Origin of the sequence: Niallia sp. FSL W8-1348, from assembly GCF_038006745.1 — a bacterium.
Lineage (GTDB): Bacteria > Bacillota > Bacilli > Bacillales > Cytobacillaceae > Niallia > Niallia alba.
Map to the genome: position 1 here is coordinate 1,875,172 of NZ_JBBOVV010000001.1, position 57,671 is coordinate 1,932,842.

The 57,671-nt window shown below is 37.8% G+C and carries 51 protein-coding genes, 12 tRNA genes, 3 rRNA genes, 1 pseudogene and 1 riboswitch (2 of these 68 only partly in view); of the genes and pseudogenes, 7 read left to right on the forward strand and 60 right to left on the reverse strand.

The features are described 5' to 3' along the window. The 5 genes from NST60_RS08855 to NST60_RS08875 form a co-directional block, all read right to left on the reverse strand. Positions 1 to 1,333, reverse strand: the 5' portion of a protein-coding gene (locus NST60_RS08855; protein WP_224428421.1) for a pyridoxal phosphate-dependent decarboxylase family protein. 308 nt of this gene lie to the left of the window's left edge; the window shows 1,333 of its 1,641 coding nt (coding positions 1-1,333); it begins with the start codon at positions 1,331 to 1,333; the stop codon falls past the left edge of the window. Between the two features lie 159 nt (positions 1,334 to 1,492). Then, positions 1,493 to 2,686, reverse strand: a complete 1,194-nt coding sequence (locus NST60_RS08860; RefSeq protein WP_169187751.1) for a methyl-accepting chemotaxis protein — start codon at positions 2,684 to 2,686, stop codon at positions 1,493 to 1,495. Positions 2,687 to 2,716: 30 nt separating this feature from the next. Next, positions 2,717 to 3,430 carry a hypothetical protein gene (locus NST60_RS08865; RefSeq protein ID WP_040343811.1) on the reverse strand — a complete coding sequence of 238 codons (714 nt, stop codon included), beginning with the start codon at positions 3,428 to 3,430 and terminating at the stop codon, positions 2,717 to 2,719. A gap of 63 nt (positions 3,431 to 3,493) precedes the next feature. Further along, on the reverse strand, positions 3,494 to 3,862 hold the full coding sequence (locus NST60_RS08870) for a hypothetical protein (protein WP_016204017.1): 369 nt from the start codon (positions 3,860 to 3,862) through the stop codon (positions 3,494 to 3,496). A 126-nt stretch (positions 3,863 to 3,988) separates the two neighbouring features. After that, positions 3,989 to 4,075: riboswitch (cyclic di-GMP riboswitch) on the reverse strand. A 250-nt stretch (positions 4,076 to 4,325) separates the two neighbouring features. Then, on the reverse strand, positions 4,326 to 6,035 hold the full coding sequence (locus NST60_RS08875) for an NAD-dependent malic enzyme (protein ID WP_016204018.1): 1,710 nt from the start codon (positions 6,033 to 6,035) through the stop codon (positions 4,326 to 4,328). Between the two features lie 663 nt (positions 6,036 to 6,698). Between NST60_RS08875 and NST60_RS08880 the strand changes: the two genes are divergently transcribed. Further along, positions 6,699 to 7,970, forward strand: a complete 1,272-nt coding sequence (locus tag NST60_RS08880) for an FAD-binding protein (RefSeq protein ID WP_169187749.1) — start codon at positions 6,699 to 6,701, stop codon at positions 7,968 to 7,970. Positions 7,971 to 8,097: 127 nt separating this feature from the next. Here the strand turns inward: NST60_RS08880 and NST60_RS08885 are convergent. The 7 genes and pseudogenes from NST60_RS08885 to NST60_RS08915 form a co-directional block, all read right to left on the reverse strand. Next, a pseudogene (locus tag NST60_RS08885) lies at positions 8,098 to 9,491 on the reverse strand (ribonuclease J). Between the two features lie 205 nt (positions 9,492 to 9,696). After that, complete coding sequence (locus tag NST60_RS08890; RefSeq protein ID WP_341098683.1) at positions 9,697 to 10,713, reverse strand: oxidoreductase; 1,017 nt, start codon at positions 10,711 to 10,713, stop codon at positions 9,697 to 9,699. Between the two features lie 141 nt (positions 10,714 to 10,854). After that, entirely contained in the window at positions 10,855 to 11,766 is a 912-nt protein-coding gene (locus NST60_RS08895; protein WP_016204022.1) for a PTS system mannose/fructose/sorbose family transporter subunit IID, read from the reverse strand. Positions 11,767 to 11,783: 17 nt separating this feature from the next. After that, entirely contained in the window at positions 11,784 to 12,584 is an 801-nt protein-coding gene (locus tag NST60_RS08900) for a PTS mannose/fructose/sorbose transporter subunit IIC (protein ID WP_016204023.1), read from the reverse strand. Positions 12,585 to 12,624: 40 nt separating this feature from the next. After that, complete coding sequence (locus tag NST60_RS08905; protein WP_016204024.1) at positions 12,625 to 13,596, reverse strand: mannose/fructose/sorbose PTS transporter subunit IIA; 972 nt, start codon at positions 13,594 to 13,596, stop codon at positions 12,625 to 12,627. Between the two features lie 482 nt (positions 13,597 to 14,078). Next, positions 14,079 to 14,450, reverse strand: a complete 372-nt coding sequence (locus NST60_RS08910) for a DUF956 family protein (RefSeq protein ID WP_016204025.1) — start codon at positions 14,448 to 14,450, stop codon at positions 14,079 to 14,081. A 381-nt stretch (positions 14,451 to 14,831) separates the two neighbouring features. Further along, positions 14,832 to 15,314 carry a hypothetical protein gene (locus NST60_RS08915; RefSeq protein WP_016204026.1) on the reverse strand — a complete coding sequence of 161 codons (483 nt, stop codon included), beginning with the start codon at positions 15,312 to 15,314 and terminating at the stop codon, positions 14,832 to 14,834. 309 nt (positions 15,315 to 15,623) lie between these two features. Here NST60_RS08915 and NST60_RS08920 point away from each other — a divergent pair, with 309 nt between their 5' ends. Beyond that, on the forward strand, positions 15,624 to 16,739 hold the full coding sequence (locus tag NST60_RS08920) for an IS4 family transposase (protein ID WP_101728823.1): 1,116 nt from the start codon (positions 15,624 to 15,626) through the stop codon (positions 16,737 to 16,739). A 472-nt stretch (positions 16,740 to 17,211) separates the two neighbouring features. Here the strand turns inward: NST60_RS08920 and NST60_RS08925 are convergent, their stop codons facing one another. The 9 genes from NST60_RS08925 to groES form a co-directional block, all read right to left on the reverse strand. Next, positions 17,212 to 17,595 (reverse strand): retropepsin-like aspartic protease, encoded by a 384-nt coding sequence (locus tag NST60_RS08925; RefSeq protein ID WP_101728822.1) that lies wholly within the window; start codon positions 17,593 to 17,595, stop codon positions 17,212 to 17,214. Then, complete coding sequence (locus NST60_RS08930) at positions 17,592 to 17,852, reverse strand: hypothetical protein (RefSeq protein WP_016204028.1); 261 nt, start codon at positions 17,850 to 17,852, stop codon at positions 17,592 to 17,594. The genes NST60_RS08925 and NST60_RS08930 overlap by 4 nt, the downstream gene beginning before the upstream one ends. Positions 17,853 to 18,036: 184 nt before the next feature. Continuing rightward, positions 18,037 to 18,522, reverse strand: a complete 486-nt coding sequence (locus NST60_RS08935) for an SEC-C metal-binding domain-containing protein (protein ID WP_016204029.1) — start codon at positions 18,520 to 18,522, stop codon at positions 18,037 to 18,039. A gap of 74 nt (positions 18,523 to 18,596) precedes the next feature. Then, a complete protein-coding gene (locus NST60_RS08940) occupies positions 18,597 to 19,439 on the reverse strand; it encodes a DUF6398 domain-containing protein (protein ID WP_169187747.1) in 843 nt (280 codons plus the stop codon). 50 nt (positions 19,440 to 19,489) lie between these two features. Further along, positions 19,490 to 20,248 carry an RQC-minor-1 family DNA-binding protein gene (locus NST60_RS08945; RefSeq protein WP_051993986.1) on the reverse strand — a complete coding sequence of 253 codons (759 nt, stop codon included), beginning with the start codon at positions 20,246 to 20,248 and terminating at the stop codon, positions 19,490 to 19,492. Continuing rightward, complete coding sequence (locus NST60_RS08950) at positions 20,248 to 20,553, reverse strand: hypothetical protein (protein WP_341098685.1); 306 nt, start codon at positions 20,551 to 20,553, stop codon at positions 20,248 to 20,250. The genes NST60_RS08945 and NST60_RS08950 overlap by 1 nt, the downstream gene beginning before the upstream one ends. A gap of 115 nt (positions 20,554 to 20,668) precedes the next feature. After that, positions 20,669 to 21,799, reverse strand: coding sequence for an SEC-C metal-binding domain-containing protein (locus tag NST60_RS08955; protein ID WP_224428047.1), 1,131 nt, complete (start codon positions 21,797 to 21,799; stop codon positions 20,669 to 20,671). A 322-nt stretch (positions 21,800 to 22,121) separates the two neighbouring features. Then, entirely contained in the window at positions 22,122 to 23,753 is a 1,632-nt protein-coding gene (gene groL / locus NST60_RS08960) for a chaperonin GroEL (protein ID WP_212120400.1), read from the reverse strand. A gap of 74 nt (positions 23,754 to 23,827) precedes the next feature. Continuing rightward, positions 23,828 to 24,112 carry a co-chaperone GroES gene (groES, locus tag NST60_RS08965; protein ID WP_016204035.1) on the reverse strand — a complete coding sequence of 95 codons (285 nt, stop codon included), beginning with the start codon at positions 24,110 to 24,112 and terminating at the stop codon, positions 23,828 to 23,830. Positions 24,113 to 24,468: 356 nt separating this feature from the next. Here groES and NST60_RS08970 point away from each other — a divergent pair, with 356 nt between their 5' ends. Beyond that, the gene (locus tag NST60_RS08970) at positions 24,469 to 25,203 is read left to right on the forward strand and encodes a CPBP family intramembrane glutamic endopeptidase (RefSeq protein ID WP_101728799.1); all 735 of its coding nucleotides are present in this window, start codon (positions 24,469 to 24,471) and stop codon (positions 25,201 to 25,203) included. A gap of 1 nt (position 25,204) precedes the next feature. Further along, complete coding sequence (locus NST60_RS08975; RefSeq protein WP_341098688.1) at positions 25,205 to 25,423, forward strand: YdiK family protein; 219 nt, start codon at positions 25,205 to 25,207, stop codon at positions 25,421 to 25,423. 138 nt (positions 25,424 to 25,561) lie between these two features. Here the strand turns inward: NST60_RS08975 and NST60_RS08980 are convergent, their stop codons facing one another. Further along, positions 25,562 to 26,236, reverse strand: a complete 675-nt coding sequence (locus NST60_RS08980) for a redox-sensing transcriptional repressor Rex (protein ID WP_016204038.1) — start codon at positions 26,234 to 26,236, stop codon at positions 25,562 to 25,564. Positions 26,237 to 26,269: 33 nt separating this feature from the next. Further along, a complete protein-coding gene (gene moaC / locus NST60_RS08985; protein ID WP_101728798.1) occupies positions 26,270 to 26,761 on the reverse strand; it encodes a cyclic pyranopterin monophosphate synthase MoaC in 492 nt (163 codons plus the stop codon). A 139-nt stretch (positions 26,762 to 26,900) separates the two neighbouring features. Between moaC and NST60_RS08990 the strand changes: the two genes are divergently transcribed. Then, positions 26,901 to 28,829 (forward strand): ABC-F family ATP-binding cassette domain-containing protein, encoded by a 1,929-nt coding sequence (locus tag NST60_RS08990; protein WP_101728797.1) that lies wholly within the window; start codon positions 26,901 to 26,903, stop codon positions 28,827 to 28,829. 200 nt (positions 28,830 to 29,029) lie between these two features. On the opposite strand, the gene tsaD is transcribed toward NST60_RS08990, so the two are convergent. The 20 genes from tsaD to NST60_RS09090 all read right to left on the reverse strand — a co-directional run bounded on the left by tsaD (position 29,030) and on the right by NST60_RS09090 (position 39,152). Continuing rightward, the gene (gene tsaD, locus NST60_RS08995) at positions 29,030 to 30,064 is read right to left on the reverse strand and encodes a tRNA (adenosine(37)-N6)-threonylcarbamoyltransferase complex transferase subunit TsaD (protein ID WP_016204041.1); all 1,035 of its coding nucleotides are present in this window, start codon (positions 30,062 to 30,064) and stop codon (positions 29,030 to 29,032) included. After that, complete coding sequence (rimI, locus tag NST60_RS09000) at positions 30,061 to 30,507, reverse strand: ribosomal protein S18-alanine N-acetyltransferase (protein ID WP_101728796.1); 447 nt, start codon at positions 30,505 to 30,507, stop codon at positions 30,061 to 30,063. Before rimI ends, tsaD begins: the two co-directional genes overlap by 4 nt. After that, on the reverse strand, positions 30,507 to 31,220 hold the full coding sequence (gene tsaB / locus NST60_RS09005; protein ID WP_101728795.1) for a tRNA (adenosine(37)-N6)-threonylcarbamoyltransferase complex dimerization subunit type 1 TsaB: 714 nt from the start codon (positions 31,218 to 31,220) through the stop codon (positions 30,507 to 30,509). The genes rimI and tsaB overlap by 1 nt, the downstream gene beginning before the upstream one ends. Beyond that, on the reverse strand, positions 31,220 to 31,672 hold the full coding sequence (gene tsaE, locus NST60_RS09010) for a tRNA (adenosine(37)-N6)-threonylcarbamoyltransferase complex ATPase subunit type 1 TsaE (RefSeq protein ID WP_254416083.1): 453 nt from the start codon (positions 31,670 to 31,672) through the stop codon (positions 31,220 to 31,222). Before tsaE ends, tsaB begins: the two co-directional genes overlap by 1 nt. A 216-nt stretch (positions 31,673 to 31,888) precedes the next feature. Beyond that, positions 31,889 to 31,962: transfer RNA gene (locus tag NST60_RS09015), tRNA-Met, on the reverse strand. 19 nt (positions 31,963 to 31,981) lie between these two features. Next, a 5S ribosomal RNA gene (gene rrf / locus NST60_RS09020) occupies positions 31,982 to 32,098 on the reverse strand. Between the two features lie 222 nt (positions 32,099 to 32,320). Then, positions 32,321 to 35,256, reverse strand: a 23S ribosomal RNA gene (locus tag NST60_RS09025). A 478-nt stretch (positions 35,257 to 35,734) separates the two neighbouring features. Continuing rightward, positions 35,735 to 37,283, reverse strand: a 16S ribosomal RNA gene (locus tag NST60_RS09030). The 16S, 23S and 5S rRNA genes sit together here with 12 tRNA genes alongside, the layout of an rRNA operon. A 123-nt stretch (positions 37,284 to 37,406) precedes the next feature. Further along, a tRNA-Gly gene (locus NST60_RS09035) sits at positions 37,407 to 37,480 on the reverse strand. Between the two features lie 38 nt (positions 37,481 to 37,518). Then, positions 37,519 to 37,595, reverse strand: a tRNA-Pro gene (locus tag NST60_RS09040). A gap of 4 nt (positions 37,596 to 37,599) precedes the next feature. Beyond that, positions 37,600 to 37,676: transfer RNA gene (locus NST60_RS09045), tRNA-Arg, on the reverse strand. Positions 37,677 to 37,740: 64 nt separating this feature from the next. Further along, positions 37,741 to 37,824, reverse strand: a tRNA-Leu gene (locus NST60_RS09050). Between the two features lie 51 nt (positions 37,825 to 37,875). After that, positions 37,876 to 37,960, reverse strand: a tRNA-Leu gene (locus tag NST60_RS09055). Positions 37,961 to 37,979: 19 nt separating this feature from the next. Next, a tRNA-Lys gene (locus tag NST60_RS09060) sits at positions 37,980 to 38,055 on the reverse strand. Position 38,056: 1 nt separating this feature from the next. Continuing rightward, positions 38,057 to 38,131, reverse strand: a tRNA-Gln gene (locus tag NST60_RS09065). Between the two features lie 19 nt (positions 38,132 to 38,150). Further along, positions 38,151 to 38,227 (reverse strand) — tRNA-Asp (locus NST60_RS09070). A 25-nt stretch (positions 38,228 to 38,252) separates the two neighbouring features. After that, a tRNA-Glu gene (locus NST60_RS09075) sits at positions 38,253 to 38,324 on the reverse strand. A 21-nt stretch (positions 38,325 to 38,345) separates the two neighbouring features. Then, positions 38,346 to 38,436: transfer RNA gene (locus NST60_RS09080), tRNA-Ser, on the reverse strand. Between the two features lie 5 nt (positions 38,437 to 38,441). Beyond that, positions 38,442 to 38,516: transfer RNA gene (locus NST60_RS09085), tRNA-Asn, on the reverse strand. Between the two features lie 153 nt (positions 38,517 to 38,669). After that, the gene (locus NST60_RS09090; protein WP_040342602.1) at positions 38,670 to 39,152 is read right to left on the reverse strand and encodes a SprT family protein; all 483 of its coding nucleotides are present in this window, start codon (positions 39,150 to 39,152) and stop codon (positions 38,670 to 38,672) included. 267 nt (positions 39,153 to 39,419) lie between these two features. Between NST60_RS09090 and cmpA the strand changes: the two genes are divergently transcribed. Continuing rightward, entirely contained in the window at positions 39,420 to 39,536 is a 117-nt protein-coding gene (cmpA, locus tag NST60_RS09095) for a cortex morphogenetic protein CmpA (protein ID WP_101729026.1), read from the forward strand. A 101-nt stretch (positions 39,537 to 39,637) separates the two neighbouring features. On the opposite strand, the gene NST60_RS09100 is transcribed toward cmpA, so the two are convergent. The 13 genes from NST60_RS09100 to acpS form a co-directional block, all read right to left on the reverse strand. Then, a complete protein-coding gene (locus tag NST60_RS09100) occupies positions 39,638 to 41,827 on the reverse strand; it encodes a Tex family protein (protein ID WP_101729027.1) in 2,190 nt (729 codons plus the stop codon). 222 nt (positions 41,828 to 42,049) lie between these two features. Further along, positions 42,050 to 42,646, reverse strand: coding sequence for a PP2C family serine/threonine-protein phosphatase (locus NST60_RS09105; protein ID WP_016201238.1), 597 nt, complete (start codon positions 42,644 to 42,646; stop codon positions 42,050 to 42,052). Continuing rightward, entirely contained in the window at positions 42,643 to 43,440 is a 798-nt protein-coding gene (gene sigB / locus NST60_RS09110) for an RNA polymerase sigma factor SigB (RefSeq protein ID WP_016201239.1), read from the reverse strand. The genes NST60_RS09105 and sigB overlap by 4 nt, the downstream gene beginning before the upstream one ends. Next, positions 43,418 to 43,888 carry an anti-sigma B factor RsbW gene (rsbW, locus tag NST60_RS09115; protein ID WP_016201240.1) on the reverse strand — a complete coding sequence of 157 codons (471 nt, stop codon included), beginning with the start codon at positions 43,886 to 43,888 and terminating at the stop codon, positions 43,418 to 43,420. The genes sigB and rsbW overlap by 23 nt, the downstream gene beginning before the upstream one ends. Beyond that, positions 43,885 to 44,217 carry an anti-sigma factor antagonist gene (locus NST60_RS09120; RefSeq protein ID WP_016201241.1) on the reverse strand — a complete coding sequence of 111 codons (333 nt, stop codon included), beginning with the start codon at positions 44,215 to 44,217 and terminating at the stop codon, positions 43,885 to 43,887. The genes rsbW and NST60_RS09120 overlap by 4 nt, the downstream gene beginning before the upstream one ends. Positions 44,218 to 44,272: 55 nt before the next feature. Then, complete coding sequence (locus tag NST60_RS09125) at positions 44,273 to 45,283, reverse strand: PP2C family protein-serine/threonine phosphatase (RefSeq protein WP_016201242.1); 1,011 nt, start codon at positions 45,281 to 45,283, stop codon at positions 44,273 to 44,275. Between the two features lie 11 nt (positions 45,284 to 45,294). Continuing rightward, positions 45,295 to 45,696, reverse strand: a complete 402-nt coding sequence (locus NST60_RS09130; RefSeq protein WP_016201243.1) for an anti-sigma regulatory factor — start codon at positions 45,694 to 45,696, stop codon at positions 45,295 to 45,297. Between the two features lie 3 nt (positions 45,697 to 45,699). Next, the gene (locus NST60_RS09135; protein WP_016201244.1) at positions 45,700 to 46,065 is read right to left on the reverse strand and encodes an STAS domain-containing protein; all 366 of its coding nucleotides are present in this window, start codon (positions 46,063 to 46,065) and stop codon (positions 45,700 to 45,702) included. Positions 46,066 to 46,905: 840 nt separating this feature from the next. Further along, positions 46,906 to 47,256: a type II toxin-antitoxin system endoribonuclease NdoA gene (gene ndoA / locus NST60_RS09140; RefSeq protein WP_169187740.1), complete on the reverse strand. Its 351-nt coding sequence runs from the start codon at positions 47,254 to 47,256 to the stop codon at positions 46,906 to 46,908. A 4-nt stretch (positions 47,257 to 47,260) separates the two neighbouring features. Then, positions 47,261 to 47,542, reverse strand: a complete 282-nt coding sequence (locus NST60_RS09145; protein WP_016201247.1) for a CopG family ribbon-helix-helix protein — start codon at positions 47,540 to 47,542, stop codon at positions 47,261 to 47,263. A 351-nt stretch (positions 47,543 to 47,893) separates the two neighbouring features. Next, on the reverse strand, positions 47,894 to 49,051 hold the full coding sequence (alr, locus tag NST60_RS09150; protein WP_169187739.1) for an alanine racemase: 1,158 nt from the start codon (positions 49,049 to 49,051) through the stop codon (positions 47,894 to 47,896). 213 nt (positions 49,052 to 49,264) lie between these two features. Then, the gene (locus tag NST60_RS09155; protein ID WP_016201249.1) at positions 49,265 to 50,275 is read right to left on the reverse strand and encodes a LolA family protein; all 1,011 of its coding nucleotides are present in this window, start codon (positions 50,273 to 50,275) and stop codon (positions 49,265 to 49,267) included. 611 nt (positions 50,276 to 50,886) lie between these two features. Next, positions 50,887 to 51,237: a holo-ACP synthase gene (gene acpS / locus NST60_RS09160; protein ID WP_016201251.1), complete on the reverse strand. Its 351-nt coding sequence runs from the start codon at positions 51,235 to 51,237 to the stop codon at positions 50,887 to 50,889. A gap of 107 nt (positions 51,238 to 51,344) precedes the next feature. Between acpS and NST60_RS09165 the strand changes: the two genes are divergently transcribed. Next, a complete protein-coding gene (locus tag NST60_RS09165) occupies positions 51,345 to 52,070 on the forward strand; it encodes a rhomboid family intramembrane serine protease (RefSeq protein ID WP_016201252.1) in 726 nt (241 codons plus the stop codon). A gap of 235 nt (positions 52,071 to 52,305) precedes the next feature. On the opposite strand, the gene NST60_RS09170 is transcribed toward NST60_RS09165, so the two are convergent. The 4 genes from NST60_RS09170 to NST60_RS09185 form a co-directional block, all read right to left on the reverse strand. Then, entirely contained in the window at positions 52,306 to 53,733 is a 1,428-nt protein-coding gene (locus NST60_RS09170; protein WP_169187738.1) for a PH domain-containing protein, read from the reverse strand. Then, on the reverse strand, positions 53,726 to 54,205 hold the full coding sequence (locus NST60_RS09175) for a PH domain-containing protein (protein ID WP_016201254.1): 480 nt from the start codon (positions 54,203 to 54,205) through the stop codon (positions 53,726 to 53,728). The genes NST60_RS09170 and NST60_RS09175 overlap by 8 nt, the downstream gene beginning before the upstream one ends. Before the next feature lie 255 nt (positions 54,206 to 54,460). After that, complete coding sequence (locus tag NST60_RS09180) at positions 54,461 to 55,930, reverse strand: DEAD/DEAH box helicase (protein WP_407939855.1); 1,470 nt, start codon at positions 55,928 to 55,930, stop codon at positions 54,461 to 54,463. Positions 55,931 to 57,002: 1,072 nt separating this feature from the next. Further along, positions 57,003 to 57,671, reverse strand: partial view of an alpha/beta hydrolase gene (locus NST60_RS09185; protein ID WP_341098699.1) — the 3' portion only. Its footprint extends 24 nt past the window's final position; only the last 669 of its 693 coding nucleotides appear in the window; its start codon lies beyond the right edge, outside the window; the stop codon is at positions 57,003 to 57,005.

Sequence of the window (57,671 nt, forward strand, 5' to 3'; positions counted from 1 at the left end):
CAGGATAAAAGCGGAATGTCGTAATCGGTGAAATTTCATTCGTAATTGCTACATTCGAAATTTCTTTTGTTAACGTCTCTCTAAATTTAATATTAACGCGAATATAGTTAGCTAAAAGCTTTTGATATCCTTCCATGCCGAATGCTAATAGGGAGGCATAAATCGCCATAGCGCTTCCCATTCGCGAGCATTCGAGTGTGTAGCCTGTATGATAGCTACCGTAACCACGATTCCCAACATATGGAGTTTCCTCTTCATCTAAATCAACATACTTAAGGTTCTCTCTGTTCTTAATCAAAAATAAACTCGTAATATACGGCGTTTGCCCCAACTTATGGAAATCAAAAACCATACTATCTGCAAGTTTGATATGTTTAAACTTCTGTTGATAAGATTTCAGTACCTCCTTAATATTGTCCTCCAATCCTAAAGGATTGCTTTCAAAGTCGTAATTATTAAAGAAGGTGTACATCCCTCCCATCGCTGTGTCTGCGTGAATATAGATTGGGCTTAGGCAATGCGTGCTCTCTAGCTCTTCGGCAACCTGCTTAATTTCCTCTAAGTTGTCAATTCCAAATGTATCGGTTGTTCCCATTGTAGCAAGAACATAAAGAGGAACACCGCCTTTTGCTATTACCTGCTCCATTTTTTCTTTCAAGTCTTCTATATTCATAGAATGGTCGTGATTCACTTTCACACGAATCATATTTTCTACGCCAATTCCCGCTGCCTCTACAGATTTATACAAACTATAGTGGGAAAGTTCGGAACAGAAGCAGTATAGATTTCTAGGTATACCTATTTGATTAGAGGTTGGCGCATAGCGGGCGATTGCAAGACGTAAAGAGTTAAAGACAGCCCCTTGTCCTCCCCACGTTGTATATCCTGCACTTAAATTTTCATCATATCCGATTAGTTTGGACAACATACTTGTGACTTCGACCTCTGCCGTAGCTGCTGCTGGGCCTTCCACATCCCAAAGATTGTTTCCATTAACAAGCACCATCACTAAATTCCCGATAATACTAGCAATATTCGGAAGAGGCGCAGCATTGGCAACATAGTTTCGATTGACATAACGATGGCCATCTACCAACTTTAGAAGCTCTGCCATCACTTCATCCATTGGCACACCCGTTGTCGGGACGTCGGCTTTTTGAATAATACGATTATAATAATCCTCTGTGTACTCTGGCATCTCTCCAAGTGTTAGTTTGTTAGGATCCTTTAATTCATCTATCTTCGTTAAAATCGTCTTAAAATGGGACAATAATTCCTCTCTTTGAAAGTCATTTCCGTCCATACTAGGAAACAATTTTTGTATTTCCTTCATCGTTTGACCTCCTTGATATTTTTACTAGAAGTAGTTTTTATTTAAACAATTTGATAATCCCGCTACAACAGACAAGTCCAAATAAAAAGGCCCACACCAAGGCGGACATAAAGTGAAACTTCTCATAGGAGTGATTAACCTATGAGAAGCTATTTATCTTTATATTGCTACGCTAACCTTATCTTGAGCAAGTTGATCCACTTCTGTTTCAGCACCTTGATTCCAAGTAGATAGTAGTTTGTCTACATCATTTTTCAATGCTAAAAGGTTCTCTGCTTCTTGCACTAGTTTTTGCATCGTTTGTAGTTCATCATCACTAATTTCAATTAATTCCTCAAACATTTCAACCGATTCTCGTGAGATAGATGCTATCTGTACAATGGTTGTCATAATTTGCTGGGAAGAAGAAGACAATTCCTCCGTACTTGCAGAAGAATTTGTATTATTTTCGGCAATGGTTTTTGTAGTAGCGAGAATTTTTTCGAACATCGTTCCAACCTCTAAAATGTTCGTGTTTGTATCTTTAAACTCTTCTGTTCCCTGTTGCATTGATTTTACAACTATACCCGTTTCTTCTTGGATATTTTTTACAATATTTGATACTTCAGAAGAAGATTGACGAGACTGTTCAGCCAGCTTTCGTACCTCATCTGCTACAACGGCAAAGCCTTTACCGTGTTCCCCTGCACGAGCTGCTTCAATTGCTGCGTTCAATGCCAATAAGTTAATTTGTTCGGAAATCCCCGTAATTACTTTTACAATTGTACCTATTTCTTGAGACTTTTCTCCAAGTTTGTTAATAGCATGGAAGGTTGTATTGATCGTTTGGTTAAATTGCTCCATTTTTTCTAAAGAGTCCTTTAACTTCTCATTTCCTTCTTCCGTCAATTCTAAAGTAGTATTGGATTGTTCAGAAATTTGATTGGATCTTATCGATAAATCTTCGATTGCCTGAGCCATTTCTTCCATCGATAGCGCGCTTTCCTCTGTAGCTATTAATTGTTTTTGTAACCCTCTGCCTACCTCGTCAATAGCAGCTCTAACAATATCAGCTTTTTCTGTAGCATATTCACCAATTTCAGCTAAGTTTTCTCCCTTTTTATGCACATTTACTGAAAAGGAAAAAAACTTCTCTCTAATACGATCTAAAAACTCAATTAGTTGATTAAATGTAGCATGATAAGAGCTTGTCCCCTCCACTTTGCTACTCATATTACCTGCTGCTATTTCTTTCATCCCATTTATTATTTCATTATTGATATGCGGATGATGTTTCAGTGAAAAATATCGGTAAGCAAAATACACTGTTGTAACTAATAAGATAACAATAATACCTAGCAATATAGCTTCCATGATTAATTAACTCTCCTATTTTTATATTATTTATTTCAGTTCTTTAATAATGATATATGTTCCGTCAGCTATTGTTGAAGGGATTCTATTAAGTCTGCTATTCTCTTGATACTTATGAACAATATAATTTCCATCTACATCTCTATATTTCACCATATTATGATATTTCTCCATCACACGCATGGACTTAGGGTTTGTCGCTTCTCCTAAAACAGCCTTCAATCCTTGTGCAGCTGCTTTCGTTATTAATATATTTCCTAATTCCTTAATAACTTCGTGACGTTCCTGTTCAGCCGTTACTCCTAACATGAATAAATGTAGCATTTCCCCATTCTTCATATCATTCCCAGTACGTTCTTTATAATCTGCCATGAAACGTTTATCCACATCTTCCAAAACGTGAAGGATAACATTCATATCAGAAAAAGAACCTTCAAATACATCTTCTCCAATAATCTCCGGCGCATTTGTATCTCCAGCAAGTACACCAACCACATTATGACTGCTATCTAGAGCGACTGCACAATATCCTTGCTCAATGGTAGAATCTAGATAATCCTTCGTAAATTGATAGAAATCTTCATAGCCTATATTTAATTGACCAACCATCGGCTCTTGAACCCATTTCCCCACTACATCTACTCCAATAAAAGAGCTGGCAAGACAATTTGCAGCCTTTTCGATTAAAGCTGTTTGTTCCTTTGTGATAATCTCATATGTGTATAAAGCTTGTGTTTTTTGCAATTTTCCCAACGTCCCTTCTACTCATTAGATAAAAAACCCCTTCGTATTACTTGATACCTAGCCTTACATAGAATGAGATACACGATCAATAAATGTACCAGTAAAATCAATTCTTTCAAGGGCATTTCTAATTTGCACTTGAGCAATTTTAGATGAGGGTTTCACTACAATAACATCCTTAAAACCTAAGCTACAATAAAATTGCATCGTTTGTTCCAGCTGTGGTACAACCTTTGACGGAACAGGCGTTTGGTGGGTACCATCAACAACAAAGGTATAATCTTTTCTTGATACTTTATTTATCGTATCCTGTAAATCAACCATATACCCTTCAGCGTCTTCCGCTCTCATCAATCCATGTACCTGAACATGTACTTCTTTTGCGTTTTCATCTATTGCCATCTTATACTTCTTTTTGTCTACTACAATCATCACTAATCTCCTTTTCTTTTAGTCTACCTACTTTATATTTTCAACATTTTCCACAGAAGTCCAAAACAAAATAGCTATCCCAGACATAGATAAATAGGGATAGCCAAATAATCGCTTGATGTTATGTTTGGCAACCCGACTATCATTATCCAGAAGGATTTTAGACTCGTAGCTTTGCGTCCTTACCTTTCGATAAGTTTGCCTTTATTCATTATAGAAAAACAATAGTTCTAATATCATATATGTATATTACTATATTATTATAAAGAACTTGTCATTTTTTGTCGATACTAGTATTTTTTCTTCATCGCCATTTTTACAAAAATAGTTCTAATTACTCTGATCTAACTAGTAGACATAAGATAAATCTCTACAAAAATTAAAAGCCTGTTACTCCTAGTGTCGAAAGGTCGACTATTACTAGAAGTAACAAACTTAGTTTACTAATCAATCCTCATCATTATTAAACATGTGCCCAAATACCGACGCTCTTAATCTCTTTATACTCAGGCTGCCAAACTGCATCTTCTACAGCTTTTGGAACATCCGTAACCGTAATATCTGCTCTTGTAATCCCTTCCTCTATAGCAGTCTTTGCCACTTCAATCGCAACATAGATAGATACTTCATATAATTTTTCAATCGAAGGAAGTAATGATGCACCTGGTTGGTTAGTCTCGCACATCTTCGCGACGGCATTGGCTGCTGCTGCGAACATTCCTTTTGAAAAAATTTGTGCTTTTGCAACAATAGCTCCTAGTCCCAAGCCTGGGAATATAAATGCATTATTTGACTGCCCAATTTCATAGGAAACACCATTATATTCTACATTGGCAAAAGGGCTGCCTGTTGCAATTAAAGCCTTGCCATCTGTCCATTTAATCAAGTTTTCCGGCACTGCTTCAGCCAGTTTAGTAGGATTGGACATAGGCATAATGATTGGACGTTCCACATACTTTGCCATTTCTTTCACAATCTCTTCCGTAAAAGCGCCTGCTTGGCCAGAAGTACCAATTAGGATAGTTGGTTTCACTCTCTTAACTACTTCCATTAATGCTATGATTCCGTTCTTATTCTTATCCCAATCCTTTACTTCCTCCGCTTTTCTTACATAAGGCAATTGGAATTTAAAGACATCAGGTGTTTCATCTGTCAATAACCCTCGATAGTCAATAGCCCAAAAACGATCATAAGCTTCTTCCATTGTTAATCCTTCACTCAGCATGGCATCTACCAATTGATCCGCGTTACCGAGACCACCAGCACCTGGTCCAAAGACAATAATACGTTGATCCTTCAGAGAAGCTCCTGTGACTTTCAACGCAGACATAACAGCAGCAAGAGTCACCGCACCTGTTCCTTGGATGTCATCATTAAAGGTAAGAATATTATCACCATATTTATTTAAAATATTTCGTGCATTCACATTGCCAAAATCCTCCCAATGAAGAAGTACTTCTGGGAAAAACTTTCTTGCAGTATGAATGAACAAATCAACGAACTCGTCATAACGTTCACCACGGACACGAGGGAATTTATTACCAATATAGATAGGGTCTTCAATTAAAGATTGATTGTTCGTACCAACATCCAACACAACTGGCAGAACACGGCTTGGATCGATACCTGCTGCAGCTGTATATACTGCTAGTTTACCTATCGCAATATCTATACCACCAACCCCTTGATCCCCAATACCAAGGATACTTTCAGAATCCGTGATGACGATTAAATCAATCTCATTTTTAGACTTTCCAAGATTATGAAATGCTTTTTCCACGCCTTCAGGATTATCAATAGAAAGATATAATCCACCCGGACGGCGATAGCTATGAGAATATGACTGGATAACCTCACCGACAGTAGGTGTATAAATGATTGGGAGCATTTCCGCTATGCGTTCCTTTATAAGTTGGTAAAACAGAACGACATTACGGTTATATAAATCATAAAGAAAACGATTTTTTTGAAGATTTGTGGTTAACAGTGAGAATTGCTCATAAACTCTATTCACTTGTTCATCAAGAGTGAGCACTTGTGGGGGCAACAGACCTACGAGACCTAGATCCTCCCTTTCCCCATTCGTAAAAGCTACTCCTTTATTTAAAAAAGGATTAGAGAGAATTTCTTTTCCTTTTAGTGTTGTGATAATTACATTCTCAGATACGCTCATTGTGTCGCTCCTTCTTTCTATATTAATTAAAAGCTATTAATCTTCTATTATCAAAAACTAGCTACTTCCTTTAATGTTAAAGTCTTTTGCTCTTTTCCACTAGACTATTTAACTTAAATTCATTATTTTGTAACTAAATAACGTAAAGGATAAAGGGAAACTTCCATCAATGGGGGTTTTCCTTCCTCCCCCACTGATGGTTAGTTGAACCAATCGACAGTTGTTCTCCCACCTATCTCGTATTCTCATAAGCTTGACGGGGAGAAGTCTTACTGTCCGTTTAGAGTGGAATAAAAGGTAGGCAAAAAAAGCAAAAGGCTACTAAGCTCAAAAAAAAGAGATACAAGCAGCCTTATTTATATTATGAAATTTAGCAAAACGACATATGCTATTAAGAAGATTTAACTAACATAAGAGATTAATCCAAATCTTTTTTAAAAAGTTTTTTTAAAATTATTATAATACTAAAATACAGCATGAAGTTTTTTTGTAATTAAAAAAAGCACTTATAGGAATAGAAGGTTATGCCCTTGAAACTAACAGATTGTCATGTTTTGATGCTTTTTTTATCTCAAACTACTATTACGGATTATAATAATTGAAAATTCTTTCTTCTTATGTGTATAGTTAAACTGATAAAACAGCCAAAAGGAGTGGGGACTCATGGGTTTACAAAGAAATTGGGCAGGTAATTTTCAATATAGCACAACTAACTGGCATGAACCTGCATCTGTTGAAGAGGTTCAACATTTAGTATCAAGCTTAGCAAAACTACGTGTAATCGGAACACGTCACTCGTTTAATAGCATTGCAGATTCGAATGAGAATATAGTATCTTTACAAAAGCTCAATAAGGTCTTAACCATTAATCACGAAAAGGGAACTGTAACCGTGGAGGCCGGAATTAAGTATGGAGATCTTTGTCATGCACTTCAACAACAAGGCTATGCCTTACATAACCTTGCCTCTCTTCCCCACATTTCGGTTGCTGGAGCATGTGCAACAGCAACACATGGTTCAGGCAATAACAATCAAAATCTAGCTGCAGCAGTATCCTCTATGGAAGTTGTGACAGCAGATGGAAGTATTGTAACCTTTTCCAGAGAAAAATCAGAGGCGGATTTACATGGCGCTGTCGTTGGACTAGGTGGTCTTGGAATCGTCACAACCCTAACATTAGACATCATGCCAACTTATCAAATGAGGCAAGATGTTTATGAAAATCTTCCGCTCGCTCAATTAGCTCACGATTTTGATACTATTTATTCCAGTGCCTATAGTGTCAGTCTGTTTACAAATTGGCAGGACGAAATATTTAATCAAGTGTGGCTGAAAAGTAAACTAACAAATGATCAAACTTTTTCGTTGGGAGAAGACTTTTTTGGAGCAAAAACGGCTAAAGAAAATCTCCATCCTGTACCTGGGGTCGGAGCAAAGAATTGCACAGCGCAGCTTGGTGTACCCGGGGATTGGCTCGATCGCATGCCACACTTCCGAATGGACTTCACTCCGAGTAAAGGGCAAGAGTTACAAAGTGAGTACATTCTGGCCCGAGAGCATGCCTATGACGCTCTTTGTGCACTTAGCAAAATCCGTAAACATATTGCACCACATTTATTTATATCAGAAGTACGAACAATTGCCCAAGATGAACTTTGGTTAAGTCCATCCTATAAGCAGGATTCCGTCGCCTTTCACTTTACGTGGCAGGAAAAATGGGAGCAAGTTCAACAGGTGCTGCCATTAATCGAAGCCCAGCTTGAACCTTTTCAAGCAAAACCGCATTGGGGGAAACTGTTTACTACTTCGCCTTCCAAAATACAGTCATTATACGAAAAGATGCCTGCTTTTCAGCAATTGCTTCTGAAACATGACCCTAAAGGGAAGTTTCGAAATAACTTTTTGAATAAATATATATTTAACGAGGAAAAATGAATTCGTTTACAAAAATAATCACTTTTGCTAGAAATAGGTAGAAATACAGCTTTCTATAATTAATACAAGAAATGCAATAGCGTCTTCTAAACAAGGGTGCAGTCAGTAGGCACCCTTGTCAGCGTTTCTAAATCTCAATTATAATAGGAAGAATCATTGGCTTGCGCTTTGTTTGATTAAATAAATACTGTCCAACTGATTTTTTTATATTTTGTTTCATTACATTCCATTTGTGAATATTCTCCGATTGCAAGTCGTTCACAGTCGTTTTGACCAAACGGTTTACTTCTTTTAGTAGTTCATCTGAGTCACGTGCATAAACAAATCCCCGAGTAATCGTATCTGGTCCAGAAATTATCTTCCTGTCTGCCTTGCTAATGGTGATAACGACAACAAGCATTCCGTCTTCAGATAGCTGTTTTCGATCTCGTAATACGATATCTCCAACATCGCCAACACCCATTCCATCCACATATGTATCTCCTGCTGGAACAGAGCGGGTCTGACGAGCAACTCCATTTTCGATATCGACTACTTCTCCGTTTTTTATAATAAAGGTATTTCCTTTTTCCACTCCAACTGCTTCAGCTAACATCCGGTGATGGTGGAGCATACGAGTTTCACCATGAATGGGAATGAAGTAAGTTGGTTTCATCAAGGTTAACATCAGCTTTAAGTCTTCCTGATAGCCATGACCAGAAACATGCATTCCCGTAGTACTGCCAGAGCCATAAATCACTTTAGCTCCCAACTGAAATAAGTTGTCGATAATTTTCGAAACATCTTTTTCGTTTCCTGGAATTGGGGACGCTGCAAGTATAACGGTATCTCCAGGATAGATTGTGACATCACGGAAGTTTCCACTTGCTAACCGTGATAAAGCTGCCATTGGTTCTCCTTGACTGCCTGAACAAAGTATGGCAACCTTTTCTGCTGGTAGTTTATCGACTTCGCTAGCATCGATTAACATCCCTTCAGGCATAGTAAGATACCCACGTTCCATAGCAACATCTACAATATTGACCATACTGCGCCCAAGCAATGCAATTTTTCGATTCGTTTTCATAGCCGACTCTACTACTTGCTGAACACGATTGACATTCGATGCAAATGTAGAAACAAAAATTTTCCCGCTTGCTTTTATAAAGGCTTCATCCATGTGAGAACCTACCATTTGTTCAGAGGGAGTCAGCCCTTTACGCTCCGCATTGGTACTTTCTGATATTAAAGCTAAGACTCCCTGCTGACCGATTTCTGCCATCTTATGTATATCGGCATATTGGTTATTGGCAGGGGTTAAGTCAAATTTGAAATCCCCAGTCTGGACAATATTTCCTTCCGGAGTATGAAAAACAACTCCAAGACAGTCAGGTATACTATGACTTACTTTAAAAAAGGAAACTTTCCGCCACAATCAATAACAAAAATCTCATCCTCATATTGAACGACATACATGTTTTTTCCGATTTCATTGATTCCACCAAGGGCAAAAAAAGACAAAGGATTTTCAGTGACCTTCATTATTCTCCTCCTATCAAACTAAATATGATTATTATTCCTTTTTTGTAAAACTTCCATGCAAAGGAAAGAAAACAAATCACATTTATTAAAGAAGGCTCCCCACTATTGCGGATTAATAGCAAAAGCACTATACGAAAACAGCCATTCAAAAAGAAAAACCCCTAATAAGGGGCTTCAATCGAAAATATAATACTTGTCATTCGAACTATTTCAAGTTTTTAATACCATTTTCTAGTATTTCCATTTGCAGCAAAATCTGTTCGTCTGTTATGGTCTTATCTTCCCCATTTATAATCGCTTTATATAAATCGTCATATACTCTTCCATAATCACCATTTACAGATTTCACTGTTTCTTCGTGGATTGTACCTTCTTCATCCATATATGTTAGGACTCCATAATGTTTTATTGTATCTATACCAAAATCTTTGTTATCAGGCATGTAAAATAACTTTAAATGCTCTTCTTGGCGATCTTTCGTTTCTTTCACAAAGCATCCCTTTTTACCATGTACAACGAAGCTAGGTCTTTCCTTCAGCCTAAAATAACTGGATTTTACCGATATTTTCACCTTATCATAATATAAGTCTAAATCAAAATAATCATTCATTCTTCCTTGTCCTAATAATTGCCTTACATCATAATGGATGTTATCCGGCTTGCCAAAATAGCTGATAACCTGATCTAGTGTATGGCAGCCATGTCCATATAAAAATGACTCCGCAGGATTAAAGGACTGTGCAGATTCTGGTACTTCGGGACGATAATAATCGTAATGCATTTCCACTTCCAGCAAGTCCCCGAGCTTTCCTTCTTCGATAACCTTTTGAACAGTTAAAAAATCACTATCAAAACGTCTGTTTTGATACGCCTGAACAATTAATCCCTTCTCTTTTGCCATTGCAAATATTTCTTTTGCCTGTTCAGAGGTTTCCATAAAAGGTTTTTCAACCAAACAGTGTTTATTATGTTCTAATGCTAGTTTTGTGTATTCAAAATGGCTGTCATGTCTTGTACAAATAACGACAAGTTGAATGTCCTTGTCATTTAATAGCTCATTTAAATCCGATGTATAATTTACTCCTGCAATTCGATCCCAGCTTTCCCGCTTAGGATTTCTTTGATAAATTGTTTTTACCTTTATATTCTCTCTTTGCAGCACAAACGGCAGATGATATCTGTTTGTGCTTTTTCCATTTCCAATATAACCAATAGTAAGCATAAGCAGCCTCCTAAAATATATTTGTTTAATTTCTTCTTTTATTATTTATCCCATTTTTCTTGCCATTTGTCATTTGAAAAGCACCTCCTTGAAATTTATATCAAGAGGTGCTTCTCTATTTTATATCGCCTTATTTACTTATTACATTAAGTGGATTAAGTGGAATACGATCCCCACTACGAACAATCCAAGAATCATAACAATTGGAGAAACTTTCTTTCTAAGCAACCACATGCAAAGTAGTGTTAACAATAATCCAGCTAAACCAGGAATTAGACTATCTAAGTTACTTTGTAATGTAGTGACTTTAATAGGATCTAACGAAAGCCCTGCGGCTTGTTGCTCTAAAGCGGTTTTAACCCCTTCTGCTCCAGCAGGTAACTGATCCCAATCAATATAAGCACCTTCGTCAAGCTCTACCGAGGATACAACAGGTGTAAATTGAACCGATACCCACCGGTTAACTAATGCACCGAGGATAAACATCCCGAGAATGGATGCCCCTTTAGTGATGTTTTGAAGTAATCCACCAGATAAATCGTCCGTAATTTTAGACCCAGCTTTGTAACCAACTTCTTGTGTATACCAAGTGAAGCCCATACGGATAAGGTTCCATGCAAAGAAGTAAATAATTGGTCCAAGAATGTTACCAGTCAATGCAAGAGAAGCTGCTAATGCACCAAGGATAGGTTTAACTGTAAACCAGAAAACTGGATCTCCAATACCAGCTAATGGTCCCATCATACCTACTTTAACCCCTTGAATTGCCTTATCATCAACAGGCGCACCATTTGCCCGTTCTTCTTCAAGCGCTAATGTTACACCAATAATAGGTGAAGCTACATAAGGATGTGTATTAAAGAACTCTAAGTGACGTTTTAGTGCTTCAGCACGATCTTCTTTTGATTTATATAATCTTTTAATGGCAGGAATCATCGAAAATGCCCAACCACCGTTTTGCATACGTTCATAGTTCCAAGAACCTTGAATAAAAGTAGAACGCCACCAAACCGAAATACGATCTCTTTTTGATAATTTTAATGCTTTTTCCATTGTATGTCCCCTCCTTCTTAGTAATTATCGATAATATCGCCTAGTGGATCACCAGTGTTTCCGTTTCCGCCATTACCTGAGCCGCCTTTGTTAGAAAGCGCAATATAGATAAGAGCAAGAGCAACACCGATAGCCCCAAGACCAATAAGTGTAATTTGTGAAACAGTCGCTAATACGAAACCAATTGCGAAGAATGGCCATACTTCTTTTGTAGCCATCATGTTAATTACCATTGCATAACCAACTGCTACGACCATTCCCCCACCGATTGCTAAACCATTTGTCAACCAATCTGGCATAGCTGTAAGTAAGTCACTCACCGGACCTGCACCAATTGCGATAATTAATGCAGCTGGAATAGCAATACGTAAGCCCTGTAAGCAGATAGCAACAATATGCCATAGTTCAACTTTTCTAATGTTTCCTTCTTTTGCTGCCGCATCCATCAAATGTACTAATCCTGTTGCAATTGTACGAACGATGATTGTTAATAATAAACCAGCTACTGCAAGTGGAACAGCAATCGCGATTGCTGAAGATACTCCCGCATCCCCTTGACCACTCAATACTAAAATAATTGCAGATGCAACTGATGCTAACGCAGCATCCGGTGCAACGGCAGCTCCAATGTTCGCCCAACCTAAAGCGATCATCTGAAGGGTTCCACCCAAGATAAGACATGGTACTAATTGCCCTGTAACTAAACCGACTAACGTACAGGCAATGATTGGTTGATGGAAATGGAATTCATCCAAAATTCCTTCCACACCAGCTAAAAACGCTACAATAATGACTAATATTATTTGAATCATATTCAAATCCATGTTTATTAATCCTCCTTTTTCTTCGATAATAGGATTATTTTCGTTTGTTTAACTCTTCTTGCGCCTTTTTGATTATTTCATTCATGTTACCTTTTGAATCGTTCGGAACTTTACGTACGTCGAAGCTTAAACCAGCTTCCTTTAACTTAGCAAATGCATTAATATCGTCTTGGTTAAAAGCCAATACCTTATTCGGTTGAACTTTACCTGGTGAGTGTGCCATCGAACCTACGTTGATTGTCTTCAATGGAACGCCACCCTCAACCGCTCTAAGCGCATCTTGTGGATTTTCAAATAGAAGCAATGCGCGTTGACCACCAAAGTGTTGATCATCTTTTGCAAGCTCGATCATTTTTTTCACAGGAACCACATGTGCCTTTACACCTGGAGGAGCAGCCTGTTGGATTAATTTCTTACGAAGGTCATCCTTCGCTACTTCATCAGATACAACAATAATACGTGTAGGTTGCGTAGTTTTTGTCCAAGCAGTCGCTACTTGTCCATGAAGTAAACGAGAGTCAATACGAGCTAATACGTATTCAAATTTACCAGGAGCACCAGCATTTACTGGTTGAGCAGTTGCAGTAGCAGCTGTTTCTGCTGGTTCTAATGTTTCAGGTCTTACTTTAACTCCTTCTTTTGCTGTCCCTAAAATATGTGCGGCAATTTCATGTGCCGTGTTCATTGTGAAGCGTGATGCATAAGCTTCAATCAACATTGGTAAGTTCATACCAGCAACGATTGCCCATTTTTCATTGTTTTCTTCAAACAAGCTATTGGCTTGGTTGAAAGGAGTTCCACCCCAAAGATCGACTAAGAATAGTACTTCGTCTTGGTTGTCGAAAGAGGCAATTGCTTCTTTCATTTTTGCCTTTACATCTGCAGGTCCTTCGCTCGGCATCAATGTAACAGCTTTTACATTTTCTTGCTCCCCGAAGATCATCGACCCAGATTGCAACATACCACTGGCAAATTCACCGTGACTAGCAATGATAATTCCTACCATCTTTTTACCTCCTATTATATTTTTTACAGCTAAATATGGAGAATCCACTAAAATATCTTTTCAGCTGCATTTTCATAGCTCATCTAAAGCGATTACATAAAGCGATTACAGATTTCATACAATAAAAAAGGCATGAGTAAAAAGTCAATTTAAATGAAGCTATGGGTATAGAATGCCCCTTAATGCTTCATTCAAACATACTTTTTTACTCATGCCTGATCGAATCAGTAACACGTAAAAATAATGCCGATGGTTATTTAATTTCTGCAAACGCTTTAAATGGAGTGTTTAATTATTCTCGCTTCACTTTAGTAAGCTTCCAAAAAAATTATAGCATACCGAATATTCACTTTCAATAGGGAAAATATTTTTTTGGTTCCGCTATCATCTTACCAGTGATGACTCTTTCAAGATCATTACGGAGATGCAGGTTAATCGTTTAAATCCATAATATTCAGTACTTCTTCTACTTTCAAAAACTCTTACTTTTTTGATTTAATTCTCAATCCACGCTTAATAACATCAAAGAAACTCAATGATTGGACCATGCGTTTCGGATCAACGTATTCACGGATTACTCGCAAAACTTTCTTCGGATCTTTAGAGGAAAATGTATACGTCCCATTTCGCTTAGTTTGGACGGAATAACGGGGTATCCATTTTCCTTTGAACATGATCGAAGCGATTACATAATCAACTTCTTCCCAAGGAATCTGTATAAACTTACGAGCATCACGGCTATTAAAGAATTCAAATCCTTTGTCCCCAATCATAATCTTCCCATATTCTGAAATTCCCGTATGCGAGGTTGCATTAATAACTAAATCGACTTTTGTGTTAATTGATTGGACCATTTTTTTACTCCATTTCTATCTTTTAATACTAATAATTATACGTGTTTTTTTGCTTTAAGCAAATACTCTGGGGAAGTTCACATTATCTTCGAAATTATGAGAGATTGATGAAGGGTCTGATATATCTTAGCAGAAATCATGGATAGTCTAGATAAGGGGAAATATGAATCTTCATTTTTTTCCCAATAGTAAAATAGGTCTCTAAAAGTTCGATCAAACTTTTAGAGACCTCGATCATTATCTTCTAGTTAGTAAAATGTTCGCATTTCACTTTCGTTTTTAACAAGTCCTTTTCTATTATATCAGCATCTCCAAAGTTGTTTTTCCAAAAAGGATGCCTGTAAAAAGAACTTAATATCCAAAAGTTCCTGAACCTGTCTTTTACGATTTTCTTATAAGCTTTAGTGTCCAAGGTAAAGCAACCCCAAATACTAGCAAATAACAAGGAATGGAATAAATAGGTTTCCATCCCTTTAATTTTAAAAAGCCTAGTTTTCCTAATATATACTCCATTAAAAATGATAATAATGAAAATAAAATTACTCTAATTAGCTTTGTAGGAGATTTATAACGATTTAAAAACAAGATTGCAATTGTAACAGGTCCTACAATAAACATAAAATAATCAGGTATCCCACCGATTGAGGAATCTCCTGAATCTAAAAGATCGAAAATATAGAATATTACAATATTAATTAACCAGCCATAAAATCCAACCATTCCACAAAGTAATATCCACTCATTTCTTGAAATATTTTTAGTTGTAGTGATTGAAAAATATAGTAGTATCGATCCTGTTAAATGAATAAACCATGAACCTTTTGCTGTAAGGTTAAGTCTTTCTACTACACCATTCCAGTACATAGCTAACCTCCGTAAATAAATTTAATTAGTTGTATAGACTTATTTTTTATTATTTTCATTAACGATTTATTTATGTAAATTATTATAAACCTCCGAATAACTAAATCATTTTCACCCTAATTTACTTTTTCAGATGCATAATATCGGACAAACAATAAACATATTTTATCACTAGTGTTGCACTAATTAAATTTCAATATTAAAAATACCCATAATCTTCACTATTTTGTTTTGTGCAAAGAAAAAGTCCTTTATAATGGAAAAGTCAGGTGGTAACCCGTCCAAATCCACTAATAAAGGACATCTCACATGGACAAGATTACACGAAAAAATTCATTTGGACAATGGTTTTCACCAATTAATTCTCATTTATTTGAGGAGCAAGTGAAAACATTAAAATTAGATTTCTATACGAAAAAATTAACGACCGAATCGTTCCTAAAATTATTCCTGTTTGCACAATTACAGGAAATTGAGAGTCTTCATGCACTAAGTGATAGTCTTTTCAATGACCAACTTCAAAAGGAGATCAACCTTGATTCTATTAGTATTTCTCAGTTATCACGTCGATTAAATGGGTTGAATCCTGACCTTTTCCAAAGGCTATTTCTCGATTTAGTATCACAAATTCATGCTAAAACACACTATACAAAACTGGTCATGCCGTTAAAAATCATCGATTCAAGCACATTGCCACTGAATTTGACCAATCATCGTTGGGCTAAATTCCGCAAAACAAAGGCCGGTGTGAAACTGCATCTACGCCTTGTGTTTATGGAAAAAGGGATTTCCTATCCTGAAAAAGCGATCATGACAACGGCAAAGGAACATGATCGCAATCAGCTTGAAATCATGGCGGATGACAAAGAATGCATGTATGTGTTTGACCGTGGATACTTAGACTACGAACGCTTTGATCGAATGACCGATGATGGTTTCTTTTTCCTCACCAGATTGCGAAAAAATGCCGTCATCAGGGAAGTTTGTGATTTTAAACTCCCAGAAGGAACGACTGTTTTGTCGGATCAAATGGTGATCATTGGTACGATTCAAAATCGAGCTGAAAACTACTTTCGCCTTTTAAAAGTCATGGATTCAAAAGGGAACCTACTTCACTTAATCACGAATCGCTTTGATTTGAGTGCCGAAGAAATTTCTGAAATGTATAAATCTCGTTGGGCGATTGAGTTATTTTTTAAATGGATTAAGCAACATCTCAACATAAAGAAATTCTACGGACAAAGTGACTGGGCCATTCAGAATAAAGTTTTTATTGTGCTGATTGTATTTTGCTTACATGTTCTAGCACAAATTGAAACAAAAAGTAAGCGAAAAACCTTACAAATAAGCCGTTATTTAAGGGCAGCCTTATGGAAACCAGCACACATCTGGCTTCGAAAAATTGAAGGCAAAGCTATCCCTTAATAAGCTAATTGTCGTTGTCACACAGGTCTAATTGTAAATAAATTTCCAAATGGATGGAGCCACCTTTAATTAGGGATTTACCTTTTTGGCTCCAAACCGGAAGAACAATTAAACTGAAAATTAAGACACTATTTATGCAACGCTAGTGGTAAAATATGTCTTTATAATAAAAAAATCTCTCAGAAATAAATTTCCGAGAGATCTTTTTTATTATGTGATCAAACCATGTTGTCTTCGAAGCGTGGCCTTATAAAGGGTTTATCCCCCTTATTACATCATGCCGCCCGTGAGTTTAGAGTGTGTAATATCGTTAACGAGAGGTGCTAAAAGCGCGGTATTGGATATTGTTGGCTGTAACATCTTTAACGGGGATTTACCGTTTTTATGGGATTGCGTTAGCAAAATGTTAGCATTTTGATTAAATACTCAGAAGGTGATCGCGTATTAATATGGAGGTGGTGTTTACCTTAACCTAGTTTTTGCGCACTTCCATATTTTCGAAGTTGATGATTAATTTATGTGCAAGAAAAAAATCACTCCCGATGATTCCGTCAAATCCATGCATTTCTCTAACATCACCGAGCTCTATAGTGAAATTATTCAGTCGAAACTCATCAATATTCATACCACTTACTTTTTGTTCAATGCAGATTTCCGTACCGCCAATTCCGTACATCTTTCGTGTAATTGCATTTTCTAAATCGAGCATCAGACCAATTTCTTCACATAAGTCTGTATCTAAAATGGTTGAAGAACAGCCGGTATCAAGGAGTACGTTGCTAAATGTCTTTTTCTGTCCAACATATTCAATTTCAACAGAGACTAGAGGTAAGCGGTCATCCAGTTGAAATTTCATACTCTTCTTCGTACTCCTATATATGGCTGCTCAATTACCTTTATTTCTTCGTTATTCGTGTGAAAGATATATAATTCACGATTTTGATTTTCCCCGTGTAGCTTTTTATACACTTTCCATGCTGCATTGCCATTCTCAAAGTCATCAATTACCGACATTTCTTCGATGATTCTTTCTTTTCCTTTTGCTTCAGACTTTAATGCTTCTACTAAGACACACCTTTCTGGAAAATGCTGACGTACTTCAGACCATTTCATTAACATCCCTCTTCCGATTCATTATTTTATAAATTTCTTTATTAGAACAATCATACAAGTTTGCACTACAATAGAATTTCTTTTGTGTCATCTAATTTTTTAATACTAATGGGTTCGGATATTTCAAAAGCCAACACTGCTGGACTAAGGAGGAATATTAATTTAAATTTAGTATAACAAATAACTATACACCACAGCACTTTTTGTATTTTTTCCCACTCCCACAAGGACAAGGATCATTTCTTTTAGGCTTTTCCACTGGCAATTCAATTTTATTGCTATTTATTTCCGGACTTCCTTGTAAAACTGCCTTTCCCGCTTCCTTCATCTCCTTATATCGCTTTTTTAATAGCTCCATTGCTTCTGCACTATCTTTTAATGAACCCTTAACAATCTCATCCACTTGTCTCTTAGAAATACCATAGATATCAAGAATCTCATACCTTTTCCTTTTCAAAGATAATCTTATAGCAAACTCAGAATCATTATTTTCGCTTTCTGTAAAGATAAGAATAACATCATCACATTTGCAACTTGGATTCATACAATACTGATCATAAATAATATATTTTATATCATTTACTTCAGTTCCTAAGACAAGCCCTTTTTTCTCTTCAAACACATCAAAATAACTAAAGGTATTACCACTTAAAATATCAGATTTTTCCATAGTTTCCACTTTTTTATCATTCCTATTTTCAGTCTATTAAAAAATGCATTCAAAGAACGATCCACTATTGAACATTATCTGTATGACCAGAACCATTCTTGATATAAATCTATCCATTTAAAATTCTTATGTCCTTCATCCAATTTGATGCTAGCTAATGGCAGTATTACTTTTTTCCTACCCAACCTGCATTCAACAAGAATTCCATAATTTTCGTCTACTTTCATCTCTTGGTCTAAATGAATACAGCTGACTTCAAATTCTGCGATTTCTAAAGGGCCAACTTCCTCTTCATATAACGCAGTAAAAGGAAATATCATATGTTGTAATAGATATTCATAAAAACTCATTAAACTTGTCTCTTTTACATTGAGTAATTTGTCCATATAACTTGCTTTATATTTATTACCACTCTCTAAACCGCTTATTCCTAATATTTGGGCAGCTTGAATTTCCCATTCTTCGATTTCAATCTGCTGATCATTCAACATATCTTGAGGAACGATTAATCCATTTACTATTGAAAGATTATTAAAAGGACTACCTTGAACAACTGACTCTATCGAGAAATTACTATCAAAATAGGTCATATTAAACATATCTCTAATTTTCTTCGACTTTTGCGAAGTCGTACTTTGCTTGGTGCCAAAATACTCAAAAATTTCTGTAGCAGACACATATGGTTGACTAGATTTATCAAATAAAAAATTAATCGTTCCCAAAGCATGGATTACTGCCGCAGCCCATATTTCAATACGGCCTGACAGGAATGGAATGTCTCTTTTTCTAGCCATTTTGTTTATTAATTTTTCAATTACTCCCTCATATTCTTCATTTAAAAATTGCTTACTAAACTCAATTGTTAATTTCAGTAATTCTGCCTTCTTTTCCTCTACCTTTTCTTTTGGTTTAGTCATACTCCACAACCTCTAATCTATTAGTCTGCTCTTAAAGTAGATTTTCTTAATTAATAGGAAAATTCGTTATCCTTTTTGTTATGACACTTTTTACATCTTTTCGGGTATGAAAGACCTTTTTTCTTATAAAATTGCTGCTCTCCCGTTGTAAAGGTAAATCGTTCTCCACATACCCAGCATTTTAAAAGTAGGTCATGCGGTTCAATACCCTCTAATGCTTCTTTGATAGATTCTGTTTTTTCCTTTACAACTGAATGATCAAACGGCTCTTTTCTATTTAATACATTTATAGTTGTTCGAATCTCATCTCTTACCTTTTTATAATCAACTTTCTCCCATAATTCTAGATAAGGGATAAGTCCTTGATCTCCGAATTCTTTAATCTTCTCAAGCAGCAATAGAATCATTTTCCTATTCCGATCCTTTAGATAGCTCATATCGGGATTTTGCTTTCCCTGCTTGACCCATTCCTTCCATTCATTTAAAAGTTCATCCGCACATTGATCGGACTCTATGTACCACCCCCGCTCTGTAAAAACAATCATTGGTAGTCTTCCATAATACTCAATATCTAGAAAATCATAATCGATCATCCAGTCAATTTTTTGCATAATTTCATCTAGATTTTCTGATTTATAATAACCATAGACAGGACACTTATCCAGCTCCAGCTGTAATACTTTCTTCTCCCGTGAGCCCTTTAAGATTTTGGCAAGAAGTGTTCTTCCACCTTTAGCAATAATTTCATCAGCTGCTCTCAATATGACTTTTATTTCTTCATCAGATAATCGATCAGTCTTAGATTTCATCAAAATGGTAAGTCCTCCTCATCACCCCAGTGATCAGAAACAATCAGTTTTTCTTGTTTTTTGGGCTTTCTTTTTAATTCTTCACTGAGAGCAGGCTTAAATGTAATGACCCTATTGAACTTCTCCTCATATAGATCACGAATCCATACTTTTACAGGTGCTTTCCATAGCTGATTAGGCGTGGGGATATTTTTAATTAAGCCCTTAGCTGTCATCCCCAACTCCTTAGCCATTTGTAGATCAGTCTCATTCAATTTGCATCGTTTTTTGGCCTCTGCCCAAGCTTGTGAATTCCTTTTTGCCACCAACACCAAATCCTTCTTTTTAGACAATAAATTGTGAAAGATATTCTGCAATATAACTCATTATCCTTTTGTCCACCCACTAAACTTTTAACATTTTTTATCACTGTTCAGATTTTCAACTCCCACAACATTTCTTAAATTTCTTCCCGCTCCCACATGGGCAAAGATCGTTTCTCCCCACCTTTTGACGGGTTTGGAGACTAATGACCTCTCCTTTTTTATTGGGCAAAGGCGGTAAGACCTTCTTTTCCTGCGCGAATAGCTCTTCCGATGTATATCCCTTTAAATACCATTCCCTCGTATTATTCATAAGAAGAACAACGGCATCCATCAGTCTTTGCACTGCTTCTAAGCTTTCAAATGTCAGTTGAGTCTGTAAATATTGAAGAAGCTGACTAGGTTGATTGCCTAATTTCGCATGCATAATACAGTCCTCAACAAACTCCTTCGCCTCTTGTTTTGACATCCGATACTCTTTCGTAAATAGAGATAAAAGTTGAGAATAACCTTTTGGACACTCCACATAGTCCGTTTCACCTGCTTCAAGGAGCTGTTTCTTCGAGAATGGATAGTAATCAATATTCTTTCTAGATGCCTGCTCCTCTAAAATAACTAAAGGGTCTAGCACTTCCCAGTAAGAATAGCCATACCTGTTAATGTATATTTCTTGATAGTATTCCATCGCATCAAATATAACCTGATTGAAGGCAAGGTAATCTGGGTGAATAGGCGTGTATTTCTCAACTAAATGCACTAACTCGTCATGCGGCACCGTTCCAAAATAATAGAGTAATCCGCGGGTAATCTTTATCCATTCCGTATTCCGCTTAACATCTGTAAGTATCGTTTCGTCTTGAATAATTTTCACTAGAGAAGGCAATAATTCCAAAGGGATCATGACGATTGGATTACCATTTTGAAAACTAGTAAACATAAAACCAGTTTTATGGAGATACTCCATCTCCTCGATTTCTAGATTGTTTGCGCTCATAACTCCATTATTGGCAATGATATTTTTTATTAAAAATAATCGTCGCTCATCGAACTGACTGATAATATTTCTGAAAAGAACAGGGATTGCCTCTGCCAAAGATTGAATTAACTCCGCCTTTTTCATCGAGCTTATATTTTTAATTTGCAGCTTTTTCCGGATGTCTTGAAGATCTGCGACTTTTAATGCGGATAGCGCTTCCTTTAATGAAACTATTCCTATTATCTTTTGATTCTTGTTTTTATTTACCACCATTTTTTACCCCTTTCACATTGCGTCCACCTCTGACAACATCAAAAGCCACGGCAACTCCTTACTAGCCATCTTTTTCATCTCATATTTATTTTTTCATTTTATCACACATGTGCTTAATATGAACACTTGAAACGGGGCCGACTACTCTAAAAGGAACTTTCTTATTCCTCCAACTAAACTTTCAGATATAAAAAAGAAGCTTCCCATAAGTTTGCTCAACTCATGAGAAGCGTCCTTTAAAAACTTCATGTTAACAAAAATGTTAGCATTCCACTCTCATCTTACATAAAGCCCTTATATATCAAGGGTTTGAGGGCGTTTATTACATCATGCCGCCCATTCCACCCATACCGCCCATATCAGGCATTGCTGGTGCACCTGCTGGTTCTGGCTTGTCAGCAACTACAGCTTCTGTTGTTAAGAACATAGCAGCAACTGAACCTGCGTTTTGTAAGGCAGAACGAGTAACTTTAGTTGGATCAACGATACCAGCTTCGATCATGTTTACCCATTCGCCGTTAGCAGCGTTGAATCCTGTTCCCACTGGTTCGTTTTTCAATTTCTCAACGATTACGGATCCTTCTAGACCTGCGTTGAATGCGATTTGACGAACTGGTTCTTCGATCGCGCGTAGAACGATGTTGATACCAGTTGCTTCGTCGCCTTCTGCTTGGATAGCAGCTACTTTATTGTATACGTTTAGAAGTGCTGTACCACCACCTGCTACGATACCTTCTTCCACAGCAGCGCGTGTAGAGTTTAGAGCATCTTCGATACGTAGTTTGCGTTCTTTTAATTCTGTTTCTGTTGCAGCTCCAACTTTCACTACTGCTACACCGCCAGAAAGTTTTGCAAGACGTTCTTGTAATTTTTCACGGTCAAATTCAGAAGTTGTTTCTTCTAATTGAACACGGATTTGGTTAACGCGTGCTTGGATATCATCAGATGAACCTGCACCTTCTACAATTGTAGTAGTTTCTTTTGTGATTACTACTTTTGCAGCGCGTCCTAAAGATTCAATAGATGTTGTTTTAAGCTCTAAGCCAAGATCTTCTGTGATTACTTGACCGCCAGTTAAAACAGCGATATCTTCTAACATTGCTTTACGACGATCACCGAATCCAGGAGCTTTAACAGCTACTGCAGTGAAAGTACCGCGAAGTTTGTTTAATACTAATGTAGCATTTGCTTCGCCTTCAACGTCTTCTGCAACGATTAATAATGGTTTACCTTGTTGAACAACTTGCTCTAACACTGGTAAAATTTCTTGAATGTTTGTAATCTTTTTATCTGTAATTAAGATATATGGATTTTCAAGAACAGCTTCCATTTTATCTGAGTCAGTTACCATGTAAGGTGATACATATCCACGGTCGAACTGCATACCTTCTACTACGTCTAGCTCAGTAGTGAAACCTTTTGATTCTTCGATTGTGATAACACCGTCGTTACCAACACGTTCCATTGCTTCTGCAATTAATTGTCCTACTTCTTCATCAGCTGAAGAAATTGCAGCAACTTGGGCAATAGAAGCTTTGCCTTCGATTGGTTTAGAGATAGCTTTTAGTTCTTCAATTGCAGTTGCAATTGCTTTGTCCATCCCTTTGCGGATACCCATTGGGTTAGCTCCAGCTGTAACGTTTTTAAGACCTTCGCGAATCATTGCTTGTGCTAGAACTGTTGCAGTAGTTGTCCCGTCTCCAGCAACATCATTTGTTTTGCTTGCTACTTCAGCAACTAGTTTTGCACCCATGTTTTCGAATGCATCTTCTAATTCGATTTCTTTAGCAATTGTTACACCATCATTTGTGATAAGTGGTGAACCATATTTTTTCTCAAGAACCACGTTACGTCCTTTTGGTCCAAGTGTTACTTTAACAGCATCTGCTAGAGCATCAACCCCACGCAGCATAGCACGGCGAGCTTCTTCACTAAATTTAATATCTTTAGCCATTTTGAAAAACCTCCTCAAGTATTGTTTATCATGTATTTTTTATAATCAGTTAATCTCTTATGTTTAAAATAGAATTAGCCAACGATAGCTAAGATGTCGCTTTCGCGAAGAATCAAGTACTCTTTACCTTCGTATTTCACTTCAGTACCAGAGTATTTTGAGAAGATAATGCGGTCATCAACAGATACTTCAAGCGCAACACGCTCTCCGTTATCTAATACGCGACCAGTTCCTACAGCTACTACTTTACCTTCTTGAGGCTTTTCTTTAGCAGAGTCTGGTAATACGATACCACTTGCAGTTTTTTCTTCTGTTTCAACAAGCTCAATAATAATACGATCTCCTAATGGCTTTAACAAGTGAAACAACCTCCTCAAATTATATACATTATATTTTCTTATTAGCACTCAATCACTATGAGTGCTAACACAATTATTATATTAATTAATCTTTTCTCATAATGCAAGAGACAAGACTTATTTTTTCGTAAATTTTTTTTCTAGACTCTAGCTCCCTTACAAAGTATATACGTTAAAGCCTTAAATATTCACTCTTTCTATTATTTTAGTTGTTACTATTTGAAACTGAGCACTGCTTATTAGTAGAATAGAAAGTATGATTGTTTCTATTCTCCAATATAATAAGTACGAACGACTTATATATATTCTTTCATCACCATTTTATTAAACCATTATTATTTAAAGGAGCTTTTATTTTGAAAAAAGAATATTGGATTATCTTAATAGCTTATATCGCTATGCAGCTTTCTACATTTGTCGGAGTTCCAGTTGTTCTTTTTATCGCTGATTTACTGGGCTACAATCCAGCTTCTAAAGCGATACAATTTCAAGCTGGCGTTATTTGGCTAATATTTAGTTTTATCCTTACTTTAATCATCTGCCTTCTTTTATTAAGAAAAGAAGTGCGAAATCCAATGCGTTCGGATGTAATGAGCTTGCCTGCATCTATTGGATGGGCTATCGGCGGAGTTTTTCTTTCTTTATTTGCCCAGAGCTTTGCCGGAATAGTTGAGCAATTATTAGGCATTAAACCTGGTTCAGAAAATACAGAACAAATCATGCGTATTATCGATTCCGCGCCTTTTGTTATTCTGGTTGTGAGTATCATTGGTCCGATTTTAGAAGAAATTGTTTTCCGTAAAATTATTTTCGGCTCTCTTTATCAACGGTTCGGATTTTTTATCTCTGCACTTGTAAGCTCCCTTATCTTTGCAGTTGCTCATATGGATTTTGTCCATATTCTCCTATATGCAAGCATGGGTTTTACATTTGCTTTTCTTTACGTAAAGACCAAAAGAATCCTTGTGCCAATCTTCGCCCATGTCGCAATGAATACACTGGTAGTTATTCTGCAATTAAACTATGACAGAATTATCGAATGGCAGGAAAAGTACTCGGGCGTAACACAATTTATTGGAGGATTTTTATAAAATGAGAAGATCACCGTTATTTTCAGGAGTTCTATATATTATTTTTGGAGCTCTGTTTACGTATTTTGCTATTCACGATCTACAAAGAAACCAAGACTGGGGATTCTATACGTATTTATTAGTCATTCTGGCAACCTTTGACATCGGATCAGGAATAAAGTTAATCAACTTCCACTTCATCCTGAAAAAAAACCAAAATGATGCAAAAAAACCGAAGTAATAGCTATTTAAAAGCTTTTAATATGTAGTTGGAGTTTTAAAGAGCAAGCAACTGGCCAGAGCAAAAATCAGCAAATCTCAAAAAAATGCGTGTATAAGAATGTAGTTAGCCCTACACCCTTATACACGCATTTCCTTTTTATTCTTCCGTTTCCTCAACCTCTACTTCTACATCTGGAGTAGGATAGTGCTTTAAGAAATACACAAGTGATTGTAATTCCACAGCCAAATCAATATGATGAACCCGTACATTTGCAGGCACATTTAACCGCGCTGGAGTAAAATTCAATATCCCTTTAATATTACTTTCTACTAAACGATCCGTAATTACCTGAGCTGTACTTGCAGGAACTGTTAGTATCGCTACTTCCACACCATTTTCTTGGAGAACCTTTTCTAAGTCATCCATATGATAAATAGGCACATCGTTCACTAAAGTGCCAATCTTTTCTTCTACAACGTCGAATCCTACTTCTATTTTTGTGTTATTATTTTTTAAGAAGTTATATTTTAAAAAGGCAACTCCAAGATTACCAACACCAATTAAAGCTACCTTAGTTAGTTCATCTTGGTCTAATGTTTTACGGAAAAATGATAATAAATAGTTTACATTATATCCATACCCTTTTTTTCCAAGGGCGCCAAAATAAGAGAAATCCCGTCTTATGGTAGCAGAATCTACTTTCACCGCTTCACTTAATTCAGCTGAAGAGACTCTCTGCTTGCCTGATGAATGTAAGTTTTTTAAAAAACGATAGTATAATGGTAACCGCTTCGCTGTTGCCTGCGGTATTTTCATTACCTCATTATGCATACTTATCCCCTACCTATATTTAAAAATTAGCAGTTATTTCGACTGCTCTCTTTTGTAATCGCCGCTTTTTCCACCCGATTTCTCGACTAAATAAGTGGGGCCAATTACCATTCCTTTATCCATGCTTTTACACATATCATAAATTGTTAATGCTGTAACAGATGCAGCGGTCAAAGCTTCCATTTCTACACCAGTACTTCCAACTGTCTTTACCGTCGTTGAAATAATCAAGTGAAAATCCCCTGCATCCTCTTCCCATCGAAACGATATATCGACACCCTTCAACATAATAGGGTGACACATAGGTATGATATCAGCCGTTTTTTTGGCAGCCATAATTCCAGCTACTTGGGCAACAGCTAAAACATCCCCTTTTTTTATTTCCTGCTTCGTGATTTTTTGATAGATTTCTTCACTTACTTTAACACTAGATAGCGCTACAGCTATGCGAGCGGTTTCACTTTTTTCTGAAATATCAACCATTTTCGCATGGCCTTCTTGATTAAAATGTGTAAACTCCCCCATAATAACACCTCTAAGCAAAATGATACACTATTTTAAGGAGAATGTGTATTTATTATCACTTTTTTCCCGTTTCCCCTTTATTGCAGTATAACGTATTTTTAGGTTACACTTATGATACATAATCCCCTGAGGTGAAGAAATGATACTATTACAAGTAAATCAGCTGACCAAGCACTTTGGAGCTGAACTTATCTTATCAAATATAAAATTAGAAGTACAAACAAGAGACCGGATCGCTCTAGTGGGAAGAAATGGTGCTGGGAAATCTACTTTATTAAAAATAATCGCTGGACAGCTATCTTATGACTCCGGTGAAATCATAAAGCCGAAAAATGTCGAAATAGGCTATCTTGCCCAAAATACTGGCCTCGAATCAAGTCTTTCTATTTGGGATGAGATGTTAACTGTTTTCCATGAACTTCAATTAAAAGAGCAGCATATAAGAAAACTAGAACAACAAATGTCTGACCCTAGCACAATCGAAAACCCAGATGCTTTTGAGAAAATTTTAAAAGAGTATGATCATCTGCAATTCGAATTTAAAGAAAGCGGCGGCTATCAATACGAAGCAGATATTCGTTCCGTTTTACACGGACTAAACTTTAATACATTCGATTATAGTACAAAAATCTCTACGTTAAGTGGTGGGCAGAAAACAAGATTAGCATTAGCCAAACTGCTCCTGACCACACCAGATATTCTGATCTTGGACGAGCCGACAAACCATCTTGATATTGAAACACTATCTTGGTTAGAGCAATACTTGCAAGGCTATAAGGGTGCTGTACTAATTGTTTCCCATGACCGTTATTTCCTTGATAAAGTGGTAACTCAAGTTTACGAAATATCTAGACACTATATTCAAAAATTTATTGGTAACTATAGCGGTTATCTTGAGCAAAAAGCGGCAAATTATGAGCGAGAAATGAAACTTTACGAAAAACAACAAGATGAAATCGCAAAACTGGAAACATTTATCCAGAAAAACTTAGCACGCGCATCTACTACTAAAAGAGCACAAAGCCGCAGAAAAACATTAGATAAAATGGAACGAATGGATCGCCCAGATGGAAATGAAAAATCGGCGTCCTTTGGTTTTGAAATTACCAAGCAAACGGGAAATGATGTTTTGAAAATTAATGATCTTTCCATTGGCTATAAAGATAATATCGTATCAGAACATATCAACTTTCATATAAATAGAGGCGATAGTGTCGCACTTGTCGGTCCAAACGGTGTTGGTAAATCTACATTATTAAAAACAATTATTGAAAAGCTGCCAAAGCATGCCGGATCGATTACACTGGGATCAAACGTTATGATCGGCTACTATGATCAAGAACAAGCAGAATTAACGTCAAATAAACGAGTACTGAATGAATTATGGGATGACTTCCCACTGACACCTGAAAAAGAAATTCGGACTGTACTCGGTAATTTCTTATTTTCAGGAGACGATGTTTTAAAAACAGTGAATTCTTTAAGTGGTGGAGAAAAAGCAAGATTAGCATTATCGAAGCTAATGATGGAAAAACCTAATGTATTAATCTTGGACGAGCCAACAAACCATTTAGACTTAGACAGTAAGGAAGTGCTCGAAAATGCCTTAATTGATTATCCTGGCACCATCTTATTTGTTTCCCATGACCGTTATTTTATTAACAGGATAGCAACAAAGGTAATTGAATTAGCTACGGAAGGATCCACAGAATTCTTAGGTGACTATGATTATTATGTGGAAAAGAAGCTAGAACAAGCAGAAATTCAAGCATTAGAAGCGACAGCTGCTATTCAACTAGAACAAGATACAGGAACGGAAGAAAAAACTTCTTACCAAATGAGCAAAGAAGCAAAAAAATTAGAAAGACAAAGAGTAAGAAGAATCGAAGAAATTGAAACAACCATTGAAGAATTAGAATCGAAAGTATCGGAACATGAAGCCCTTCTTTGCGAACCTGAAGTCTTTCAGGACCACGAAAAAGTTTTAGAGCTAAATAAAAACCTTGAACAGCTAAAAGATCAAATGGAGCGTTTAATGGATGAATGGACCGAATTGTCAGATAAGTAAAAAGTACTGGGTATTCACTTACCCAGTACTTTTTTTCCACATTATTATCCACATATTAAGAAGTTATTATATAAGCTTTCCACATGTTTATACACATTATCCACAAAAACATAATAAATTACTCACATTATCCACAGTTTGTGTATATAACATCATATTTATTCACAATTACTCTTTTCTATGCATATAAGTAAAAAGTCTTATTCTTTTTCATTGTGGATAGTTATATCTAATCCTGGATTTCCGTTCAAATCCAATTCAGCTCGTTGCCCCTTTTCATAAAAAATAGTTCCCGCTGCAGCAATCATTGCGGCGTTATCTGTGCATAAAGATAATGGAGGGATAGTTAGTTTCACAGAATCCATTTCCTTAAATTTATCCACAAGCGCTGTTCGAAGACCTTTGTTAGCCGCAACTCCACCAGCTAATACAACTTGTTTCACCTGATATTCTTCTGCTGCTTCCACAGTCTTTGATACTAATACATCCACTACACTTTCTTGAAAACTAGCGGCCAAGTCTTCTGGTCTAATAACTTCTCCTCGTTGCTCTGCGTTATGCACAGTGTTGATAACTGCTGATTTTAATCCACTGAAGCTAAAATCATATGTACCTTCTATCCATGCTCTTGGTAGTTTCACCGCTTTCGGATTTCCCTCTCCTGCTAATCGATCAATATGAGGTCCACCTGGATAAGGAAGATTGAGCGTTCTTGCGACTTTATCGTATGCTTCTCCAGCCGCATCATCTCTTGTTTCTCCGATAACCTCAAAATGACCATGCTCTTTCATTAACACTAATTCTGTATGGCCTCCAGAAACCACAAGTGCCAATAAAGGAAATTCTAAGTTATCCACAAGTCGATTAGCATATATATGGCCAGCAATATGATGTACACCGACAAGGGGGATATCATGTGCAAAACTAATTGCTTTCGCTGCATTTACTCCTATTAAAAGAGCCCCTACTAAACCGGGTCCTTCTGTTACGGCAATAGCATCAATTTCTTCATACGTTATACCGGCCTGGGAAAGTGCCTCTTCTATTACAAGCGTAATTTGCTCCACATGATGTCTTGAAGCAATTTCTGGAACAACTCCGCCAAATCGTTTATGGCTCTCAATTTGAGAAGCAACGATATTGGAAAGAATTTCGGTTCCATTTTTTACAATAGAAACTGCAGTTTCATCACAACTTGTTTCCATACCCATTATAATCACATTATTATTCTTCATAATTTCACCCACATTACTAAAGCATCTTCTTGATTATCTGTATAATACTTCTTTCTGATTGCCCCATTTTGAAATCCCAGTTTTCTATATAAATTCTGTGCCACGACGTTCGTTACACGGACTTCTAATGTCATAGAAGTAGCTCCCATTTTCCTTGCCTCTTCCATTACTTTAGTAAGTAATGTTTCACCAAGCTTTCTCCCTCTGTACTCTGGTAAAATCGCGATATTAGTAATATGTGCTTCATCTACCACAATCCATACTCCACAGTACCCGACCAACTCTTCTTCATATTGAATCACAATATACTTCGCGAATCGATTTTGTGTTAGCTCATTATAGAAAGCTTCTTTACTCCAGGGAGTAGGAAAAGAGATTGTTTCGATTTTAAAAACATTATCGATATCTGCGACTGTCATATAGCGAAATTCGAATGCTGACATTATCCCCTGTCTTCCTTTTTCTCTTTATTTGCCTTAAGCCAATTTGCCTCTGCCTCTGCTAATCGAATATAGTTAGGTGTAAATGTATGTATCGCTTCTTCCGGTCTCGCTTCACCTAACATTGCGAGAATAGACGGTCTAGGATTAAAATCCACTGCATCTGTTATATGAGCAAACTTCCCTAATCCCCCTGTAAAAATATCTTGGTGTATAGGCAAATCATTCCCTACAAACAATATTCGCTGTTTTAATGACGCAAGCTGTTCTACCCAATCAGTAGACAGAATCAATTGGTCATTTTTTACGACTTCCATATCATTGCTGGTAAATTGATATAGCCCAGTATAAATCTGTCCTCTTCTTGCATCAAATAGGGGAGAAACATACCCATCAAAATATCTTCCCACCGATGCAGCAAGTACTTCTAGACTAGAGACACCCACTAATGGGATGTTTAAAGTCCACGCAAGTGTTTTAGCAATGGTTACTCCAATCCGAACACCTGTATAAGATCCAGGCCCTTTTGCTACCACAATCTTGGAAAGATCCTTTGGTTTTATATCACAATCCTTCATTAACTGTTCAATTGCAGGCATCGCTCTAATCGAATGGTTCTTTTTCAAGTTTGTAATATACTCCCCAATTACCTTCCCATTTTCATATAAAGCAATTCCTAAAACAAAATTCGATGTATCTATTGCTAATATCTTCATTAAAATAACTCCTTACATAATTGCATATAGCGAGAGCCCTTTGGGGATAGTACAATTTTTCTACCCGATGTGTTATCATAAAATAATTGAATTTGCAGGTATTCCAGTGGCAGTTGATCCTCAATTAAATGAGCCCACTCAACAACAGTAACTCCATCCCCTTCAAAGTACTCATCAAATCCTAAATCCTCATCGCTATCCTTTAATCGGTAAACATCCATATGATATAAAGGCATTTTCCCTTGATATTCTTTAATAATTGTAAAGGTAGGACTATTAACTGTTTTAGTTATTCCTAACCCTCTTGCTATTCCTTTTGTAAAAGTTGTTTTGCCTGCTCCAAGGTCACCTTCTAAAGTGATGACATCTCCGGCTTCTAAGAGTGATGCAATTCGTTCAGCAAAACCAATTGTTTCTTCCGCATTATCTGCCTTCCATTCAAAGTTATTCATAAATTACTCCTAATACAAATTTAATAATGGTATTATCCTTTATTATACTCAATAACTTAATGAGTCTAAAGTAAGTCTCCTTGTTTTTTCGTGGAAACATGCTCAACTTCCAAATTTCATTTGTGTATCTAGTTATCCACAGTGTCTCCATTTTAAAAATTCCTAGACGAACAAAAAATCCTTAGGTTTATTCCTAAGGATTTTTTCATTGTTTGATTGCGGGGACAGGATTTGAACCTGCGACCTTCGGGTTATGAGCCCGACGAGCTACCAGACTGCTCCACCCCGCGACGATATTAAATAATAAAAGCCTGGCGACGTCCTACTCTCACAGGGGGAGAACCCCCAACTACCATCGGCGCTGAGAAGCTTAACTTCCGTGTTCGGTATGGGAACGGGTGTGACCTTCTCGCTATCGCCACCAGACTATTTTATTTTGAGGTTATTCCCTCAAAACTAGATTATGAAGTAAAAAGAAAGAAATGAGTAATCATTTTGTCCAGCTCCAACGCCTATCGCCTATCAAACTTCCGATCATCTCCCTACGATAAGTCAACATCGATTCACTTACGTTCATCGTGTTTCCTTTATCTCAGTCGATGCTCCTCCAGTTTCTACGTCGATAAACAGGCGTTTCCGCTTTTCATTTTAGTTAAGTCCTCGATCTATTAGTATCAGTCAACTCCACATGTCGCCACGCTTCCATCTCTGACCTATCAACCTGATCATCTTTCAGGGATCTTACTAGCTTACGCTATGGGAAATCTCATCTTGAGGGGGGCTTCATGCTTAGATGCTTTCAGCACTTATCCCTTCCGCACATAGCTACCCAGCGATGCCTTTGGCAAGACAACTGGTACACCAGCGGTGCGTCCATCCCGGTCCTCTCGTACTAAGGACAGCTCCTCTCAAATTTCCTACGCCCACGACGGATAGGGACCGAACTGTCTCACGACGTTCTGAACCCAGCTCGCGTACCGCTTTAATGGGCGAACAGCCCAACCCTTGGGACCGACTACAGCCCCAGGATGCGATGAGCCGACATCGAGGTGCCAAACCTCCCCGTCGATGTGGACTCTTGGGGGAGATAAGCCTGTTATCCCCGGGGTAGCTTTTATCCGTTGAGCGATGGCCCTTCCATGCGGAACCACCGGATCACTAAGCCCGACTTTCGTCCCTGCTCGACTTGTAGGTCTCGCAGTCAAGCTCCCTTGTGCCTTTACACTCTACGAATGATTTCCAACCATTCTGAGGGAACCTTTGGGCGCCTCCGTTACTTTTTAGGAGGCGACCGCCCCAGTCAAACTGCCCACCTGACACTGTCTCCCACCCCGATCAGGGGTGCGGGTTAGAATGTCAATACAGCCAGGGTAGTATCCCACCAATGCCTCCACCGAAGCTGGCGCTCCGGCTTCCAAGGCTCCTACCTATCCTGTACAAGCTGTACCAAAATTCAATATCAGGCTGCAGTAAAGCTCCACGGGGTCTTTCCGTCCTGTCGCGGGTAACCTGCATCTTCACAGGTACTATAATTTCACCGAGTCTCTCGTTGAGACAGTGCCCAGATCGTTACACCTTTCGTGCGGGTCGGAACTTACCCGACAAGGAATTTCGCTACCTTAGGACCGTTATAGTTACGGCCGCCGTTTACTGGGGCTTCAATTCAGAGCTTCGTCTTACGACTAACCCCTCCTCTTAACCTTCCAGCACCGGGCAGGTGTCAGCCCCTATACTTCGCCTTGCGGCTTCGCAGAGACCTGTGTTTTTGCTAAACAGTCGCCTGGGCCTATTCACTGCGGCTCTCTCGGGCTTTAACACCCAAAAGAGCACCCCTTCTCCCGAAGTTACGGGGTCATTTTGCCGAGTTCCTTAACGAGAGTTCTCTCGCTCACCTTAGGATTCTCTCCTCGCCTACCTGTGTCGGTTTGCGGTACGGGCACCATAAATCTCGCTAGAGGCTTTTCTTGGCAGTGTGGAATCAGGAACTTCGGTACTATATTTCCCTCGCCGTCACAGCTCAGCTGACATGGTAATGGGATTTGCCTCATTACCGGCCTAACTGCTTGGACGTGCTAATCCAACAGCACGCTTACCCTATCCTCCTGCGTCCCCCCATTGCTCAAATGATTTAAAGGTGGTACAGGAATATCAACCTGTTGTCCATCGCCTACGCTTTTCAGCCTCGGCTTAGGTCCCGACTAACCCTGAGCGGACGAGCCTTCCTCAGGAAACCTTAGGCATTCGGTGGATGAGATTCTCACTCATCTTTCGCTACTCATACCGGCATTCTCACTTCTAAGCGCTCCACCAGTCCTTACGGTCTAGCTTCAACGCCCTTAGAACGCTCTCCTACCACTGACATCATAGATGTCAATCCACAGCTTCGGTGATACGTTTAGCCCCGGTACATTTTCGGCGCAGAGTCACTCGACCAGTGAGCTATTACGCACTCTTTAAATGGTGGCTGCTTCTAAGCCAACATCCTGGTTGTCTAAGCAACTCCACATCCTTTTCCACTTAACGTATACTTTGGGACCTTAGCTGGTGGTCTGGGCTGTTTCCCTCTTGACCACGGATCTTATCACTCGTAGTCTGACTCCCAAGAATAAGTATTTGGCATTCGGAGTTTGTCTGAATTCGGTAACCCGATGGGGGCCCCTAGTCCAAACAGTGCTCTACCTCCAATACTCTCAATCTTGAGGCTAGCCCTAAAGCTATTTCGGAGAGAACCAGCTATCTCCAAGTTCGATTGGAATTTCTCCGCTACCCACACCTCATCCCCGCACTTTTCAACGTGCGTGGGTTCGGGCCTCCATCCAGTGTTACCTGGACTTCACCCTGGACATGGGTAGATCACCTGGTTTCGGGTCTACAACCACATACTATTTCGCCCTATTCAGACTCGCTTTCGCTGCGGCTCCGTCTCTTCAACTTAACCTCGCATGTAATCGTAACTCGCCGGTTCATTCTACAAAAGGCACGCTATCACCCATAAAAGGGCTCTAACTACTTGTAGGCACACGGTTTCAGGATCTATTTCACTCCCCTTCCGGGGTGCTTTTCACCTTTCCCTCACGGTACTGGTTCACTATCGGTCACTAGGGAGTATTTAGCCTTGGGAGATGGTCCTCCCTGCTTCCGACGGGATTTCTCGTGTCCCGCCGTACTCAGGATACACTCAAGAGGGAACGAAGTTTCGACTACAGGGTTTTTACCTTCTACGACTGACCTTTCCAGATCGATTCGTCTACCCCGTTCCTTTGTAACTCCATATAGAGTGTCCTACAACCCCAAGAGGCAAGCCTCTTGGTTTGGGCTAATCCCGTTTCGCTCGCCGCTACTCAGGGAATCGCGTTTGCTTTCTCTTCCTCCGGGTACTTAGATGTTTCAGTTCCCCGGGTCTGCCTTCAGTACCCTATGTATTCAGGTAAAGATTCTATCCCATTACGGATAGAGGGTTCCCCCATTCGGAAATCTCTGGATCAAAGCTTACTTACAGCTCCCCAAAGCATATCGGTGTTAATCCCGTCCTTCATCGGCTCCTAGTGCCAAGGCATCCACCGTGCGCCCTTTCTAACTTAACTTAGTTGTCGGCTAAAGATAAACTTCACATCTCTTCGTCAGCTTCTTCACTCTGCTCCTCACGTACTGTCGTACGCTCCGGTGCTCGCTCCGTCGCTTCCTTGACCTGCTCGTTTCTCTTTACCCTCCATTCTTTGAATAGGTATTCGTTTAATACGATTACTTTTCAAAGAAATAATTCTCTAACATAGAGAATCTAAGATGGCGATTACTCGGTTTCTTTCTTGTTTTTACTATTCATAATCTAGTTTTCAAGGAACAATTTCGGCTAAAGATAAACTTCGCATCTCTTCGTCAGCTTCTTTGCTCTGCTCCTCACGTACTGTCGTACGCTCCGGTGCTCACTCAGGCACTTCCTTGATCTACTTGTTTCTCTTTACCCTCAAACTTCTTACTGTTTTGAGGAATTAATTGCTCCCTCAAAACTGAACAACAAATCGTCAACAATCTATGATGGAATGTAAATTCCATTTTCCTTAGAAAGGAGGTGATCCAGCCGCACCTTCCGATACGGCTACCTTGTTACGACTTCACCCCAATCATCTATCCCACCTTAGGCGGCTGGCTCCAAAAGGTTACCCCACCGACTTCGGGTGTTACAAACTCTCGTGGTGTGACGGGCGGTGTGTACAAGGCCCGGGAACGTATTCACCGCGGCATGCTGATCCGCGATTACTAGCGATTCCAGCTTCATGTAGGCGAGTTGCAGCCTACAATCCGAACTGAGAATGGTTTTATGGGATTTGCTCGACCTCGCGGTTTTGCTGCCCTTTGTACCATCCATTGTAGCACGTGTGTAGCCCAGGTCATAAGGGGCATGATGATTTGACGTCATCCCCACCTTCCTCCGGTTTGTCACCGGCAGTCACCTTAGAGTGCCCAACTTAATGCTGGCAACTAAGATCAAGGGTTGCGCTCGTTGCGGGACTTAACCCAACATCTCACGACACGAGCTGACGACAACCATGCACCACCTGTCACTCTGTCCCCCGAAGGGGAACGTCCTATCTCTAGGAGTGTCAGAGGATGTCAAGACCTGGTAAGGTTCTTCGCGTTGCTTCGAATTAAACCACATGCTCCACCGCTTGTGCGGGCCCCCGTCAATTCCTTTGAGTTTCAGCCTTGCGGCCGTACTCCCCAGGCGGAGTGCTTAATGCGTTTGCTGCAGCACTAAAGGGCGGAAACCCTCTAACACTTAGCACTCATCGTTTACGGCGTGGACTACCAGGGTATCTAATCCTGTTTGCTCCCCACGCTTTCGCGCCTCAGCGTCAGTTACAGACCAAAGAGTCGCCTTCGCCACTGGTGTTCCTCCACATCTCTACGCATTTCACCGCTACACGTGGAATTCCACTCTTCTCTTCTGCACTCAAGTCCCCCAGTTTCCAATGACCCTCCACGGTTGAGCCGTGGGCTTTCACATCAGACTTAAAGGACCGCCTGCGCGCGCTTTACGCCCAATAATTCCGGACAACGCTTGCCACCTACGTATTACCGCGGCTGCTGGCACGTAGTTAGCCGTGGCTTTCTGGTTAGGTACCGTCAAGGTACAAGCAGTTACTCTTGTACTTGTTCTTCCCTAACAACAGAGCTTTACGATCCGAAAACCTTCATCACTCACGCGGCGTTGCTCCGTCAGACTTTCGTCCATTGCGGAAGATTCCCTACTGCTGCCTCCCGTAGGAGTCTGGGCCGTGTCTCAGTCCCAGTGTGGCCGATCACCCTCTCAGGTCGGCTACGCATCGTTGCCTTGGTGAGCCGTTACCTCACCAACTAGCTAATGCGCCGCGGGCCCATCTGTAAGTGACAGCGAGATGCCGTCTTTCAGCTTTCCACCATGTGGTGGAAAGAATTATCCGGTATTAGCTCCGGTTTCCCGAAGTTATCCCAGTCTTACAGGCAGGTTGCCCACGTGTTACTCACCCGTCCGCCGCTAACTTTAAAAGCAAGCTTTTAAAGTCCGCTCGACTTGCATGTATTAGGCACGCCGCCAGCGTTCGTCCTGAGCCAGGATCAAACTCTCCAATAAAGAGTTGATTAGCTCATTGCTAAACTCTAGCTTTTTATTACTTGTTTTGTTTTATAACATTCATTATAAAACGATTATTGTTGACGTTTGTTTGTTCAGTTTTCAAAGAGCAATAAAATAATTTGGAGCGGGTGATGGGAATCGAACCCACGACATCAGCTTGGAAGGCTGAGGTTTTACCATTAAACTACACCCGCATTAATTGAGAGTAATATTCACTTTTGCTTGATATTCATGGTCGGGAAGACAGGATTCGAACCTGCGACCCCTTGGTCCCAAACCAAGTGCTCTACCAAGCTGAGCTACTTCCCGAATATGGCGCGCCCGAAAGGAGTCGAACCCATAACCTTCTGATCCGTAGTCAGACGCTCTATCCAATTGAGCTACGGGCGCATATTTCCGAAAGCGACTTTATAATCATACAATACTTTTTATCGGCTGTCAACACTTTTTTCGATGCGGCCGAGAGGACTTGAACCTCCACGGGGTTAACCCCCACTAGGCCCTCAACCTAGCGCGTCTGCCATTCCGCCACGACCGCACTATAAGAGATAATCCATTGTACATTCATAAATCTTTTTCGTTCATTAGATGGTGCGGGTGAAGGGAGTCGAACCCCCACGCCTTGCGGCGCTAGATCCTAAGTCTAGTGCGTCTGCCAATTCCGCCACACCCGCTTAATTCTAATATTCAAAATGGTGAGCCATGGAGGATTCGAACCTCCGACCCTCTGATTAAAAGTCAGATGCTCTACCGACTGAGCTAATGGCTCGTGGCTGGGCTAGCTGGATTCGAACCAACGAGTGACGGAGTCAAAGTCCGTTGCCTTACCGCTTGGCTATAGCCCAATAAACAAATAAATATAAATGGCGGTCCGGACGGGACTCGAACCCGCGACCTCCTGCGTGACAGGCAGGCATTCTAACCAACTGAACTACCGGACCATTTTTTCTAATAACAACTAACAAGTGACCCGTACGGGATTCGAACCCGTGTTACCGCCGTGAAAGGGCGGTGTCTTAACCGCTTGACCAACGGGCCATGATCTTTAAAATTGCTTTCTGGCGGAGAAGGAGGGATTTGAACCCTCGCGCCGCTCACGCGACCTACACCCTTAGCAGGGGCGCCTCTTCAGCCTCTTGAGTACTTCCCCAAAAATGGCTCCGCAGGTAGGACTCGAACCTACGACCGTTCGGTTAACAGCCGAATGCTCTACCACTGAGCTACTGCGGAATAATTTTTATCGACTTGTCCACTATCTAAACAAGATAGTTATTAGCAGTTGAATTAATCAGCCGCTCTCTTGTCGACTCTTTACATTATAAGGACATATAAATAATAAGTCAAGCGCCTTTTAAAACTTTTTTAAAATAAAAATTAACCACGTTAAGATTGTCTATCCACATCTATTATTTCTTCTAATATTAATCTCCCTCTACATTTCCCACAAACATACTTTTTTATGTCCATTCGTTTTCTTCTCGTATATTTCTGTTTACAAGAAACACAAGAATAAATAAGTAATTTCTTTGATTTTCCTTTCTTACTTTCAGCTGGTAAGGGAGAACAATATCTTGGACCACCTACCCTTTTTAGAAGAGACTTAAAGTCTGCATCCTTATGCTGATAACCTCTTTTTAATAAATGAAGATGATAATGGCATAATTCATGCTTAATGATCCCTATTAATTCATCCAATCCCATCATCTCATAATACGTTTTATTAATTTCAATATTATGCGAACTTAATAAATACCTTCCCCCAGTGGTTCTTAATCTGGGATTAAAAGATGCTTCGTGTTCAAACTTCCTTTTAAAATATTCCCATGATATATCCTCCACTAACCTTTGTAATTCTTCATTTGTCATCGTTCTGCTCATCCCTCCTCAACAAGACAAACTATTATAGCATACAATAATCTTATCACTTACTAAAATCTACACAAATCATGGATACCACTTAAACCAAAGCATATTTTACCCGTTATGTTATTTAGAGTGGTGTCTAAATTTCCGTTTTTTTCAAACAAGTACAAACAGCCTTTTTTCTCGCTTCTCTTATATAAACTAATGGAATTTAAAAGAAGGAGAGTTCTTAAATTAGCCATAACGAAATAAAAGCAAGGAGTGGATATAATGCCTAATTGGTTACAAAACCAAATTAAAAAAGCTTTCTATGAAAAAAACAGCTATCAAGTAAAGCTATTGAATCAATGCTGGTATTACTATTGCCGTAAAAATACTCCTAGTTAACTTTTGCTCTTACTTGATTATTGTACGAATAACTTTCAATCAACTCTTCTTATGTAGGAAAAGCCTGCGTTTTTTAGTAAACGTAGGCTTGCTTCCATTCGTTATTTTTCTTCTTTTGGGCTCAGCATCGTAAGTGCAACTCTTCCCTTATTATGATCTACGCTATCTACCCAAACTGTAACAACATCCCCTACACTTACTATATCAAGTGGATGCTTAACAAACTTGTTGCTCAGCTTAGAAATATGAACTAAGCCATCTTGTTTTACTCCAATATCTACAAACGCTCCAAAATCGACTACATTTCTAACCGTACCTTGTAGTTCCATTCCTGTTTGCAAATCTTCTAGCTTCAATACATCTTTACGTAATAGCGGTGCGGGAAGATCTTCACGTGGATCACGAGATGGACGAACTAATGCATCAATAATATCCTTTAATGTTAATTCTCCCATATTAAGTTCCTGGGCAATCTCCTTTAATGCTACTTTCGTCAAGGCTTCTTTTAACGCTTGCGTGCCAATATCCTGTGACTTAAATCCTAACTTAGATAGGAGTTTTTTCACTTCATCATAATGCTCAGGGTGGATACCTGTTCGATCTAGAGCCTCTTCTCCATCCAAGACGCGCAAGAAGCCAATTGCTTGTTCATATGTTTTTGCTCCTAGACGTGGTATCTTCTTTAATTGCTTACGATTACTAAACTTGCCCTCTTCTTCTCGTTTTTTCACGATATTATTAGCAACCGCTTTGGAAAGGCCAGCGACATATTGTAATAGGGAAGAAGATGCAGTGTTTACATTAACACCTACTTGGTTAACTGCGGTCTCTACGACAAAGTGCAATGATTCAGCTAATTTTTTTTGCGATACATCATGTTGATATTGACCGACACCAACAGATTTCGGGTCAATTTTCACTAACTCAGCAAGTGGATCTTGCAATCTTCTTGCAATTGACACCGCACTTCTCTCTTCTACTTGAAAATCCGGGAATTCTTCTCTAGCAATTTCTGAAGCAGAATAGACACTTGCACCTGCTTCATTCACAATTAAATAAAAGATCTCTTTATTTTGTTTCTTTAGCATTTCTGCAACAAATTGTTCTGTTTCCCTTGATGCTGTTCCGTTCCCGACTGCAACCATTTCTATATTATAGCGGTTAAGAATGCTTTGAAATTTATCTTTTGCTTCTGCAGTTTTTGATACAGGTGGATGTGGATAAATTACACCAATTTCTAATACTTTTCCTGTTTCATCTACTACTGCTAATTTACAGCCTGTCCGATATGCTGGATCTACACCAAGAACCATTTTCCCTTTTAATGGTGGTTGCAATAATAGATTTCTAAGATTTTCTGAGAAAATATGTATTGCCTGTTCTTCAGCCTTTTCTGTTAGCTCATTTCTTATTTCTCTTTCGATAGAAGGCTGAATAAGACGTTTAAAACCATCTTCTAACGCCTCTTTTATAATGCTCGCTGCAGGCGAACGAGTATTTGTTATCCATTTTTCCTCTAAATATTCTATTATCACATCGACAGGAGCAATAATCGCTACTTTTAAGATATCTTCTTTTTCCCCTCTATTTAAAGCTAATGTCCGATGAGGAACAATCTTGTTTACCGGTTCTTCATACTCATAATACATTTCATAAATATTTTTTTCGTCTTTTTCAGCATTTTTAGAGCTAGATTGGATTTTCCCACTAAGCATCGTCTTGTTTCTAATCCATTTTCTGCTCTCTGCGTCATCCGATATGCGCTCTGCCAATATATCCTTCGCTCCATTTATCGCATCTTCGATTGTTAGTACATCTTTTTCTTCAGAAATATATTTACGCGCTTCCTCTTCCAAAGAGTTTTCTTGATTCCTATTTAATAACCATTCTGCAAATGGCTCTAAGCCTTTTTCCTTTGCAATAGTTGCTTTTGTTCGACGCTTTTGCTTATACGGACGATAAAGGTCTTCTACTTCTTGTAACTTGATTGCCTTTGTAATATTCTTGCGAAGTTCTTCTGTCAGTTTTCCTTGTTCCTCAATTAACCGAATAACTTCTTCTTTTCTTTGTGCTAGGTTTTGAATATATGTATAACGATCAATAATATCCTTAATCTGCACCTCATCTAGTGCCCCAGTTTGTTCTTTTCTGTATCTAGCAATAAAAGGGACGGTATTCCCATCTTCTATTAATGTAATAACACTTTTCACCTGTTTCATTGAAACATTCTGTTCTTTTGCAATAATAGATAAATAATCCTGCCCTTTTTGCTGTTCCAAAACCTTCTCCATACGACTCACTATCCTTTCTAATCTCCATCCAACTCACTTGAAACAGTCTTTCCATTTCTCTTACCCACTAAAAGTAATACCTTTTATTTTCACTTACTTCTATTTTATCAAAAGGTCTCATGAAAGCATATTATCAACACATGAATTTACGTTCCCTTCCTTAATTTTGCCGCTCTATCTACTTAAAAACCTACTATTAGACAAAAAGAAAAAGCTTACTTTTTAAAGCAAGCTTCCTAGAATAAAGGTAGAATCATCGTCTGAATTATTATATTTCCCAACAATGTTATCCGCTATGGAGCTAATCGGTAAATATCCTTTTAGCAAGTTTTTAATTCCTTGAATATTAAACCCATCGGAAAAAACAAGAAATTTGGCATGATTCTCAAAAGTAAAACGTTGTGTATGATAATGTTGAGGTCTCCCAGATAAATACCCCGTTACCGGGAGTGGATAGGTTAATTTACCTGAAGGAGAATACAGAAAAAAACGTATATTGCCTACACAGCTATAAACAATGGTCTTAGAAGCATAGTTTATTTTAAAAACACAAACAGCAGCTCCTCTTTTCTTTACTAGAACATCGTTCGATAGTTCCATTAATTCCTCTACTGATTTCGCATGATTTTCTTTTATGATCTCAGTAACTGCAACGGATGCTTCATTTGCGTATTCGCCACTGCCAAGACCATCCGCTAATACACAAACAAAGTAATCATCCGTTGATGTATAAAAAAAGCTATCTCCACAAAGGGTTTTCCCTTTCTTGCTAGTCTGATAGGCGAGTACATGAACATTGTTGTCTTTCAACTCGTTCATAAGATAAACTCCGAATTACTGGATTCTGCCTGTATTGCTTCTTGAAGCTTCTTAATTGCTCTTCTTTGAAGCCTTGAAACATGCATCTGAGAAATCCCAAGTTTTTCTCCAGCTTCCTTCTGACTAAGATTATCCAAATATGTATATTGAATAATGCTTTTTTCTCTCTCCGTTAATACATGCAATACCTTCTCCAGTACTAACTTTTGATTCACTCTTTCAAACCCTTGATCCACATCTCCTACAATATCTAGAAGTGTAACAGTTCCGCCTTCCGAATCCGCTTCAATGGAATGATCAACAGATAACGCTTGATAGCTTCTGCCCATTTCCATTGCTTCTAGCACTTCTTCTTCGGATACCTCTAAATAATCGGCGATTTCATTTACCTTTGGTGAACGTTGTAAATCAGTAGTAAGTTGTTCAACGGTTTTCTTTATTTTAGGGCCAAGTTCTTTAATTCTTCTAGGTACATGAACACTCCACGTTTTATCTCTTAAAAATCGTTTGATTTCTCCAATAACCGTTGGGACAGCAAACGCTTCAAAACTTTTCCCAAAGCTTTCATCATATCGATGAATAGCTCCTATTAATCCGATTATCCCAACCTGTGTAATATCTTCATGAAACATTTTTCCTTTAGAATATTTTCGTGCCAGCATTTCTACTAAGTCACGATAATTTATAACAAGCTTTTCTTGTGCCTGCTCGTCTTGTGTGCTCTGAAATTGTTTTATTAATGCATTTACTTCTTCTTTTGGTAAATGGCGATTAGGTTGAGATTGTTTCTGCATCCCTCTCCACCTGCTCTCCTTCGAGGTATTTAGTCATGAAAACAGTTACCCCGTTATTATGGTGAATCTTTACTTCATCCATTAATGTTTCGATCAAGTATAGGCCAAGTCCTCCTTCGCGAAGAAATTCCACTGACTCATCCTGCTCATAAGGGCCCAAATCTTTTGTAGTGGAATGAAAGTCAAAACTCTTTCCATTATCAGCTACAATAACTTCTAAGCGATCATTATATAATCGAAATCCTATTAAAACTTCTCCTGCGTCATTATTCTTGTACGCATGTTGCACAGCATTTGTACATGCTTCGCTTGTCGCTATTTTTAAATCTTCAATTTCATCGTAGCTGAAGCCCATTCTGCTTGCAATTCCAGATAATGTTAAGCGAATAATCCCAACATACTCTGGTTTAGAAGGAATTTTCATTTCGATGTACTCAAAATGACTCATTGGATTCCACCTTCTATCTTACTATTTATGTCTATAATATCTGCCAATCCAGTTATTTCAAACAATCTAATTAAACGGCTTGATAGACCTATTAACTTGAATTCGCCATTGTTTGCACGAACATTCTTAAATATGCCTACAAATACCCCTAAACCAGTACTGTCCATATAGTTAACATCTGACAAATCTATTATCATTTTTATTCCTTCTTGTTCAGAAAAGGAATAAATTCGCTCTCTTAGTTTTGGAGCAGTATACGCATCAATTTCACCAGAAACCTTGACTTCTACATCCAATTCTTTTTCCTTTACATCGATTATGATATTCATCCCGACCCACCTTTACATTATTACGATATTGTCTTATACCCGATCATTTACGATGTTAAACTTCTCTTTTAAAAATAATTAAAGTAAAATCATCACGCAATTGGAAGTCTTGAATCTTTTCTAATTCCTTATAGACATTTTTGACAATATTTTGTGCATCTAAGTGCATATGTTTTCTTATATATCCAAGAAGCGTTTCTTTATCAATAAAGCCTTCCTTCGTTCTACACTCGGTTACTCCATCTGACATTAAAATAATCATATCACCTGGATAAACTTGCTTTTCAAATTGCTGATATTTTGTTTTTTTATCGACGCCTAGTAGTAATCCCTTTGTTTTCAACTCACTAAACTGCTTGGTTTCTGCTTGATAATATAAGCCAGGTTCGTGACCAGCTGACGCATAATGAAATACATGTGACAATACATCATACGCTCCATAAAACATCGTAATGAACATACTGGGATCTACATTTTGCTCTACAACCCTATTTAAGTTTTCTAATACATTACTTGGTTTATTCCTATTTTCAGGGAGACTATCCATCGCATACTTAATCATCGACATGCACATAGCAGCAGGAATTCCTTTTCCAATTACATCCGCAATTGCAATATTAATCACCTGATCATCATCATGAACAAAGTGATAATAATCTCCATTCATCATTTTAGCAGGAACACTGATTGCGCCGATATCTAACCCATCTGCTTTTGGAATATCAGTGCTTAATAATGTTTGCTGAACATTTGCAGCGATCTCCATTTCACTTCTTAATTCTTGTTGAACATGACGAAGGCTTTGATGTTCTCTATAGGCAAATCCATACCCAATCATGACCTCTAAAAGAATATCAAAGGATTTTGTTACATATTCAGGCATCTCTGGGTATAAATCCATAAGAATTGATTTATGTAAACTGATGATATCTTCTGGCGATATTTTTTGTTCAATGGATTTTCTACTAAACTTTTGCCCTTGATAAAGAGCTTGTTCCGATTCATCTTTAATATAGTTCACAAGAAGATCTCGATACTTAGATTCCATCATTTCCCGGAAATCCATTATCTCTCCCCCTATCTTAGCCACTTCACTGCCTGAATTTCTGTCCCCTCACCGATAGAGGTTTTAATATCAAACTCATCCATCAGCCTTTTTACACCTGGTAATCCAGCACCTAACCCGCCGGAGGTAGAAAAACCGTCTTGCATCACTTGTCTAATATCCTTGATTCCAGGACCACTATCTATTGCAATTAGTTTCAAACCTGATTTCCCATTTTCAAACAGCTTTTCAATACAAATCTGTCCTTGTCCAGCATACAAATATATATTTCTTGCTAGTTCACTAATTGCAGTTGTAATACGTGCTTGATCGACGGTACCGAAGCCGAGCTCTTTTGCAATATTTCTGCCTAATTGTCGAGCAGCAACGATGTCCCATTCATTTACGATTTTTACACAGGATTGGTCTCCCATAGGTCAATCCTCCAATTCCTGTTGTAATTTCTCCAAACCTTTTTCTAGATCTAAGGCAGTTAAAACATCGTTTAAACTGATACCTAGTTCTACTAAGGTGATGGCAACAGCAGGTTGAATTCCTGTCAGTACCACCTTAGCCCCCATTAGCTTCGACATACCGATTACATCACCTAACACTTTTGCAATAAATGAATCTATAAAATCAATGGAAGTTAAATCAATAACTACTCCACTTGCACTAGTCTCATGGATTTTATTTAATAAATCCTCTTGAAACTGAAGGGCTGTTTGGTCATCTAACTCCCATTGAATAGATACTAGTAAATAGTCATAAAGTTTTAATATTGGTATTCTTACTCTATTCACCCAAAACCAACCAACTTTCTTTTAATATATTTTTACAAACTTACCAATCCCTTTATAGGGATTTCTCTATATGACAGAAGCAAATGCTAAATATAGACCTTGGTATTTATCTACATCATATAGATTAATACATTTTTTTTATAGATCTCCAGCACATTTCATTTAACCTGTTTACTTGCTCTATAATTATAATTAGCCTTTCTCCATTTTATCATATTAAGAGAGACTTTCTATTTTCAAAAACTGATATATTGAAAAACAATCGGTATTTTTGGGCATTATTTTCAGTTGAAAATTGACTGATCCTATATTTATATAGGAGATGACTTTTCTATATTCCCATTCTGATTCTTTTTGAAACCTTTTTATACGAGTTAATAAAATTTTTTGTCACACCATAGAGACAGATGCCTACTTTTTTATTATTAGTGCTTTTAAAATTAAAATAGAAAGAACCTCCATTAAAGATAGGAGGTTCTCAAAGTGTAGACAAACCCCTGAATTTTAGATATAGAGGTTTGTCTATAGTATTTTTATTAGTCCCTTTGAATAGGGATGTTGCTCTCCGTTCCAGGGGTTCGCTTTCCGTGGGGCTCGCGCTGAGCCGCTTCGGCCTTTGGCCTGCAGGGTCTCAGCTGTCTCGCTAATCCCACAGGAGTCTCACCCCTTCCACTCCAAGCAACGCATGAAAATTCAATGTAAGTTTCTAAAAATCTTTTTGTCGACAAACTGAGAACCTCCATTAAAGATAGGAGGTTCTTTTACTAACAATATACAGGCTATTTCACATGCAGAACGGTTACTATAAAAAAAAGCGCTACAAACGAGCGCATTCTATTCTTAAAATTCAATGAGACCTAAACTAATTTGTAGAGCTTCATCGACTTTTTCCATCATTCCCTCATCAAGATGAGTAATTTTGTCCGTTAGCCTCTGTTTATCTATCGTACGAATTTGTTCTAAAAGAATTACTGAATCTCTTTCAAAACCATATCGCTTCGCATCAATTTCCACATGAGTCGGCAATTTAGCCTTTTGAATCTGAGCTGTAATTGCTGCAATAATGACTGTGGGACTGAACCGATTCCCGATGTCGTTTTGAATGACAAGTACAGGACGGACTCCGCCTTGCTCTGAACCAACAACTGGGGATAGGTCTGCAAAATAAACGTCACCACGTTTGACAATCAAAGGATTACCCTCCGCTTACAAGACGTTCTACTGTATGCTCTGCCTCGTATTCTGCGAGAAAGCTTTCTGATGCAATGGATAAATTTAATTTAGCCATTTCCATATATCCTCGTCTCATCGATTCGCGGATATGTCTCTTTTTCCGTTCGCGAAGATACATTTTCGTTGCTTGATAAATAAATTCACTACGATTAACATTTTCTTGCTTAACGAAGCCGTCCAATTCAGTTAACAAATGCTTTGGTAATTTTATCATGATCTCTGTCGTTGCGCTGGATTCAGACACAAACATACACCTCCACCATCACTACACACCATTTTTAGCTCTGCTTTTTTTAATCATACCACTATTCATTGTTTCTGCAAAGTCCATTCAGCAATTCTACTGTATTATCCGCCAAAAATTATCCCTTTTATGCATGAAAGAATGGAAAAAACGAAAAATATTCTCAAAAATAATAGCTGTAATTCCATATTTTTCATATTAGTTATCTCTAAATGGTATCTGTGACCATAATTAATGTATTCATTATTTTCATCATCCATTACTATTTATTTAGTCTAGAGTTAAAATAATGTTTTTTACAATAATCGCCCTAAAATATTTGCATTATACCTCTATCCTTTATATATACAATTAAATTAAAGGATTCATTGTTTCTGTAAAAACACCATTTTGTTTATACACACGAGGGACTCTTGTAGAAATCATACAGGTAACCTCATAATTAATCGTTTCTAATTTAGCAGCAATTTCATTAACAGAAATAATCTCATCTTTTTGTTTCCCAATCAGTGTTATCTCTGTACCTGGTTCTATATAGAAAGGGAGCCTTATCATGCATTGATCCATGCAAATCCTCCCAACAATTGGTACTCTCCTTCCGTCAATAAGAACCTCTTGTCCTTGCAGTTTACGTAACCATCCATCCGCATAGCCGATTGGCAAAGTACCTATCCATTCCTCTTCTTCCGCCTCATACGTTGCACCATAGCTTACTTTATCCCCTTTATTTAACTTTTTCACTTGGACCAATTTTGTGCGCAAGGAAAAAGCTTCTTTTAATAGATAAGGTATATCAGGCTCAATCTCAAGAGATGGTGTCAATCCGTACATCGAAATCCCCAAACGAACAGCATTATATTGTAAATCTGGATGTAAAAGACTGGTCGCACTATTACTGCAATGAATAATTGCTGGCAGCTTTGAAAAGGAAGAAAGTAGCTCCTTAAAGCGTTGAATTTGGTTCTCGAAATAAGAAGAATTTTTTTCATCCGCTGTCGCGAAATGAGTAAAAACTCCCTCCACGACAATATTCGAATGCTTTACCAGTAATTCCTCTACCTGCTGGATCTCCTGCTCCTTTCTTAAACCAATTCTCCCCATGCCCGTATCTAACTTAAAATGGATCGTTAAAGAAGCATCCTTACTTAAAAATTGTTGAGCTTCCTCCAGCCAGTTCACATGATAAACAGTTAAAGTCACCTGATTTTTTATCGCTGTCATAACATCTTTTGGTCTACTTGCGCCCAGTACAAGAATTGGTGCAGTAACACCACTATTTCTTAAACTAATCGCCTCATCTAAAAAAGCTACAGCCAAGCTATCCGCACCAGACTGTAATGCTGTTTTAGCAATTTGCAAAGCTCCATGCCCATATCCATTTGCCTTTACTACCGCTATCAATTTATTTTCAGGATGTAATCTTTTTCTTAACTCACTAACATTAAATGCAATAGCATCAAGATCAATTTCCACCCATGTATCTCGATAAAAAGTATCTTCTTGATTCAAAATCTTCACACGTCCTTCATGAAATAAAAAGCTTGTATTCTAAATTATTCTACTGATTTAACAGCTTGTCAATTCCTATCCTCGACTTTCGCCTGTTGGATCTCCCTTTCCACTCATTTTCCACTGAAGTCAAGTGTCCCAGCGAAAATCAACTCAGAATGTTGAAAAAACAACAAAAAAACAGCCTCTAAAATAGAAGCTGTTAACAAATGCTTATTTTATTGCTTCTCCTTGTACAGAGCGTGCAACTGTAACTAGTTCATCACGAGTTAAATCAGTCGATGCAATAGTATAATCAACGCCTTCAAACGTCCAAGATACTTTAGAATCTGTTACTTCCCCAATGGTAAATCCTAAATCCACGGGATCTCCCTTACTAACAATTGGTCCTGCTGTAGCTGGTGCTACCACTGCTTTTTCTTGAATAATCGTATAGGACTTTTCCCCATCATATGTCAAAATCACACGATTTCCGTTTTCCGAAGCCATTTTTTTCTCTTCTACTAAGCTAACTCCTTCTAACGGTTCTTCCGGATATTTAACAGTAAAGTTTTTATCTTCGACTTCTCCCATAACTGGAATAACCATCTTAGCCGCTGTCATACTTTTTTGTAAATCAAAATCCTTCTTATCAAAGGATACGTCAAATTTCACATTGGAGAATTTAACTGTAACAAGAGCTACTCCCTCTACATCCTTAACCTTTACACTTACAGGCGAAAGATCTTTTTTGCTAAAAGTAATTTCTTGTGTTGGAAGCATTTTGTTATTCTGATAGCGTGTTTTTGTTTCAAACACATAATACTTATCAGTAGCAGAAAATTTCACATCTTTATCTTCTTCAATATCTTTCACTAAAGACTCATAGAGATAAGCCTGACTACTATTTTCTGGCCACTCGCTTTGAAACTTAAAGCTTTTGTTTAAAGCTGGTGTTAAAACATACACGCCTTCTTCATTTTTCAAAATCATTTGGCTCTGATTCTTTGCTGAATTCTTTAGATTTACTCGATAAAAATCTGGGTCTTTATGCCAGACCTCCACTTCGTAAGTTTGTGGCTCTGTTCCCATTTTGAGAGTCATTTCGGCGTCTGCTTTATACCCCTTTGTCTCGACCTTTTCTTTTAAATCAGTCAGAACATCTTCTTTCGATTTTGTTCCACAGGCAGTTAACAAAAGCATGACCGTTAGCCCTACAAATAGCAACCAAATCTTCTTGTTCATTTTTTCAACTCCCCTATTCTCATTTCACGTAGAAAGAGAGAAAAATAAGCAAACAGCATTTCTAGTAAAAAAATCCCTCTTTCTTATTCCTTGGAATTTTCTATTAGAAACTGAAAACCATACTTGTCTCTCCTATTTCTCTATGAATATATGAGACAACCTTCAGGAATATGCTACTTGGAATAATAAGTCTTTTTGTTGGAATTCTATATATTTATCTTCCTTTGGCAAATTTTTATCCATTCTTAAATAAACGGGGATGATATTATTAAATCAAAAGGGCTATTTTCGTAAAGTTTGTTGCTATTACCCGCAACCAGAATACACTTCGCTTTCCTTGAGGCTTGCGCTGAGCCGCGGTCTGCTTCAGCCTGCAGGGTCTCAGACTGTCTCGCTAATCCCCGTGGCGTCTTCGTGTATTCCGGCTGCTCCATTTTTCCAACTAATTCTTTTCTCCTTTTGAAAAAACAACAACCTTTTAGAAAAACAGCCATCAAAAAACAATATATTATACTTTCAAGCTCCTTGTATCTAATTCATATTAATAATTAAAGTTTTCTATTTACCTCAAACAAAAAAATAAGGAAAACGATGAATTCATCTCGTTTCCCTTATTCTTCAATGATGACTTGAGCAAAAGCATACTGCTTGCTATGGGTTATAGATAAATGGACGCCTTCAGAAAATGGTTTTAAAATAAAAGGCTTTCCTTGTCCCTCATAACCTATTTCAATATCCAAAAAACTTAAATCTGCTCCAATCCCTGTACCAAGTGCCTTGGCAAATGCCTCTTTCGCCGCAAATCTTCCTGCCAAAAATTCATTTTTGCGATGGCCAGATAGTTGCTGAAATTTTTCCATTTCCTTATCGGTCAGAATTCGATTTGCAAACTTCGGCTGTCTTTGAAGCAAAGTTTCTATCCTTTCTATTTCCGTTATATCAATTCCTGTGCCTTTAATCATAAGACAACTCCTTCTATTCTATTCATTGTGAGCATAATATATTGTATCTTTTCCTATTGTTTGGCTATTATTGTAGAAAGAAGCTATTTAGGAGGTATCAAATACAGTTGTTTACCAGAAGAGAAAGCTTTAAAGAGTATATTACTTATTATCCTATCGTTTCAATGATTTTACTCATTCATCTAATACTATATTTATTAACCAATCTTCCTATTTTTCCGAATAAGTATTTATTAGATACAATGATCGGCGTCAATCTTTATATAGTAGAAGGAGAATGGTGGCGATTAATCACTCCCATTTTCATTCATGGAGGATTTGCCCATCTTCTGTTTAACAGTTTTAGTATTTTCTTATTCGGCCCGGCTCTCGAAAGAATACTAGGCAAATTTAAGTTTCTCCTCATTTATTTAGTTACTGGTATTGCGGCGAATCTTATTACCCTTCTCATTGAACCACTTACTTATGTTCACTTAGGCTCTAGTGGAGCAATATTTGGATTGTTTGGTTATTATATTAGTCTAGTTGTATTTCGAAAAGACATTATTTCACAGAGCAACGCCCAAATTATTACGACGATTGCTGTACTTAGCTTAATTATGACCTTTTTACAGCCAAATATAAATATTGTTGCCCATATCTTTGGATTTCTAGCTGGCCTAATCATTGGAAGTTTATCGGAATCAAAGGGAAAGAACATTATATCCAGTTATAAAGAAGAATGGTACTATTTAAAACAACAGTTTCGCCAAGCAAAAAAACCAGAAGGAAAATCAATTATTATTTGGATCGTAATCTTCGGGCTTGCTATTATTGGTTTTCTTAGTCAGTAATCTCCCTTTCTTCTTACGAAAGAAGGTGGGACACAAGTATTCGATCCAAAGATAAACCCAAACAGTTATACGAATCACTAATGAAAGTTTCGTATAACTGTTTGGGCTTTTTTTATTAAAAAGTATGTTCCCATTTCATGTTTGTTGCTATTATCCGCAACCTATATTTAATACTTAAATTATTGATTATTCGTCTTTACAGGTTATCTGTTTAGTTATTGTCCTAACCTTTTTCTTACCTTAGCGAATACCATTCATACACTTTCTCTACATCCTCTTTTGCAAGATCTGTAACTACACCATTTGCTCCTCCTGCACCAGAAAGCACTATACCTTGAATAGAAGCAAGGTCTCCCTTCCTTTGCCACCATCCCTCTGTGTAATAAAGGGCCTGGATTCGATTGCGCCTCATCATAAAAGTCGTTTTATTAAATTGACGGAAGGATAAGATTAGTTGTTTACCCGAGATATGGTAGCCTGCTGAGCGGTAATTCCAGTACCCCCATGATGGTAAAATGAACAATAACAACAGCGATAATGCTCCCCATCCATGAAAAAAATAGATAAGTGAAACGATAATAGGCAGGGCTATCCAGCTATTTTTTATAATGTATCTCCAAACAGATCGTTTTGGGGGTGGAGTAAGCTGGTCACTGTATTCATATTCAGGAACCATTTCTTTTAATAAATGCGGTAACTGCTTTTTCTTTAATAATGGAATAGCCAACACATTCGCAGCCTCCAGATCATTAAAAGATCCCCCTGCACTAATAATGGAAACACCTACTAATTGGAATGGCTGTCTAAGCATGGCCTCCGTTATTTTAACTGCCTGAATACGTTGCAACGGAATAGTAATCTGCTTTTTCTCAATTAGTCCTCGTGTAATAATTAAATCATCTTTCGTCTTCGATAACGTAAAATTCGCATATTTCAGCAATGTAATCAATAATGAAAACAACCACAGTAGGACAAATAGAACAAAAACAACGATTGAAATTAACGCCAAACCACTTGTTATGAACTGATGAATATGTTCGTATATTTTTTTATATGGAATAATATCTTCAAACTGAGAAATGAAAGCAAAAACCGCCGAAATTATGACTCCTACTCCACCCGACGTAGATGCCAAAATAGCTAATTGCTTATTCGTAATACGGTAGATTTCTTGTTGAACAGGTTCTACTACTTCTACCACTTCTTCTGATCCAATCTGTTCATTCTTCTTTTGAATGATATATCTTTTTAAATCTTGAGCAACCGCTTTAGAAATAGCGGTAAGTTCACCTTCCGCTTCTGTAGTCCCTGCCGTTTCTATCTTCACTTTTACTAATCCGAAAGGTCGATGAAAAATTCCTTCAGTAAAATCAATGCTTTGAATCCGTTCAAAGGGGATATAGCGCTTCTTTTTTACAAATACGCCATACTCAATTCGTAATTCCTTATCAACCACATAAAAAGTGAAATAATTCCAAGATAAAAATCCACTAATGAGTATGACTAACAGTAAGACGGATGCCCCTAAAATTGTATATAATCCCCACTCAGAAGGTTTTCCTCCAAGTACAATAATTCCTATAAACGGGAAAATAAATTCTCTTAACCGCTTTAAGATGTCGTAGATTATGGAAACTGGATGAAGTCTGCTTTGCTTAAACATCCTCTTCCGCCACCTTCGTTTTACTAGAAATATAATGTCTTATTTCCTCTGCTTCCTCCACTTCAAGGACAGGAATCTCATGTATCGTGGCTGCGGTTGAAATAGAAACCGTTGCAAGCTCGTACTTTTTTAATAACGGTCCTTGCTTCATATCTACGTGCTGCACTCTAATCATCGGGATGAGTGTTCGCTTTATTACGATAACACCTTGCTGAATTTCAATCTCATCTCCTCTTACTTCATACCTCCACCTTTTCCACTTTAACGGTGGCAAGATACCAATCGTTAGAGCAACATGAAAAAGCAGATAGATGATCGTCCCTATACTGACAAGTATGTGCCAATCAAAAAGAATAGCGAGTGTAATTAAAGCTCCACCAATAACCATCATGATAAGAGAAGAGATTAATCCAGTTAAGCGCCATACGGTTATTCCTTTTTTCGATAATCTGTTTTGAGGTATCGTTACCAATTAGATTTCCCCTTTTTTTGAATTTTTGTATGTACCTATTAACTATATACGAAAAATGTATAAGGTGGTTTCAAATTTTTCGATGCTTTCTGTTATTAAAATAAAAAAGAAAACTTCCATCAGTAAGGGTTAGTTGCATTTATCAGACCTTTAATGGCAGTTATTTTCCTCTCCCTGTCTCAGCTGTAGGGATCAAGAGTGGAATAAATGAAAACCTCCATGAGGCATTTCTCATGGAGGTTTTGTGTACAAAACTTAACGGTAAGACTTTGATTTATTGTAACTATTACTTGATTGCCCTTGGCGTTTATTGCTGCCATATCCTTGACGCTGACGTGGATTATAGTTTTTGCGACCACCACGATCATTATTTTTATCATATGGTCTACGATCGCGTTTCGATGGTAATGGCTTTTCTTCTGTTAGTTGAACCGGAGTTGTATCTGGTTCTTTTGTAAGCATTTTTAGGACTGCTGCTACAATGGTAGAAGCGTCTTTTTGCTCAAGCAGTTCATCTGCAACATTTCGATAAGAATCCAAATTATTTTCATCCACAATTTGCGATATTTTTTCAATCACAGCTTTTTGCTGCCCTTCGATAGCTTGATCCACTGTTGGCGGAATCATCTTTTCCATTTTTCTCTTCGTTGTTTTTTCCACAACTTGTAGATAAGATCTTTCACGATACGTAATGAATGTGATCGCTACTCCTTCTTTTCCAGCGCGGCCAGTACGTCCAATACGGTGTACATAACTTTCTGGATCTTGAGGAATATCAAAATTATATACATGCGTTACGCCAGAAATATCAAGACCACGTGCAGCTACATCTGTTGCAACTAATACATCAATAGTTCCTTCTTTGAACTTACGAAGAACAGACATACGTTTCGCTTGACTTAAATCTCCATGAATTCCTTCTGCTGTATAGCCACGTAGATTTAATGCTTCCGAAAGCTCATCAACACGACGTTTTGTACGACCAAAAATAATTGCTAGTTCTGGAGATTGAATATCCAATAATCTTGTTAGAATATCAAATTTCGTTTTCTCCTGTGTTTCAATATAATACTGTTCAATTAATGGTACTGTCATTTCCTTCGCTTTCACTTTTACCACTTCAGGATCCTTCATGAAGCGCTCAGCCATTTTTCTAATAGGTGCTGGCATTGTAGCTGAGAATAATAACGTTTGTCTTTCAGCTGGAATTTTTGAAAGGATTGATTCAATATCATCAATGAATCCCATATTCAGCATTTCATCTGCTTCATCTAAGATAACTGTTTGAACACTATCTAAACGAAGCGTTTTGCGATTAATATGATCCAAAATACGTCCAGGAGTACCAACTATAATATGAGGATTTTTTTTCAATGCGCGGATTTGACGGTTTATATCCTGTCCTCCGAAAATAGATAAAACTCTTGTACGTTTTCCATAACCGATTTTGTATAGTTCTTCTGAAACCTGAATTGCTAGTTCTCGCGTCGGAGCAATTATAATCCCTTGAATTACTTCGTTCGCTACATCAATTTTATCAACTAAAGGCACTCCAAAAGCAGCTGTTTTCCCTGTTCCTGTTTGTGCTTGACCAATTAAGTCTTTATTTTGAAGGCTTAATGGAATAGTTTCTGCCTGAATAGGTGTGGCTTCTTCAAATCCCATTCTCTTTAATGATTTCATTGTTGCAGGACTAATACCTAAATCTTGAAACTTTACCAATATATCCAATCTCCTTCTAGTCATTAAAAATATCCTTAAGCAGATGGATTAACTCCATCATGCCAACCATTCGTATGTACCTCATTTTTCTAAATGAAACATATTAAAATGGCATATCGTATTCATCACATTATGCCTTTCCCCATACAATTAAAAAGAAACGATTGTCGTTATTATATAAATGATGAAAGTTATTGTTGGTTTCAATAGCCTTACAACCTTTATCAGGAGAATGATGAGGGTATATGCAAATATTTAATTCTTATTAGTTATGAGATACTATTCAACCGAGTTATAAATAGGAGGAAATTTCAAATGACTTCTATTTATTTTAATTTTAATAGCTCTGTTACCAATTTGTGATTATGTCTATTTCTCCTATATGAGAATCTTCAAAATTCACGTTCGAAAAAAACATGATCATTTCACGGAGCTTTAAACAAAATTAGCTAAGTAAGAAAAGTTAGCCAAATACAAAGAAATAATTATTATATCGCCCGTTTTAAAAGAAAAAATCAGATACCCTAAATAATTTTTATTAAAAATCATTTCTCTCTATTTGACCAATTTATCGTTTACAAAGATTGTTTTTCTTCCCTAACATTATGCCCCAAATGTTAAGTTTGTCACCCTACTTTTTAAAATAATCTTATCACTAAGAAATACGCTTTGCAATAAATTGGGTATCCGAAAATCTAGGTTTTATGCATGTTTTCCCTATTTTTATAATGTAAACGCTTTATGACAAAAAGAACGTTGCAAAGTCTTTTTTGCCATAGTCATTTTGGCATAAAGCGAAACTTCCATCAGTGGGGGTTTTCCTTCCTCCCCCACTGATAGTTAGTTGAACCACCAATCGGACCTTTATGGACAGTTGATCTCCCACCTATCTTCCTCGTATTCTCATAAGCTTGAGGGGGAGCCTTACTGTCCGTTAAGAGTGGGATAAAGCATCTTTCGTTTTTGCTGTTTCCTTTTAGAAAAAAGTTATAACTAAGTTTACAGACGTTGCCAATTTTACTCTTTCCAATCGAGCCTATTTCTATACGCCCGTTTTTTTGTGGTTACTTTTAACTTATGAAGGTTCTTCGAGGAATGTTATTATTTCTTGAAATAACGTTTCTCTTTTCTCACAATGACAAATTAAGTGCTTAGATTCCTCTACACATATCATCTTCTTATTTTCAGCACGAATAGTATTATATATATAGCTTGCACTTTTTAATGGTACGATGCCATCTTTCTCTCCTTGGGCTATTAATGTTGGTACGTGGATATTAGCTAATAATGGTTTCACATATTGGACGAGTTTCCTAAACTGGATTGTTGCGGCTAACGGGGTACTTTTTATTTTGTTCATATAGCGATTATATTGCTCATTTTCTCTAATTCTTCCTTTAAAAAAATCAGCACAGATTATTCTTATGTCCTGATGAAGCTGAGCAAAATTCACATAGTAGGCTGCTGCACTCAGCAAAATCAATTTTTTTATGGGAAATTTTGTAGCTAAATAACTTGCTATTAATCCACCCATGGAAAAACCGACAACATACACGATTTCATGTCTCTTTAATAAATCTTTTAATGCTTCTTCTGCATGCTGAATCCACTCATTATACATAATCCCCTTTAAGCTTAATTCATTGCCATGACCAGGAAGAGTTGGAATAGCACATTCCCAATTCGTATGTTTCTGAATATATTCAGCCAGTGGTTCCACCTCCATCGGAGAACCTGTAAATCC

Coding starts and splice junctions, on each gene's coding strand:
- NST60_RS08880 (WP_169187749.1), top strand. CDS start 6,699: ATGGGTTTACAAAGAAATTGGGCAGGTAATTTTCAATATAGCACAACT.
- NST60_RS08990 (WP_101728797.1), top strand. CDS start 26,901: ATGATACTATTACAAGTAAATCAGCTGACCAAGCACTTTGGAGCTGAA.
- tsaD (WP_016204041.1), bottom strand. CDS start 30,064: ATGAAGAATAATAATGTGATTATAATGGGTATGGAAACAAGTTGTGAT.
- NST60_RS08890 (WP_341098683.1), bottom strand. CDS start 10,713: ATGCTTACTATTGGTTATATTGGAAATGGAAAAAGCACAAACAGATAT.
- NST60_RS09105 (WP_016201238.1), bottom strand. CDS start 42,646: ATGAACGAGTTGAAAGACAACAATGTTCATGTACTCGCCTATCAGACT.
- acpS (WP_016201251.1), bottom strand. CDS start 51,237: ATGATTAAAGGCACAGGAATTGATATAACGGAAATAGAAAGGATAGAA.
- NST60_RS09100 (WP_101729027.1), bottom strand. CDS start 41,827: ATGGAGAAGGTTTTGGAACAGCAAAAAGGGCAGGATTATTTATCTATT.
- NST60_RS09170 (WP_169187738.1), bottom strand. CDS start 53,733: ATGTTTAAGCAAAGCAGACTTCATCCAGTTTCCATAATCTACGACATC.
- NST60_RS09130 (WP_016201243.1), bottom strand. CDS start 45,696: ATGGGAGACCAATCCTGTGTAAAAATCGTAAATGAATGGGACATCGTT.
- NST60_RS08975 (WP_341098688.1), top strand. CDS start 25,205: ATGAGAAGATCACCGTTATTTTCAGGAGTTCTATATATTATTTTTGGA.
- NST60_RS08875 (WP_016204018.1), bottom strand. CDS start 6,035: ATGAGCGTATCTGAGAATGTAATTATCACAACACTAAAAGGAAAAGAA.
- NST60_RS08870 (WP_016204017.1), bottom strand. CDS start 3,862: ATGATTGTAGTAGACAAAAAGAAGTATAAGATGGCAATAGATGAAAAC.
- tsaE (WP_254416083.1), bottom strand. CDS start 31,672: ATGAATAACTTTGAATGGAAGGCAGATAATGCGGAAGAAACAATTGGT.
- NST60_RS08895 (WP_016204022.1), bottom strand. CDS start 11,766: ATGGAAAAAGCATTAAAATTATCAAAAAGAGATCGTATTTCGGTTTGG.
- NST60_RS08935 (WP_016204029.1), bottom strand. CDS start 18,522: ATGGAAAAATCTGATATTTTAAGTGGTAATACCTTTAGTTATTTTGAT.
- rimI (WP_101728796.1), bottom strand. CDS start 30,507: ATGTCAGCATTCGAATTTCGCTATATGACAGTCGCAGATATCGATAAT.
- rsbW (WP_016201240.1), bottom strand. CDS start 43,888: ATGAGTCATTTTGAGTACATCGAAATGAAAATTCCTTCTAAACCAGAG.
- NST60_RS08910 (WP_016204025.1), bottom strand. CDS start 14,450: ATGGTCCAATCAATTAACACAAAAGTCGATTTAGTTATTAATGCAACC.
- sigB (WP_016201239.1), bottom strand. CDS start 43,440: ATGCAGAAACAATCTCAACCTAATCGCCATTTACCAAAAGAAGAAGTA.
- tsaB (WP_101728795.1), bottom strand. CDS start 31,220: ATGAAGATATTAGCAATAGATACATCGAATTTTGTTTTAGGAATTGCT.
- NST60_RS08980 (WP_016204038.1), bottom strand. CDS start 26,236: ATGCATAATGAGGTAATGAAAATACCGCAGGCAACAGCGAAGCGGTTA.
- NST60_RS08915 (WP_016204026.1), bottom strand. CDS start 15,314: ATGTACTGGAATGGTGTAGTAGAAAGACTTAACCTTACAGCAAAAGGT.
- NST60_RS08925 (WP_101728822.1), bottom strand. CDS start 17,595: ATGAAATTTCAACTGGATGACCGCTTACCTCTAGTCTCTGTTGAAATT.
- NST60_RS08955 (WP_224428047.1), bottom strand. CDS start 21,799: ATGGTGGTAAATAAAAACAAGAATCAAAAGATAATAGGAATAGTTTCA.
- NST60_RS08905 (WP_016204024.1), bottom strand. CDS start 13,596: ATGGTAGGAATTATCATTGCTAGTCACGGTGAATTTGCCAGTGGTATG.
- NST60_RS09090 (WP_040342602.1), bottom strand. CDS start 39,152: ATGACAAATGAAGAATTACAAAGGTTAGTGGAGGATATATCATGGGAA.
- NST60_RS08860 (WP_169187751.1), bottom strand. CDS start 2,686: ATGGAAGCTATATTGCTAGGTATTATTGTTATCTTATTAGTTACAACA.
- NST60_RS09125 (WP_016201242.1), bottom strand. CDS start 45,283: ATGGATTTCCGGGAAATGATGGAATCTAAGTATCGAGATCTTCTTGTG.
- NST60_RS08930 (WP_016204028.1), bottom strand. CDS start 17,852: ATGAAATGGTCTGAAGTACGTCAGCATTTTCCAGAAAGGTGTGTCTTA.
- NST60_RS09120 (WP_016201241.1), bottom strand. CDS start 44,217: ATGAATATCATAATCGATGTAAAGGAAAAAGAATTGGATGTAGAAGTC.
- moaC (WP_101728798.1), bottom strand. CDS start 26,761: ATGGGGGAGTTTACACATTTTAATCAAGAAGGCCATGCGAAAATGGTT.
- NST60_RS08945 (WP_051993986.1), bottom strand. CDS start 20,248: ATGAAATCTAAGACTGATCGATTATCTGATGAAGAAATAAAAGTCATA.
- groL (WP_212120400.1), bottom strand. CDS start 23,753: ATGGCTAAAGATATTAAATTTAGTGAAGAAGCTCGCCGTGCTATGCTG.
- NST60_RS09155 (WP_016201249.1), bottom strand. CDS start 50,275: ATGAACAAGAAGATTTGGTTGCTATTTGTAGGGCTAACGGTCATGCTT.
- cmpA (WP_101729026.1), top strand. CDS start 39,420: ATGCCTAATTGGTTACAAAACCAAATTAAAAAAGCTTTCTATGAAAAA.
- NST60_RS08940 (WP_169187747.1), bottom strand. CDS start 19,439: ATGACTAAACCAAAAGAAAAGGTAGAGGAAAAGAAGGCAGAATTACTG.
- NST60_RS08920 (WP_101728823.1), top strand. CDS start 15,624: ATGGACAAGATTACACGAAAAAATTCATTTGGACAATGGTTTTCACCA.